Source organism: Ignatzschineria sp. PL_is040 (genome assembly GCF_055813795.1).
Genome location: NZ_JBVPGU010000007.1, coordinates 1 through 57671, shown reverse-complemented (window position 1 = coordinate 57671; position 57671 = coordinate 1). Strand labels below are relative to the sequence as shown.

Here is a 57671-nt window from a genome sequence, read left to right as displayed (position 1 = left end):
AATTGGGCGTCGTCCAACCTATATCTTCTTTCTTTTAGTGAGTGCTGCTTTTGTCTGGATCTATTTCCAACAATCAAACTACTACGTCTTAATGTTCTTAGGGGCAATTTTAGGATTCTTCGTCAATGGCATGATGGGCGGTTACGGTGCGCTACTTTCTGAGCATTATCCAACGGAAGCTCGCTCTTCTGCGCAAAATATTATCTTCAATTTAGGTCGAGGAATTGCGGGATTTGCACCTGTTATTATCGGAACATTAGCGATGAAGCATGATATTAGCTACGCCTTAAGCCTTATCTCTGGTGTCTACCTCCTCTCTGCGCTCTCCTTTATCTTCTTAATTCCCGAGACAAAGGGAAAAATTCTCGATTAGAGCTCTCTTTACAATCGGTATCAACAAAAGATCTATCATTGAATAGATCTTTTTTATTTACACCAAGCCCGATCCATAAAAAGGGTATTAGAGCCACGAAAGACAACTACCGCGCTCATTCTTATCTCAAAAGATAATATTAAAAGATGATTCTTAAGAATTATGGAGCCCTATTGAGGCAATGATAGAGGGATTCCATCCCAACCTTGTCAACAGAGTTATCCACAAGTTATCCAAAGGGGCTGTAATCGTTAAAGGTTCTCCACTTTTAGGATGCGCTAAAGTGATACGATAAGCGTGTAATAGCAATCGCTCAACATCATAATGCTCTCTAAAGAGCCTATTATGCCGTAAGTCACCATATGTACTATCCCCAATAATAGGATGGGAGAAGTGATTCATATGGCGGCGAAGTTGATGTTTTCTTCCCGTTTCAGGTGATAAAGAGAGAAGCGTATAACGAGATGTTGGGTATTTCCCTGTGGATAACGGTATCTCACATTGAGCTAAAGGATGGTAGAAAGTAATCGCCTCTTGATCAGCTATCTCTCCCCGATCTCGATCGGCAATCTTATCGCGGATAAAAGAGAGCGGGGAATCAATCATTCCTTCATTCTCAACATATCCTCGTACTAAGGCGAGATACTCTTTTTTTAGCGAATGTGCCATAAATTGCGCCCCTAAAGCGCGAGCACTCGCTTGATCTAAAGCAAAACAGAGTACGCCTGATGTCGGTCGATCTAAACGATGTACAGGATAGAGATAGGCACCTACTTGATCTCGCAATCGTTGTAGAACAATCTCCGTTACTTTAGGATCGAGAGGAGAGCGATGAACAAACCAACCGCTAGGCTTATCGATAGCGATCAAAGTATCATCCTGATAGAGAATCTTTAAAGGTTTTAAGGGCATGTCAACGGCCGATATCTCCATTAGGGGATCATCCAGCCTCTCATTACTCCGATTTTGATGATCTAATAGCGAAGGCGCTTTTAGATTGTTTATCACGACTCTATCCCCTCACCTCGATATTGAGTAATATCACGATTAAGACCTTTTCCGCCACGTTTTTTATCCGCACCAAAAGTCATAATTTGATAATTTTGCTCCGATGCCTCGTAGAGATAGGGCACACCCCAAGGATCGATTAAGATCTCTTCTCGAATATAGGGGCCATTCCATGCCTGATCATCAGACGTTTCTAACAAAACAGTAAGGCCTTCTTCCGTTGTTGGGTAACGATTAAGATCATCCCGAAAAATCGCTAAAGCCCCCTCTATAGAGCGTAAATTCTGCTTCACTTTAACTCGTTTTGACTCATCATTGATCCCTAAAATATTTTGAGAAAACATAATGATCAAAATAGCACCAATAACCGTTAAGATCATCAATTCTACTAATGAAAAACCCTGCTTATAGACAGTTTTAAAAGTATGTTTAAACATCGAAGATGACCTCGCTAAAATCTATTGAGTCACCTGAGAAAAGAGTTCAAAATAGGTGGGAAAGGTCTTATCGACACATAGAGGATCTAAGATCGTAATAGGGGCTTTAAGTGAGAGAAGGGAGAAACACATCGCCATCCGATGATCATCATAAGTCTCAATTTCGATATCGGGAGAAATCTCCTCTTGAGGATAGATCACCAAATAATCTTCCCCCTCTTCCACCTTCACACCCACTTTACTCAATTCTGTCGCCATTGCCGCAATTCGATCGGTCTCTTTCACGCGCCAGCTTCCAATGTTGCGTAATATGGTCTTACCCTTGGCAAAAACAGCCAAAATTGCCAATGTCATCGCCGCATCTGGGATGTGATTACAATCGAGATCAATTCCTCTTAAAACGCCATTTTGAGGCTTAGAGACATAGATCGCATTTTCCCCCCACTCAACCTCTGCGCCCATCTCTATTAAAGCATCGACAAAGCGGATATCTCCTTGAATAGAGGAGGTTCCTACCCCTTTCACTGTTAAAGGTCCGGCTAATGCCCCTAAAGCTAAAAAGTAAGAGGCGCTAGAAGCATCACTCTCCACAAAAAAAGTGCCCGGAGTGGTAAATTTAGCATCTGCAGGAATAGTGAAGGACTCAAAATCGTGATGGGTAATTTCAATACCAAATTGGCGCAAAAGCGTTAAGGTGATCTCTATGTAAGGCTTAGAGATTAAAATGCCTTCAATATCGATTGTGATCTCTTTTTGTAAGAGCGGTAGGGCGATAAGAAGTGCCGTTAAGTATTGGCTCGAAACATCCCCTTTAATGGAGACTCGATCAACCTTAAAATCCCCCTTGCCGATCTTTAGGGGCGGATATCCCTCATTTTGAAGATACTCGATCCGACAGCCCAATGTTCTTAAAGCATCCACAAGATCTTTGATCGGTCGCTCATGCATACGGGGTATTCCCGTTAATTGATACTCTCCCTGATTGAGAGCAACCGCTGCAGTCAAGGAGCGAAATGCAGTCCCGGCATTCCCTAAAAAGAGTGATGCCTTTTTATTAGGAAATCCAGCAGCATTACCGGTCACTTCAAAGATACGCGCAATGGGGTCTCTCTCAACAATCTTGATTCCTAACTTCTCCAATGCCTCTAACATTCGTTCTGTATCATCGCTCTGTAGAAGGTTGGTAATAGTAGTTACACCATCTGTCAATGCCGCTAAAAGTAGAATTCGATTTGAGATACTTTTAGAGCCAGGAATGGTGACCGAACCTGATGCCGAGTCAATTTTAGGTAAATTTAGTTTCATCATTGTAGCTAAATCCAATTACAGAAGAGGTATCAAAGTATTGATCGATCCCTATCAAAAAGTTCTATTTTTCAGTTAGTTGCAACGAATTGTCGCAATTTCTGCACAAATTTATTGATAGTAATTTATTGATAGACATTGTAAGGCGTGTAGATAATTTTTAGGCTAACCCTTGTTTATGCCCTCATTTATCCACTAGATCAATGATCTTACCACATCATAACGATTCTATACTCGCTATTCTTAATTGACCCTAAAGCTTCCCCCCAAAAAAAAGAGTTAGTTTTAGCTAACTCTTTTCAGTTTCAAAATCTTACTAACTACTCAATCTTCAAATTAAGTGCTTTAGGCTCTCTTAAAGTATTATTTTACTCTTTCTCAGGCTCTTTCCCATAGACATCGTAATCGAAATATTTTGCTTCAATTTCTTGATAAGAGCCATCTTCTCGAGATGCTTGAATCGCCTTATTGAATCGCTCTAAAAGTGCAGTATCCGATTTACGAAGACCGACGCCTACACCCTCTCCTAACCACTCTTCATCAAAGAAAGCAGGTCCAATAAATTCGATTTTACCGGCATAATCCTCTTTGAGATAACCGATATCGAGTGGAACAACATCCGCAAAAACAAGATCGATACGACCTGTTTCAAGATCCATCATCGCTTCATCTAAATTGCGATAACTACGAACATCAGCAGATCGTCGATATTTGTCATTCATATAGATCTCATGGATCGTTCCACTTTGAACACCAATCTTTTTACCTTTTAAACCTTCATCCGTAATATCGATGCTTTTACCAACAGGAATGACAAATCTTGCAGGCGTTTGATAATACTTATTGCTGAAGTTAATCGCTTTTTTACGAGTATCTGTGATCGACATTGACGCCAAAATTGCATCGATACGTTTTGTGTTTAAAGAGGGGATTAATGCATCGAAGTCAACTTGTACAATTTCACATTTCTGTTCCATCTTTTCGCAAAATAATTTTGCTAGATCAGGTTCAAATCCTTCAATCGTCTGATTTTCAGAGATATAGCTGAAAGGCGGATAGGAACCTTCAATACCGATTTTAATCACATCTTGAGCCATCACTTGTGTGGCGAATAGTAGCGAACTACCAATAATTAATTTTTTTAACATAGCAAACCTCTAGAGAATGATCGTTCTATAACTCTTGTCTATAATTATTATATTCATCTCTTTAACTAATAAAAGATAATGATGAGTAGACAGAGTTATCCACAATTTACCGCCTTTGTTGAGGAATAATCAAGTTTTAGCCCCCTTTTTTTCTGTGTATATCTATTATCATAAATAGAGGGATGGTCTAGGGGATAAATCTCTATGATTTTTATCACGAAGTTATCCACAGGTTTCTACCTCTTTTTTGCGGATAATTATCCTAAAGCATCTCTAAAGATGAGGAGATTTAATAAAATTTGTTAAAATTGCGCTTGTATCCTCTCTATAGAGGTGATTAGAAGGGAAAAAATTTTTCTGATTCCCTTTTTGACGCTATTTTTAAGATGTAAAAAAAGAACCCCACTTATTTTATAAACTTATAAACTTACAAAGTTATAAATTCGTGAGGTTCCGTTATTCTTATTTAACACTCATTTTTTGATGGGATGAGGTTAATGCTCTCTTTTGATCGCTTTTCCTAAGATAAGACCGATAACCAATGCAACAATGGCCGGGATCATCCAGCCCATATCACTCTCTTGATAAGGAAGATAGCTTAAGATCGATCCCACAGCCGCTTTAAAGCTAGAATCATCGAGATATCCTAATAGTACCGAGATCGCACTAATGATGAGCGTTACATAAATCGGTAATTGAAATGCTAAATTAGGCATCCCTTTTAAGAGTCTATCGATAAAGATTAAAACAATTAAAACAATCGTAATGGGGTAGATAATTAGAAGAATAGGTACTGCTCCCATGATGATTGAGCTTAAGCCTTGGCTGGCAAGAATAAAGCTAATTAAGGTGAAGATTACCGCATAGACACGATAGGAGATCTTACTGTAGATCTCATTAAAGTAACTACTTACTGCAACAATAAGGCCGATAGCCGTTGTTAAACAGGCTAATGTCACGATCAGACTTAAGAGGAAACGACCTGCTTCACCGTAAGTTAAACGCGCAACACCAGTTAAGATGGAGGTTCCCGTATTTCCACCGGCTGCTTCCGCTTCTGTTAAAGGATAGTTATTCCCCATCCATGCCAGTGAAATATAGACTAAACCTAAACCTACTCCGGCAATAATGGCCGCAATAGAGGCTTGCTTAAAGATCGATTTCTGTTCCGTTAATCCTGTTGCTTTGACCGCATTGAGAACAATGATTGAAAACGCCACCGCCGCTATTGTATCCATTGTTTGATAGCCTTCAGAGAATCCTACAAAGAAAGGAGCTTTCTGAAATTGCTCTGATACCTCTGTGATCGGTGTATTGAGATCAAAAAATGATTTGATAATCAATAGCACAATCGTGATTAAAAGGAGCGGCGTTAAGATTTGTCCGACACGATCGACTAATTTTGTCGGATTGAGTGCGAGATAGAAGGTTAAACCAAAATAGATCACTGAAAAGATAACTTTTGATGAAAAAGTCTCAATTCCGCCCTCTAAGAAGGGAAGGACCGCCATTTCGTAAGAGACCATTGCTGTTCTTGGGATTGCGAAGAAAGGACCAATGGTGAGATAGATCACCACCATAAAGACCAATGCAAAGAGTGGGCTTACGCGTCTAGCCTCAGAGCGAAATCCTTCATTCGAAAATGATCCGGCAATAATGCCAACTAGTGGTAAACCGACTCCAGTCACAATAAAACCGAGAATTGCTGGAAGAAAGTTAGTACCACTTAATTGCCCGACTGTCGGGGGAAATATCAAGTTACCCGCGCCGAAAAAAAGCGCAAATAACATAAATCCTATAAATAAAGTTCTTTTAGACATACAAATTAATCTCTAGAAAATGCAATTCAACTAGCGCTTTTGCGTGAGTTGATTAATTACAGATCATTATTCTTATAACAATTTTGATGTTTTTCAGAATAATCTCTCAGATTTTTTAGTAGTTAAAGAAATCTGAACCCAAGCTGTCCTCGAAATAATAAATTATTGGTATCCTTTTATTATTATCATCTCTTTTATAAAGATTGATGATGATGAGCAGCCATAGTTATCCACAGTTTTTGATAAAAAGCAGTGAATAACTCATCTTAAGCCTAATTTTAGCTGTTGAAAAGTAGTTGTATAAATATCTGGATCACTTTGTCGATAAAAAAGTGAAAAGTTATCCACGAGTTATCCACATTTTTGTGGATAACTTTATACTAAGGGTTGTCCTCAGGATATGTGGATAACTATTTAAGGTATTGATTATAGCGATGAAATTTTATTGAGGAGCTGCTGAAGCGCATTATTTCGGTGGGAAATTTGATTTTTTAGAGCGGGTGGAAGAAGGCCAAAGGTCGATTGTTTTTCGGGATAGAAGAAGAGAGGGTCATAGCCAAAACCTTCATGACCTTCAATATTTTCGGTAATAAAACCATGAACTTCCCCTTCCGCGATGAGTGGAACAGGATCCTCTGCATTGCGAAGAAGAACAAGAACGGCTTTGAAGTAGGCAGCACGATCAGCTCCCGATAGATGACTCATCTTCTCTAGTAATTTAAGATTATTGTCATGATCATTGCCGGAATCACTATAGCGAGCAGAGTAGATCCCCGGCTCCCCCTTGAGTGCAGGGACAACAAGACCAGAATCATCTGCTAATGTGGGAAGACCGCTCTTTTTTGCAGCATCTCGTGCTTTGATGAGCGCATTTTCAATAAAGGTTAAGCCATTCTCTTCAGGATGGGATTCAATATTGAGATCTTTTAAGGAGAGGATCTCGATGTTAAGGGGCTCGAAGAGTGCTTTAAACTCCTTAATTTTTCCTTGATTATTGGAGGCGATTAAAATTTTCTGAAAATTTTTCACAAGAATATCTCCTAAATTAGATAGTGATAGGGATTATTAAATAGAAATTATTGAATAGAATTGAATAGGAATTAAGAGGATTAACAAATGGAAAGAGACTCATAATGGCAATCTCAATTGGCAAATAATGGATGACTTAAGCATGGGTAGTCAATTAGGGGATCAGAGGTGGATCTTCCACTTTTACGATATCGAAGCGATCCGCTAATGTTTCAAGACATTTCGACAATGTGCCATGCATTGCCGTTTCTAGCGTAGGTTCAATTTCTAGTAGTGGTAGCAGCACAAAGGCGCGTTCATGCATAAAGGGGTGGGGAATGGTTAAACGCTCGATATCGATTTTTTGATCATTGTAGAGCAGAAGATCAATATCGAGTGTTCTCGGTCCCCAATGAATCGTTCGTTCTCTTTGATGAGAGGCTTCAATACGTTGCATAGATTCGAGTAATTGAAGGGGCGAGAGGGGTGTGGCTATCTTGAGTGCGGCATTGATAAAATTGGGCTGTTTAGGGCCGATAGGCGGTGTTTCATAGAGGGAAGAGCTCGCTAATAGTGTGATTTGTGGACTATTTTGAATCTCATTGATTGCACTTTTCACCTGTAAAAGGGGATTATTGAGGTTAGAACCTAATGAGAGATATACGATATTCATACTGTCTTTTAAACCTGTTTTAAAAATAATTAAAATATATATCTTGCATTTAGGGGAATTTACGCTTAATGTTAGAGTCTGTCTACAAATAAGAATTTGAGACAGTATTCTATTTTTAAATATGATCGTTGATCATATAAGTTTTATTTTTGAGGTTTTTTATGCGTATTGGAACTGTTAAATGGTTCAATGAATCCAAGGGATTCGGTTTTATCACTCCTGATGATGGTGGTGCAGATGTATTTGTACACTTCTCTACAATCCAAGGGGATGGCTTTCGTACTTTAGCGGAAGGTCAAAAAGTTGAATTTGAAGCAAAAGAGAGTGATCGTGGTCTTCAAACAACAGTTTGTAAACCTGCTTAATTCTATTTAAGTAATGAGAGTCGGCGTTTAGTTGTTCCATTGAATTGTTAGTTAGCATTGCATTAATTAGTAACCTCTAGAACACACAAAAACCGGACACAAAAAAAGCCTCTAAGTTACTTAGAGGCTTTTTCATTTTTCTGCTACGTTCGTTTCTCTTAATCATTTTTGATTCAGGGAGCTATTTTCTCTATTGATAATAACTATTACTAATAACTATTGTTATAAGTACCGCTATAAGAGTAAGAGCTTGTTATAAGCTTTATCGTGTCGAATAAGAGGGGCAGAGCGGTAGTGTTAACGTTGATATAATCATAAAGATTCTAGATCATAGACTTAATGATTCTAGATCTAGAAATAGAAAAGAGATAGAAATAAAAAAGAGATTAACTTTCAATAGTTAATCTCTTTTTTTAGGTTCTCTATAAGATTTTATATAATCTTATAAAATTGAAATTCTAAAATTTCAATTTTCAGTCTTGAGAGATATTCACATATTACATATTGGAGATCATGATATCGCCAAATTCGCTCGTAGAGACCTGTGTTGCATCTTTCATCATATTGGCAAAGTCAGCAGTTACCTTTTTCGATGAGATAGCACCATTGAGCGCTTTAATCACAAGATCAGCGGCTTCAGTCCAACCTAAGTGACGTAACATCATCTCTGCAGATAAAATGAGTGATCCTGGGTTGACAATATTTTTACCTGCGATATCAGGTGCTGTACCATGTGTTGCCTCAAAGATTGCAATTGAGTCAGAAAGGTTTGCTCCTGGCGCAATACCAATTCCCCCTACCTGTGCCGCTAGGGCATCTGAGATATAGTCACCATTGAGGTTTAATGTGGCTACAACGCTATATTTTTCAGGTTCGAAAAGGATTCTTTGTAAGAATGCGTCGGCAATACTATCCTTGATAGTGATCATATTCCCAGTTTTTGGGTTTTTAAATTCACACCATGGACCATTACCGATCAATGTTGCCCCAAACTCTTCACGAGCAAGCTCATAACCCCAATCACGGAATCCACCTTCGGTAAACTTCATGATATTGCCTTTATGAACTAAGGTAACATTCGGTTTATCATTGTCGATAGCATATTGGATCGCTTTACGAACGAGACGTTTAGTTCCCTCTTCAGAGACCGGTTTGATACCAATGCCAGAAGTTTCTGGGAAACGGATCTTATTAACATGCATCTCATTTTGTAAAAAGTCGATCACTTTTTTAGCTTCAGGAGAACCTGCTTCCCATTCAATACCGGCATAGATATCTTCTGAGTTTTCACGGAAGATGACCATATCGACCTTTTCAGGTTCTTTAACAGGTGAAGGAACACCATTGAAGTATTGAACTGGACGCATACAGAGATAGAGATCGAGTGTTTGACGCATTGTCACGTTAAGTGAGCGAATACCGCCACCAACAGGTGTTGTTAATGGACCTTTAATAGAGACAATAAACTCTTTAAGAGCATCTAAAGTCTCTTGCGGTAACCACTCATCTTTGCCATAAACTTTAGTGGACTTTTCGCCGGCATAGACTTCCATCCAAGAGATTTTACGCGCACCGTTGTAAGCTTTCTCAACAGCGGCATTGATCACTTTCTGCATTACAGGCGTGATTTCTGCACCTACCTCATCTCCTTCAATGAAAGGGATAATAGGTTGATTAGGAACATTGAGTGAAAAATCTTTGTTAAGGGTGATTTTTTCTCCCTCAGGGACTTTGATATGTTGATAACTCATAAAACCTCCAAAATAAATAAAAATTAAACAAAATTGAATCTCAATAGAAAATTAACTCTGCGAGATAATGCGCTTCGGCCCAATCGATGTTGGGGTATTGGGCGCACCAATCCCTAAAAATTGGTTATCGTCACTATAAAGGCGATATAAGTTATGATCGAGTTTACCCTCAATTCGTATCCTTTGTCCATGAAGAATGCGTCTAGCCTCCTCTTGTGTAAAGATTAAGAGTGGTAGATCTGTTACGGCACTATCCATTGGGAGGAGTAGCGCATCTAATGCTGTATAGGGATTCTCTCTTTCAGCAAGGGCTTCGAGTTCATCTAGTGTGATTAATTTCTCTATCCCGTAAGGCTCTATTGTGATACGTCGAAGCATCGTTAAATGGCCAAGAGTCCCTAACTTTTCAGCAATATCTTCCGCTAAGACACGAACATAAGTTCCCTTTGAGCAGGTTACCGTTGCGGTGAAGCTCAAAGGGGATAATTGATCGAGGGTTAATTTTGAGATGGTGATTTGTCGAGGTTTTCTTTCAACTTCAATCCCCTCTCGTGCAAGCTCATAGAGCCGCTTTCCTTGGTGGTGTAGTGCTGAAACCATAGGAGGAACTTGCGATATCTCTCCTAAAAATTGTGACAAAGCCACGTTTAAAGCCTCTTCTGTTAGTGTTGTGGGAATCGGCTTGGTTTCAATAATCTCACCTTCTGCATCACCTGTACTACTCTTTTCTCCAAGCTTACAGGTAAATTGGTATTGTTTATAATTATCGAGCAGAATGCCGGCAAATTTTGTTGCTTCCCCAAAACAGATGGGGAGCATTCCTGTTGCCATAGGATCGAGTGTGCCACTATGACCTGCTTTATCAGCATGATAGAGGCGCTTTACTCGCTGTAATGCTTGGTTACTTGTTAAACCTTTCGGTTTATCTAAAAGCAAAATGCCGTCAAGTTGACGGCGTTTATGTTTAATCTTCTGAGTCATCTTTACGGCTCTCTTCAGCTTTCATCTCATCAGAACGGATCGCTTCTGTAATTAAAGAGGTGATCGCATTACTCTTTTCAAGAAGGTCATCGTAGACAAAATGGAAACGGGGAATCGTTCGAAGACGAAGAATTTTTCCTAATTGACGACGAAACTCAGGAGCATACTCATGGAGTAGCGCGATAATCTCTTTACGCTCCTCATCAGGACCTAAGTAGGTGATATAGACTTTCGCTTGAGAAAAATCTCGCACGGTATCGACCTGAGTTACTGAGACCATTAGCGCCCGAGAGTCACTAACATCTTTACGTATGAGAAGTGAGAGCTCCTGACGGAGCTGCTCATTAATACGTTTTAAACGGGAATTTTTGCTATCCATTTTATAACTTTCGCTCTACTTCCACTGTTTCAAAGACTTCAATTTGGTCACCTGTGCGAACATCATTATAGTTTTTCACACCGATACCACACTCAATGCCCGCCCGAACTTCATTCACATCATCTTTAAAGCGACGGAGTGATTCAAGTTCCCCTTCATAGATCACAATGTTATCACGAAGGACACGAATAGGATTATTTCGTTTAATAATACCTTCCGTTACCATACAGCCGGCAATAGCCCCAATTTTGGGAGATTTAAAGACATCACGAACTTCCGCAATACCGATAATCTCTTCTTTAAACTGTGGAGCAAGTTTACCAATTAAGGCTTTCTTCACCTCATCAATAACATCATAAATGACGCTATAGTAGTAGAGCGATAAACCTTCATCCTCAATAATCTTACGTGCCGTATTATCTGCGCGAACGTTAAATCCAACCACTAAGGCATCAGATGAGACAGCAAGGTTTGCATCAGATTCGGTGATACCACCTACGCCACTTGCAATGACTTTAACTGTTACTTCATCATTTGAAAGCTCTTCAAGGGCATTCACAAGCGCTTCAACAGAACCTTGAACATCTGCTTTAAGGACAATGTTGAGTTGTTTATTCTCATCAGAACCCATTGAGCTAAAGAGATTCTCAAGTTTTGATTTATGCTGTCTTGCCAATTTAACTTCGCGATATTTACCTTGACGGAAGAGAGCGATCTCACGCGCTTTACGCTCATCAGGAACGACCATGACTTCATCCCCGGCATTAGGAACACCTGAAAGACCAATGACCTCTACTGGAATTGAAGGTGACGCGCTCTCAACTTGTTTACCATTTTCATCAATTAATGCGCGCACACGGCCATACTCATAACCTGCTAGGAGAATATCCCCTTTCTTGAGGCAACCTGATTGAACGAGAATAGAAGCAACAGGACCACGGCCACGATCAAGTTTTGATTCAATTACAGATCCTCTCGCAGGACCTTCTGAGATTGCGGTTAATTCTAAAACTTCTGCTTGAACTAAGATTTGATCGAGAAGATGATCAATTCCTTCTCCTGTCTTTGAGGAGACAAAAGCAAAGAGGTTATCTCCACCCCACTCTTCAGGAACGATCTCATATTGTGTCAATTCAGACATGATACGATCTTTATCAGCGGTTGGTTTATCTACTTTAGTGACAGCAACAATAACAGGAGTATCAGATGCTTTTGCATGCTGAATTCCTTCAATTGTTTGAGGCATAATGCCATCATCTGCAGCAATGACAAGAACCACAATATCGGTCACTTTTGCCCCGCGAGCACGCATTGCAGCAAAGGCACTGTGTCCTGGTGTATCGAGGAAGGTAATGACCCCTTTGTCTGTTTTAACATGGTAAGCACCGATATGTTGGGTAATTCCACCCGCTTCACCACTTGCGACATGCTCTTTACGAATATAGTCAAGTAGTGATGTTTTACCATGGTCAACGTGCCCCATAATCGTTACAACAGGTGGGCGCGGCTTGATAAGATCAACATCACCTTGTTCAATCGATGCGATCAACTCCTCTTCAAGAGGATTTTCACTGACAAACTTGTAAGTGTGCCCCATCTCTTCGACGATAATTGCTGCCGTTTCACGATCGAGTAGCTGGTTGATTGTCACCATTGAACCTAAGTTCATTAAGGCTTTAATCACTTCTGCTGCTTTCACTGACATTTTATGAGCAAGATCCGCAACACTGATCGTTTCACCTAATTCCACTTCGATCTGTTTTGTCGCAGTTGGTAATTGGAAACCATGTTGCTGTTGTGGCTGATTACGTCTTGTTTGTCGGCGACTACGCTTGTTCTCTCGCTTCAAGGAGATCTCAGCACGATCATCATCGTCATTACGACCACGACGTTTCGATCCCGCTTTACGCGTCTTTTTATTGTCTACTTTATCGCTGTCTAGTTTTGCAGAGCGTTTTACCGGCTTGATTAAGATCTCTTCTTCATCTTTTTCAATAACTTCGGCAACGGGCACTTCTTCAACTTTCTCTTCCTCTTCTTGAGTTTGGAATTGGATCTCTACTTTTGATACCGGTTTTTCAGAAGCAGACGCCATACGATTAAGGCGTGCAATCTCTTCTTGTTGCGCCTTTTCACGTTGCTCTTTTTTAGCTCTTTCAGCTTCTCGTTTCTCTTCTAATTCTCTTTCAGCGCGTTCTTTTGCTGCATTTTGACGTTCAAGCTGATGTTGCTCAGCTTCTTGTCTTTTTGCTTCTTGTTCCGCTTTTCGTTTCGCTTCCATCTCAGCCTTATCAGCGGTTGTTGAGGTTTCAACAACTTTTTTTGTTTCGTTTTTAGATTTAGTTTCTGTTGTGTCTACCGGAAGTACTTCAGGTTTTGTTGCTTGTTCAGCTACACTTTCCACTTTTTTAGCAGCCTCATCAACTGCAACTGAAGTAATGTTTTCTTCAGGTAATACAGCATTATTAGCATCTTTTTGCTTCACATAAGTACGACGACGGCGAACTTCTACAGGAACAGTTCTTGCACGACCAGGTGCAGTTTCAACTTTTAATTCTGTATGGGTTTTTCGTTTAATCGTAATTTTTGAAGGGCTTTTTGTTTTATCTTTTTCACTCATTCTCAATCTTCCAAGTAGACACTCTATGTCTATTTTAAAATGTTTAACTATTCATATTATTCAAACCAACTCTGTCTTGCTGCCATAATATATTTGCTTGCATCATCCTCATCGATACTGGTTAATTCACATAACTCATCTGTTGATAGTTCAGCTAAGTCATCGAGTGTACGGATACCATTTTTTGCAAGCGTGATTGCAAGTAACTCATTATCTTCAAGTACGGCAATGAGCTCTGGGGTTGGTGCTGATTCCCCTAAGTTTTGAAGAAGTTCTTTCTTATTGTTGAGAGCTTCAAGGGCAGCATCACGAAGTGCTTCGACAATCTCTTCATCAAACTCTTCAATCTCAATCATCTCCAGTACAGGGACATAAGCCACCTCTTCAATAGTGGAGAAGCCTTCACGCATTAAGATTTCAGCAACTTCTTCATCGACATTAAGGGCATCCATAAAGAGATCTAAGATACGTTCAGACTCTTTCTCATATTTTTGTTGGGCTTCTTCATTACCCATCACATTGAGTTCCCAGCCGGTTAGTTTTGAGGCTAAACGAACATTTTGTCCACCACGACCAATTGCTTGAGATAGCTTATCTTGGCTCACAGCAATATCCATCATATGACGATCTTCATCAACCACAACAGACATCACTTCAGCAGGAGACATCGCATTAATGACAAATTGCACAGGATTTTCATCCCAGAGCACGATATCAACGCGCTCGCCAGCTAACTCTTTTGTAATATTTTGTACACGAGAACCTCTCATACCGACACAAGCACCAACGGGGTCAATTCTTTGATCATGTGTCTTTACCGCAATTTTAGCACGACTTCCGGGATCACGGCTAGCAGCGATAATTTCGATAGAACCCTGGTTAATTTCAGGAACCTCAATCTCAAAGAGTGCTTTAATAAGATCATCACTTCTTCTTGAGAGAATAATTTGTGGTCCTCTTGGATTATCCATGCTGATCTCTTCTAAGACAGCACGAACTTGATTCCCAATACGGAGGGACTCTCTAGGAATCATATTCTCTTTTGGTAAGAATGCCTCATCATTATCGCCAATATCAACATAGAAGTTGCCGCGATCAATGCGTTTGATGGTGCCACGAATTAACTCACCAACACGGTTTTCATAGCGACGCGCCATCTGCATTCTTTCAGCTTCGCGAATTTTTTGAAAAATAATCTGTTTTGCTGTTTGTGCACCGATGCGAGCAAAGGGGATATTCTCAATCTCCTCTTCGATAAAGTCACCAATTGCAATTTCAGGATCATCAATTTGAGCCGCGGAGAGTGTGATTTGACGAGTCGGCACTTGCTCTTCTTGTGGCAAGTGATCATCAACAACCATCCAGCGGCGGAATGTACGGTATGAACCATCGGTTCTATCAATTTCGATACGAAGATCGACATCAATGTTGTAAGTTCTGCGTGCAGCTGCTGCAAGGGCATGCTCTAATGCTGTAAAAATCTCATCACGAGAGATGCCTTTTTCATTAGAGACGGTTTCTGCAACGAGCATGATTTCTTTATTATTCATTTGAGAACTCTCTTTAATATTTAAAAATCGATCACAAGTTGTGCTCGGTCAATGTTGGATAAAGGAACTGATATCGGTTCATCGGAGAACTGATCATTCTCTAATTTGACGACGATGCTTAAGTCACTCTCTGTTACATCCACAACCTTTCCTTGAAAGCGACGACGGTTATCGATCGCTGAACGTAGTTGGAATGCAATTAATTGATCTTTATAAGCTGCAAATTGTTCCGGCGTAAAGAAGTAACGATCTAAGCCGGGGGAGGAGACTTCTAAGGTGTAAGCCATCGTAATGGGATCGTGGACATCTAAAAGTCCAGCGACTTGATTGCTCACAATCTCACAATCTTCAATGCCAATGCCATCTTCTTTGTCGATATAGATGCGCAAAATAGCATTCTTTGAATTTGGGTGAAATTCAATTCCCCATAGTTGATACCCTAACGCCTCTATAGAAGGTGATAAGAGTTCTGACAGGTTATAAGGATCTTTACGCATATAGAGTGATTTCCATAAAAAAATTTAAATATGCAAAAAGCCCGTTTAAAAACGGGCTTTTATTATTATTTGGTTGCGGGGGCCGGATTTGAACCAACGACCTTCGGGTTATGAGCCCGACGAGCTACCAGACTGCTCCACCCCGCGTCAATGAAGAGACTATTATAGATGAACTTTTCATAAAAGCAATAGGTTTTATGAAATAATTTATAAAGACCTCTCTACTATCTACTTCCTATTCTCTCTATCTTTACTCTTTAGTTTATATCATGATTCGTAGAGCAGGACTTTTAGGGAGTAATCATAATTAGTTATTTGTAAGCTAATAAACAAATAAGTTATTTATAAGCCATTGAGTGTGGGTATTGAGTATGTTCATTGAGAAGTCGGAGTCTACTTTTGATGAAGAGGAACTCTTTTTAGCGATAAAAATCACGATTATGGTTAATTAATAGGGGGATAATGCTCAATTAGAGCAGAAGAGTATGGAAAAAGTGTGTAGAATGATTCTCATATTTTGAATGACTATTCAATAGAAAGGGAATTATGCCAGCAGGATTTTTAATGGGCATTGCGATCTGTTTTGAGGTTTTAGGAACAGTCTGCATGAAACTATCAGATGGATTTAATGAGATATTGCCCTCTCTACTTATGTTGTTTTTTTATGGTTTAGGGTTTATGGCTTTTGTCGCCTGTATTGCACGGATACAGATATCGATTGCCTATGCCCTATGGACAGCCATAGGAATGGTTGCAATCTCTGTGATCGATATTCTGTTTTTTAATGCGCACCTATCAGGGATGAAAATTGTAGCGTTTGTGTTAATCGGTTTAGGTGTTGCGGGGCTCTCCCTTGAACCCCAACCTAAAAAGGTGAAGCATGGGTGAAATTTTAAATTTTTTAGGTACCATTAATGCATGGGTATTACTTGTTTTTGCAATTTTTTGTAGTGCTTTTGCCACAACGAGTTTAAAGTTTTTAGGCGGCGGATCACCTAAAATTGTATTGCTTGGCGTTATTGTTGGTTACTCTCTCTTCCTCTTTATTATTACGCTCGTTATGCAGCGGATCGATATGAGTATCGGTTATGCCGTTTGGGCAGGTCTGTCAACAGTGTTGATGACACTCTCTGGGGCAGTCTTCTTTAAAGAGCATTTAAGTATTCAAAAAGTTATAAGTTTAACGCTAGTGGTGCTAGGAGTTATTCTATTAAATCTCTCTGATACAACTTTTTAAATAAGGCTTTACAGTAGGACAGTTTAAGAAGATATATATCATAGGATATATATCTTCTATTAGCAGATCTTACTGAATAGATATGTGAAATATTTTACTATATTTTTAATAAATTTATATATATTTCAATATTTATTTTTCAAGTATCTTTTGTGGAGAGTGATAATCATTGAGGAGAGAGTAGGGTAAAAGAGTCAGGTAAATAGAGGGATAAGAGATATATTTATCCATTATCGGCTGATTATTATCAAGCATTATATTTATCTCTTATTGTCTTTTTTATTACTTTTTTCATTATTAAAATTGCAATGAGATTAATATTCTCTATAATTTTCCTCAATTTTTAGAGAGATGGGATTATAGGTCGTAGTAGAGATTGTTTAACAAATAGATATCATCAAATAATTTATACTCATGCTATTTATAATAGGTCTATAATTGAGGTTTAATTTTTAAGAGCTCTTTTTATTGCTAGCTTAAGTTAAGCGTAAAAAGGGTATTAACATTAGTTGGTTTGAGGTAAAAGGGATGCTAAAAAAGATTAAAGTTGCATGTGGAAACTGTAGTTTACAGCAGCTCTGTCTTCCTGTAGGGCTCGAAAATAGTGAGTTTGTAAAGCTTGAAAAGATTGTGCAGAGAGGAAAACCGTTATCACGCGGTAAGCATATCTATTATCCAGGAGATCAATTTACCTCTCTCTATGCAGTCCGTTCAGGAGCTGTTAAGACCTATAAGGTGGCCAATGATGGTTCTGAGTATGTGACGAGCTTCTATCTTCCCGGAGAGATTATCGGTTTAGATGCTTTAAGCTCAGGAGTACATGCTTGTGGTGCAAAGACATTAGAGACAACAAGTCTTTGTGAAATTCCTTATAGTCAATTAGATACTATTGCTGTCACAATCCCTAATATTTCGAGACAACTGTTGAAGATAATGAGTCATGAGATTAAGTGTGATGGACAGATGATGACGATGATCGGCTCTCAGCCTGCTAAATCACGATTAATCGCGCTCTTTTTAAGTCTTTCCGCTCGATTGAAGCGTCGTGGCTACTCTGAGACTGAGTTTTCGTTAAGTATGTCGCGAGCTGATATTGGGAGTTATCTCGGTTTGGCTGTTGAAACGGTGAGTCGTCTCCTTAAAAAGCTCCAAGATCAAAATCTGATTGAGGTTAACCATCGTCAGATTAAATTATTAGATATCGATACATTAAGAGAGATGGTGAATTTAGATATTCAGTAAGAGCTCTACTTTAAAAGAGAATAGAAAAAGAGAAAAGAGAGTACAGAAGCACTGTTTTGATTCACTATATCGATCTACCCCTTAAACCTCTTTATAAACATGATAAAAAGAGTTACCGCTAAGAGAGCGATAACTCTTTTTATTTATCTGTTATTTCTACTGTTTTACTATACCACTATCCTAATATCTTAGGATTATTGCTTATTGCTGTTATTGTGTTTTTGTTTTTCTATTTGAAAATACACACGTCTAGAGATCTCTATAACAGATTAACCCACCACGCTTGGCAAATTGAGGAGTTCAGGAAAACTGCCTACAAAAATAATGACCGCAGCGAAGAGCAGGGCGAGAATTAATGAGATATTTCCTCCTTTTACGCGTTTCCCATCAGGGTATTTTTTTCGTGCTTTATAGACTAAAAGAACGGGTAAGATGACGCCGATAAAGGCAAAGATAACGCCGGCAAAAGCAAATGCACTTAAGAAGATAGTCGGGTAGGTAAACCCGACAATAATCGGGGGGATAAAGGTAATTGCTCCGACCATTAGATTACTTTTGCTAAGGTTGAAGTGAGCGAGAAGATCTTTTACTGCATTAGAGAGCCCTAGTGAGACGCCAATATAGGACGTTGTCAGCGCTAGGACTGAAAATACGCGAACAATTTCACTAATTGTTTTACTGCCTGTGGTGATTTCAAAGGCTGTAATTAAGCCGTTGAGGCTTGGATCTTTGTTGAGTATCGCGACAAGATCTTCCTGTTTGAGAACGCCATGAGTGGCCATCTGCCAAATAATATAGATAAGAAAGATACCTGTTGATCCTAAAATGGCGGCTAATTTAAGTTTTTGATGATCTCCCTGTAGATATTCATTAATTGTGGGTGTACAGATATGAAAACCAAAGGTCATAAAGAAGATGGGAAGTGCTGAGATCACTAAAAGATTGTTGGTGGGAGCATAATGCAAGTTACTAAAGGAGAACTTCCCAAAAAGAAGATAAAGCAGGACAATAAAGCTAATCACCTTCAAGGTGAAAAAGAGACGATTAGTCATATCGGAGAGTGCGATACCGATAGTAATAATCGTACCAAAGAGAATGGCAAAGAGTAGAGCCGCTATCTTTTGGGCTTTAACGGGATCTAGATTGAAGGATTTAGGAATTAAGTTAAAGAGAAGGTTACCGCTTCCTGTAATGTAAGCCGTCAGGACGGCATACATAAAGAAGAGGAGAATAAAGTTAACGACAAGGCGGCCTGTTATTCCAAAATATTGTTCTGTGATCGTTGCAATGCCGGCATCAATAGGGCTGTATTGATGAACTTCAGCGTAGAGAAGTGCGGTAAAGGTGAGGAGGATCCATAATGAGAAGAGCAGTATAAAGGTCATGCCAAATCCCATCTGTGCTGAAGTTAAAGGCATGGCTAACATTCCCGCACCTACCGCTGTCCCGGCAATAATTAAGGTGCTGCCAAATAGACGACTTTTCACGTTGATTGTCCTTTGATGAATAGAAAAGAGGGTGATAGGTTTTAAAAGCCCTACACGATCGTATGATGATAGTGGAGAATAAAAAAGATGTCTAAGCTCTTTTATAGAACCTTTTATCATTTGATCTTCTTAAGATGATATTGCTCAAAAGATCAGCATTTTTTTGAGTTTTAAAGGTTTTAAGATGGGGAGTGAAGGGGGAGATTGAGAGATAAGCCTTGAGTTATCGATACTATTCAGAGAGATTTTCAGAGAGATTTATAGGGGAATTTATCGGGAGAGGGAGAAAAAGTATAAAAAAATCGATAAGAGGGGTTGACGCTAATAAAAATAGCTTTATAATACTAACTCTTCTCAGGGTCATTAGCTCAGTGGTAGAGCAGTTGGCTTTTAACCAATTGGTCGAAGGTTCGAATCCCTCATGACCCACCAAATTTACCTGAAGAGAGTACTTGCAACGTTTTTCAGACTTCAGACTTCAGACTTGAGAGTTGACAAGTATACTAAATCGGTTATAATTATTTTCGATTTAGGGTCATTAGCTCAGTGGTAGAGCAGTTGGCTTTTAACCAATTGGTCGAAGGTTCGAATCCCTCATGACCCACCATCTATTAAAGCCTCCCAGAACTGGGAGGTTTTTTTATATCTGTTTAAATATGTTATCGATGATTTAAAATCGATCTGAAGGGGTCGATTTGAATCGACACTAATCGACACTAATCGACACCAATTGATATTAATCTGATATTAATCGATAGTGATCGCGATATTACTCATAGAGTAAGAGGCCTCAAAAAATGATGCGGTATTAAGCTACATCAGATACTCAAAGGGAAGAAAAGGATGGATCGAAAATTGGATCGAAAATTGGATCGAAAACAGATAGATCTTTTTTTACAGAGTGTTTTAGAGGGAAGATCTCGAGAGGTCTTGACGATCTATCTCGATTCAATCGATCTAGTGGCGGAACCATTATCGGTGGTGATCCCTGCTTTTCAAAAGGTCTATCCTCAAGCGCTTCTCTTCTCAGATGATATTTTGCTACAAGATCAGTATCAAGCTGTGCCTCTAAAGGCGACTCGGCACTTTCTAGGAGCAACAACAGAGGCGGTGTTGTTAGATATTCGAGAAGGTTTTCCTCTCGATTATTTTCTTTCGATTGCTGCAACTATTGGCGCGCATGGCACACTATTGTTATTAGCAACAGAGCCTTTAGGGAGGAAGGAGAGTCAACGTTTTCACGATGTGATGATACCGACTCCCTATTTCGATCATTACCTCTCACAGCAGTTAGTCAATTATGCATATCGTTATTGGCGAGGTGAATGGTTTGCGCCACAGTTAGGGGGAGATTCTTATCTCTTGGAAGAAATGGGGCATCATGATAAGAGATCTCTTCCGATGATAGAAACAAAAAAGCACTCCTCCTCTCTCGTTTTAACAGAAGCACAGAGAGCAATCTATAGCGATTTTCTTGCAGAAGCATCGGGAGTTTTTACCCTCTTTTCGCCAAGGGGAAGTGGAAAATCGGCATTAGGTGCAGCCTTGATCGCAAGTGATCCTGAAGCCTTTATCTTAACGGCACCGAATCAGTTAGCGATCGAGCAGTATCAATCATTGAATGATTACCAATTCCGAGCGCCTGATGCGCTCTTTTTAGGAATTAAAGAGGGAGAGGTTTGGGATCAAACCTTAATTATTGAAGAGGCCGCGAAAATGCCGCTCTCCCATCTTGAGCGCTTAGTTAAGCGATTTCGAAGGGTGTTGATGATCTCTTCGGTGGAAAATTATGAGGGGACAGGACAAGGATTACGAGAAAAACTCTATGATCTTGTCACGATTAAGAAGCAGTACCAGCTCCAGCAGATCCACCGTTTTGATCATCGGGATTCTTTAGCGCAGCTAGTTGATGCAATGCGGTTTACAAAGAGAAGTGATTACGATCTAAAAGATTCATTCCCCACTCCTAAAAAAGAGGATCTTCAAGAGGCGCTCAAGATAGAGCTCTATAATGATCAAAATATCAGATTGTTGCGAGAAGATCGGCAAAAGCTTGCTGCGCTCTATCACCTTCTTAATCAGACTCATTATCAAACAAATATTCAAGATTTAAGACGACTCTTTGATTCGCCTCATCAACTCTTCGTATTGGCGTTTTATCAATCTCAACTGATAGGGGCAACATGGGGCATTGTTGAGGGGGGATTATCGAAAGAGCTTGCTATAGCTCTGTTTCGGGGTGAGAGGCGCCCTCGTGGAAATCTAGTTCCCCAAATTTTAGCAGGGCAGAGTTATTTTCCTGAAGCTATGATTGCACGATCTGTACGGATTTCTCGTATCTCTGTAGTAGATTCTTTTCGGCGATTAGGCATTGGTGCGCGAATGATATCGGCAATTGAGAACGATTCTTCTCTTAATCTTGATTTTCTCTCAGTGAGTTTCGGTTTAACGGCAGATCTCTTCGCTTTTTGGCGTAGCTTAGATTTTCAGCCGGCGCATTTAGGTTTTCATCTTGATAAAACAACAGGGCTCTACTCTTTAGTTGTGTTAAAGCGGATTAATAGCCATAGCCATGAATGGATTGAAGAGAGTTACCGAAAATTTGCAGCAGATGCTGCACTTAACTATCAAAAGATGGAGTCGCGTCCTGAGATCGCTGCAATTTTAAAGCATTATGCACAAGAAGGGAGATTTGATGCGCGTGATGCTGCTGTTATAGAGGCGAATCGTAATTTTAGTCGAGCTGCCTATAGTGTGGAGAATGCGCTTTTTCGTGCTTTAAAAGATCAAGAGTGAGAGGATATTGATATCAAAATGAATGATTGTTATGCAGTTGTTGACAGGCTGAATCTTCATCTCTATAATCCTCAAATATAGTTTAGCCGGCGTAGCTCAGTTGGTAGAGCAACTGACTTGTAATCAGTAGGTCCCGCGTTCGATTCGTGGTGCCGGCACCAGTTAGAAAGCCCAGCAGTTTTATTGCTGGGCTTTTTGCATTCCTTCTCTTTTCTGCACTTAATTACATCTTATTACATCTTATTTTTTTGTTGGATTTTAGCTTAAGTACTATTGATTAAGAATTAAGAATTAAGAATTAAGAATTAAGAATTTAAGATCTCCTATTCTTTTCCTTTTCCTTTGGCTTTTACTTTTATGTTGTTAGATAGTGCTTGCGATGCAAAATATCTTCAATAAAAGTTTGACATCTTTGATGAAGAACTCTATAATTCCACTTCTTGATTAAATTTAAGAAGCCGGCGTAGCTCAGTTGGTAGAGCAACTGACTTGTAATCAGTAGGTCCCGCGTTCGATTCGTGGTGCCGGCACCAGATAGAGAGCCCAACAGTATAACTGTTGGGCTCTTCTTTTATCTATCTACTTTATCTATCTATTACAAATCACTATTTTGATAATCAGTCAGGATGTTGCAGCAGATACCCTTCATAGATATTTTTCCTTAATCTTCTAAAACATCAGGATTCATCTTTAGTACTAATGCCTTAATTTCTGGGCTAGGGTATTCTGCCCGATGCATTAAGAGGGAATAGAGCTCAGGATCTTGCATCTCAAGAAGTGATAGGTAGAGATCTTTTTCACTATCAGGTGCTTTTTCAAAGTGGTTTTCAAGATAACGATCACAAAGCGCATCGAGTTCACGCATACCACGACGAGAACGCCATTTTATTTTCCGAAGATCATATTTATTATCCATTACATTGGTCTCCCATTAATATAGAAAGCTAGATATTTAAAATTAAGTATTCATGTTTGAGTATTTAAAACTAATATTGATGACTCAAAGTGATTGGAAGAGCTAGATCGATTTGAAGATATTATCGCTCTTTTTATCATGCCACTATTATAGAGCGTTTAATGAGGCTGAGTTAATTCTCACCTTTTAATGACAGGTGATTGAGATATTAAGATATCTGTTAGAAATATTATTTTCCAAGTTATCTTCTCGTTATCTTCTTGTGATCCTCTCTCTTTTAGTCTGCTTCTATCCTACTAATTATTGCCTACTTTCGATATCTAATTTTTAAGAAGATGGGGGAAAGATTGATTTAAGTATTCGAAAAACTATCGAGCGCGTAAAGTGCTAGCGAGTTAAGAGCTAAAATATTTGATCGTGAAGTAGGGATGCAATCATCACATCTTAAAAATGGGAATAACTCCCATTTTTTAGGGCTTTATAGAATATACCGTAAAAAAAATGCGCAAATAGCTAGAGAATTTTGTTATGATCTATGCCTTGCTAAGAAGTTGATCGCAATTTGCTCTACGCTCTTTTGCTTGATTATGTTTCATATCTTAGCTAGTATTCTCCCCTTAATAAAATTAGTGACATGTGGTGAAGCTATGAATAAATGGTTTGAATTAACTCTAAAAGCTGATGCGCGCTTGACGGCGGAGGCGCTCGATGAAGCGCTCGTTGAGTCAGGGGCTGTTGCTGTCACCATGAAAGATGGTAGTGATGAGCCGATATTTGAACCGCTACCAGGTGAAACACCATTATGGAGTGAAACGTTAGTGACAGGGCTCTATGAAGTTCCCTGTGATGTTGAAGCGATTAAAGCATTCTTGATGAGTTACTTAGACCAGCCCTATCTTCCTATTGTGGAGACACATGAATTAGAGGATAAAGATTGGGTTAGAGCATGGCAAGATCACTATAAACCGATTAAATTTGGTGAGAATCTCTGGATCTGTCCAACTCATCTACCATCGCCGGAGCCAGAGGTTGCAACAGTTCGCTTAGATCCTGGGCTTGCTTTTGGGACGGGAACACATCCGACAACAGCACTCTGTTTAGAGTGGCTCTCTGATAATCGAGATCAGTTGATGGGTGCCACCATTATCGATTATGGGTGTGGTTCTGGTATTTTAGGGATTGCCGGCAAATTATTGGGAGCGAAGGAGTGTTACAGCACCGATATTGATAAGCAGGCGATCTATGCAACAGAACAGAATGCAGAGCGTAATAATGTTTCGATTTATGCCGCACTTCCAGAATCATTCTCTCCCCCTAAAGCAAAAGTGGTTCTCTCCAATATTCTTTCAGGTCCATTAGTAGAGCTCGCCCCTATTTTAGGGAATTTAGTTGAGCCAGGTGGCCATCTTGTGTTAGCGGGGCTCTTAGATCATGATGCAGAATTTGTTAAGAGTGCTTATCGGGATCAATTTGAGTTTCAAGAGAATAAAAGTTTAGACGGTTGGACAAGGCTCTACGGCATTAAGAGATCGTAATGAAAATAGGGAATTATCATATATCATCGCCCTATGTGCTTGCACCTATGGCGGGGGTAACGGATCTTCCTTTCCGTAAGATTTGTCGGCGTTTTGGTGCCGGTCTTGCGGTAAGCGAGATGGTGAATGCTAATCCTGAGCTATGGGAGACTGAAAAATCACAGTTACGCCTTATTTATGAAGGAGAGCTCTCTCCTGTCAGCGCCCAAATTGTGGGGTATGATCCTGAAATGATGGCGGCTGCCGCTCAATTTAGTGTTGAAAATGGCGCTGAGATTGTGGATATCAATATGGGTTGTCCGGCAAAAAAAGTCTGTAAAAAAGCGGCAGGTTCTGCGCTATTGCAGGATGAACCTTTAGTGGCAGAGATCTTAAGGTCGGTGGTTGCTGCCGTTGATGTTCCTGTGACATTGAAGATTCGAACAGGATGGGATCGAGAGAATAAGAATGCGGTCATGATTGCGAAGATGGCAGAAGAGATCGGTATTCAAGCTTTGGCGATTCATGGGCGAACACGTGAAGATCGTTTTTTGGGTGAAGCGGAATATGAAACGATTGCAAAGGTTAAAGAGGCGATCTCAATTCCGGTGATTGCAAATGGCGATATCGATTCACTAGAGAAAGCAGAGCAGGTCTTAAAGATGACGAAGGCGGATGCCATTATGGTAGGGCGGGGTGCTTTAGGTAATCCTTGGCTTTTTCGTTCTTTAATCGAGCGTCAACCCTATCTCCCCACCATAGAAGAGCGTTACCAAGTGATATTAGAACATATCTCTGCTTTGCACCATTTTTATGGCGCAGAGAAGGGAATTCGTGTTGCTCGAAAACATCTTCTTTGGTACCTCGGCGAGCGAGAGATTCCGAGTGAGTGGCGTAGTGCGATGTTGCGAGAGAAGATTCCGGAGAAGCAACTTGAATGGGTAGCAAGAATTTTTTTAGATCAAATATAGAGATGTAGGTTCTTAACAAATCAAAAATTAGTTAGGTCTGTTTTATAACGTAAATAGATATCTATCTCAAAATCTACCATTAAACATCTATTGTAGGTGAGATAGGTATTCTCTTTTTTTTTACTGAGTATTGTTGAGCTGTGGCTTGGTAATACTTCATTTACTTAATATATTAATTAGATAGATATTCTAGGAGTAGTAAGCATGATTTCTCGTGAGCGTCTTAAAGATCATATTCCATTGCGTGAGTCAGTAAAGGAAGCATTAGACGAAATTTCCAGTATGTTAGATGGAAAGTATCCTCCCAATCTTTACCGTTTAGTGATCAATGAGGTGGAGAGACCTCTATTTGAGAAGGTATTGGAGTATACCGATGGTAATCAATCAAAAGCATCGGAGATATTAGGAATTACGCGCTCAACTTTAAAGAAACGTTTAGATTATTTTGATATCGATCCAAGAGATCATAAGTCATAATCGTCAGTTATCAGATTGTAAGAGGGGAGTGGAAACTTGCTCTTAAGGTGTCAGATCAATAAGTCTGATGATAAATTCTTACGGTTAACTTATAATTAAGCTGATTTGTAATCAATCTATAATTAACTTTTGGTAATTGAGGAGAGCTGTGTGAAGAAAGCAAATGAGATACGCCGAGGCGATGTGATTCAATATAATAATCTCTATTACTTAGTGCGTGATGTGGAGAAATCTGCACCGACAGCAAGAGGTGGTAATACCACTTTTAGAATACAGATCTTCTCAATTCCCGATAATCATAAAGTCGATCTCTCTCTTCGTGCTGATGATGAGTTAGAGGATGTGCAATTAACAAAACGAGAGGCAACCTACTCCTATAAAGATGGTGATAATTTTGTCTTTATGGATAGTGAAGATTACAGTCAATATTATCTGAGCGAAAAGTTAGTAGGTGATGATGCTGGCTTTATTCTTGAAGGGATTGAAGGTTATTATGTCTCTTTAGTAGATGAAGCTCCTGTTGCGCTCTCTCTTCCTCAAACGGTGGTCCTAGAAGTGGTTGATACTGCACCTGAATTGAAAGGGGCGAGCGCGACAAAACGTAATAAGCCGGCAAAGCTCTCAACAGGCATCACAGTTTCAGTACCTGAATATATTGAAAATGGGACAAAAATTGTTGTCAATACCGATACAAGAGAGTATTCAAGTCGAGCAAATTAGCTTGATTAGATTTATTGGATTTAAATAGAGCTTTACTGAAGCTCAATAGAAGAGATGGTGTCATTGAATGATGACACCATTTTTTTTACTATTTAAAAAAATAATCTTAGAAAAAAGGTGATTTACTCTTGAAATCGTTTAAAAAGACGATATTAAGTTATAATAGGGCTCAATTTGTAATCGAGCAGATGTTGTAAAGACGTTACAAAAAACATTTGGTAGATGTTATCAGTACGTTATGAAGACGTTATAAATAGGTTATAAAGTAAGTTATAAAGTAAATTGTAAAGCTGTTTGCCGGTAGAGAGTTATTGTCGTGATAGGTTGTTGCGATTACTCTTATCTAAAAGTGATGTAAGCATATTTCTTTAGTGATCATTTCGCTAAGGGAGATCGTCCCTTCTATATAGGGTAGAGAAGAGTTGAGAACAGATGCTAGATGATTGTTCTCACTTGGAAAAATTTTTGATTTAGGAGTCAGTATGAAAAAATTAATGTTAGCGGGTGCATTAGCAGCTAGCCTCTTTTCAGGGGTTGTTATGGCAGAAGAAGCAGTAACAGCACCTCATCTCTATGTGGAAATGGATACAACTAAAGGAAACTTTGTCGTTGAGCTCGATCCTGAAAAAGCGCCTATTACCGTTGAAAATTTTAAAAATTATGTTGATGATGGCTATTATGATGGATTGATTTTCCATCGTGTCATCGATGGCTTTATGGTGCAAGGTGGCGGTCTTGATGCTGATATGAAACAGAAGAAGAGCGGGGCACCTATTAAGATCGAGTCTGATAATGGATTGAAGAATGAGCGTGGTACTATTGCAATGGCACGAACAATGGATCCTAACTCAGCGACAAGCCAATTCTTTATCAATACGCAGAATAATACTTTCTTAGATTATCCTGGTCAGGATGGTTATGGTTATACTGTATTTGGGAAGGTTGTTGAAGGGATGGATGTAATCGATAAGATTGAGAAGGTTAAAACAACTTCTAAAGCGGGACATCAAGATGTGCCGGTAGAGCCAGTCGTTATTGAAAGTGTTAAGTTTGTTGAAAAGCCGTAGTAGAAGTTTGTGGTGGATCGATTAGTAATAAGAGAGTCTAATAGACAAGTCGGTAGACAAATCGATAGAGAAATCAGTCAATTAATATACGAAATAACATATGAAGTAACATATGAAATAACTGCACCGCCACTTACTGGCTAAATTTAACAGCAACATTTAACAGCAGATAGATCGGCATAAATTGCCGATCGCTATTGAGGGAAAAAATGAAAAAGTTATGGATTGTATTAGGTGCTACGCTTCTTCTGGCTGCATGTAATGATAAAGAGGTTACTCCTGCAACTATTGATGAAAATAGTACCGTTGAGTTTGATAAAGAGCACTCAGCGCAAAGTGCATTAGATTATGCCGGAGTTTATAAGGGACAATATCCTTGTGCCGATTGTAGTGGCATCGATGTTGAGTTAACGCTAGAGTACAATGGTGGTTATGACCTTAAACAGACCTACCTCGATGTTAAAGGGAAAGATGAAACCTTTAATGAATCAGGGCGTTTCACGTGGAACAAAGCGGGCCAAGTGGTTACCTTAGAGGGGACAGATGGTGGTCCTGATGGGAAGCTGCGTTACTTTGTGGGTGAAAATATTCTCTTCCCTGCAGATAAAGAGGGGAAACGTATTGAGAATGAAGGGCCTTTTGATTACACGCTTCATAAAGTATTGCCGGAAGAGTAGTGTTACAATTAACGCTGGTTAAAATAAATTAAAAGTAACTTAACTAATAATTTTACTAATAAGTTTATTAGCGATCGCGATCGTTACAATAAGATCTATTAAAGAAGAGGTATTGAATAATGCTTAAGTTCCACACGACAATGGGTGATTTCACCATTCAATTAAATCATGAGAAAGCACCGGCTACGGCAGAAAACTTTCTCCAGTATGCGAAAGATGGTTACTTTAATGGTACGCTATTTCACCGCATTATCCCTGGGTTTATGGTTCAGGGGGGTGGTTTAGAGCCAGGAATGGTTGATAAACATAAAGGTCATCGCGAACCGATTCAAAATGAAGCGGATAATGGTCTTAAGAATGTACGCGGATCTGTTGCAATGGCGCGGACAATGGATCCCCATTCAGCAACATCACAATTCTTTATCAATCTAGTGGATAATAGTTTCCTCGATCATAAATCACAAACACCACAAGGTTGGGGTTATGCTGTTTTTGGTGAAGTTGTAGAAGGAATGGATGTGATCGATAAGATGGCGAAGGTAGAGACAACTTCTCGCCGCGGTCATGGTGATGTGCCGGTTGAAGATATTATTATCGAGAATGTTGAAGTTATCGGTGAGTAATGGTTGATGCAAGAGGATTCTATTTCACTCTTTATCAGTGATATCCATCTTAGTGAAAGTCGTAACGATCTCGTTACGGCTTTCTTCTATTTTATTGATAAAATCGCCCCTAGTGCTGATCAACTCTATATTTTGGGAGATCTGTTTGACTTTTGGGCGGGTGATGATATTGAGACACCTTTAACTCTATCGGTAGCGAAACATCTATCAGCCTTAGCAGATCGTGGAACCGAAATCACCTTTATTCCCGGCAATCGTGACTTTGCATTAGGTAGGCGTTATGCCAAAAGTGCAAAAATGGAGATCGCACCGAGTGAAATTATCTTAAAGCAGGAGGGAATTCTTCTGCTTCATGGTGATGAACTCTGTATCGATGATCACGCTTATCAGCGCTATAAACGTTGGATTCGAAATCCTCTGATTCTCACACTATTGCGTCATTTACCGAAGCGGTATCGGCTAGAGTTAGCGGCAAAAATAAAGAGGAAGAGTGGGCAGTCGACAGCGCGAAAGATTATGGATGTCAATGAGCACTACACGACACAATATTTTCATAAACGGGGGGTGAGCCAGATGATTCATGGTCATACACATCGCCCTGCAATTCATCACCATGGAAATGAGCAGTATCGTTATGTCCTAAGTGATTGGGATATTACGGGAGATTATCTTAAATTAGAAGAGGGCAAAATTACTCGACATCAATTTAAGATTGCCGATTTTCAGTCGTTATCGTGAAGGATCTCTTCTATCATTTCAATGGAAAATAGCGTAAGATATTGAGTGATTATATATCACTATATCTCCTTATAGGTCGCGATAGTGCGCTTTAATTCTCGGTTTAGTGTGGTATGTGAGGGAAGATATTTCCGATAGATCAGTTGAGGGGTTATATCTCTTGAGTCCAAGATAGACAGCGTATTATCACAACGTATTATCACTACATCAAACCGATCTTATAAGAGTATCAAGCACTATCAGAGACTATTAAGTAGTAGTCAACATTATTAAATAAGTACAATAATTAAAAAAAGAGTAACTATATGAATTCTATTATGCCTTTTATCCAACAAAATTGGATGTTTGTAGCGGCACTTGTTGTTGTGGTCATTCTCCTAATTGCGAATGAAATTAACTCAGCAAGAGGTAAGAGATATCGAATGAGCGTTACAGATGCATTACGGGAGTATAATGACGATAATGCCGTCTTTATCGATATTCGCTCGAAAAAAGATTATAAAAAATTGCATATTCCGAGTGCAGTCAATATCCCTGCAGCAGAACTTGAGAAGAAGCTTGAAAGCTTAGCTCAATTTGGGGATAAGAAGATTATTGTGTATAGCGATACAGACCCTCGAGCAAATGAAGCGTGTATTAAGTTGCGTAAAATGCATCCTGATGCGCCTTTAAATGTTTTAGTCGGTGGTATTGTAGGATGGCAAGAAGCAAATTTGCCTCTTTCTAAAGGTTAAAGGAGAAACAGATGAAAAAAGTAGAAGTCTATTTTAAAACAACTTGTGGCTACTGCCGTCGTGCATTTGAGATTCTTGCACGTCATGGTGTAGAGCCGGTAAAGATTGATGTTGATAGCGATCCAAAACTTTGGGAAGAGTGTCAAAAGCGTTCAGGTCGCAATACGGTTCCACAGATCTTTATTGGTGATTATCATGTAGGTGGTTGTGATGATTTAATGATGCTTGAGACAAGAGGTCAGTTAGATGACTATCTTTCAGGTAAGTTACCCCAGTAATTTATAGATTAAATAGATTAATCGCTTAATCGCTCTATTTTAAAGGTAAAGAGATGACTCAAGAGAAACAACCTACATTCGACATTGTGAGAATCTATACAAAAAATGTCTCATTAGAATCTCCTAATACGCCGGAAGTTTTTAAATTAAATGTTCAACCTGAAATTCAGATTCAGTTAGGTAATGATCATCGTGAAGTTGATCCTAATATCCATGAAGTTCTGCTTCGTGTAACCGTTACTGCAACTTACAAAGTGGAAGATGCAGAAGGTGATGAAGCGGAGACAAAGGTGATGTTCTTAGCTGAGGTAGAGCAAGCGGGTCTCTTCTTAATTGATGGTTTTGAAGAAGCACAGGAAGCGCACTTAAAAGGGGCTTACTGTCCTAATATTCTCTATCCTTATATTCGCCCTGCATTAGATCATTTAATTTCAGGCGCGGGTTTCCCTCCTGTTATGCTTTCACCCATTAACTTTGAAGCAGTCTATGCGGATCGATTAGCACAACAGGCTGAAGAAGCGGTAGAAGAGCAAGTTGATGCTTAAGTATTAAAGATCTAAATGATCAAAAACCCAAAATCATATGACTGATTTTGGGTTTTTTTATTCTATCTTTGCAATATTTTCCTTCGTTTTTGAGCGTCATGAGGGTAAGGATAAGAATCATTAGAAATAGAGCTCTTAACAAACAGTGACGCCAATCAGCGCTCAATCATTAAATTACTTCGGTTGATAGGTATTTAAGCGGTTGATCCAGCCGGGTAACCAGCGTTCTTCGCCCTTTTTAGGATCTGCATTTTTAACTCTCTGAGTTAACACTCTCTCTGCGGAATCACGAAAACTTCTTAAAATTGCGGCATTTTTAGCTGTCTCTGTTGATCCGGTTGAGACGAGATCCATATTTTCTAATACTTGCATCAATCCCCAACCTTCCCCTTGATATCGCTCTTGAGGATTGATCCCTTCCCCTTTGAAATTGACATAGTCAATTAAGGCATAGAGACCATTGGGGGCACTGGCGACTTCATAAAATTTCATCTCTATAAAGTCAGGGTATTGTGAAACTTGCTTCATCTTCTGCAATGCATTTTGTAGCCGCTGATAGATAAAGAGTGTCTGTAGCTCTTGGGTGTTTTCTAAAAATTGCATCAACTCATTGAGTTCTCCCGTCGATTTTGCATGATTAAATGCTTCTCGCGTTTTCCATGGTGCAGATCGATGTTTTTGTAAAATTTTAGGGAGCGGAACACCTTGATTAGCAATAAAGGTGACCAATGCCGGAAAGGTCTCTTCAAAATGTGCCGGCTCACCGGCTTTGAACCAGATAAAGTGGCCAATTCCTAATGAGGGGAAGTTCTCCCCTTGATTCCAGACAGCTAAATTGTCCCGTTTACCACCGGTCTCATTTTGATAGATTTGTGCTCCCACTTTCGTCAGCTCTGCTTGCGAGAGGGTCAGTTGTGGTGCCGCATAGGAGAGAGATTGCAGGGCAACGGTAATGAGGGCTATTGATGCCCCTTTTTTTAATCTTTTTTGGAAGGATTGGGTAAGAGTCATAGACGAATAGCTCCTTGTTTTTTCCAATACCAGATGAGGAGAAATCCTGCCGCAGCACCCCCTAGATGAGCAAAGTGAGCGATAGGATTCCAAGAGAGATTGAGGAGACCTAAAATCACTTCTAGGAGAATAATGCCGGGGATAAAATATTTTGCCTTAATAGGAAAGGGGATAAAGAAGAAGATCAGACCTGCATTGGGATAGAGCATGCCAAAGGCGATTAAGACACCATAAATTGCACCTGATGCGCCCATCATTGGTCGGATATACTCCCCTACAAGCGCTGATAATTCTGGGATGCGGTCGATATAACCTGGGCCTGTAATTACTCCTAGGTGATCCATCTTAAGATTATTTTGTACCTCAAGAAGTACTTGATTAACAACTGCCGGAGAATCGAGAGCATAGAGTTCTGCCGTAAGCTGGTTGATTGTAAAATAGCTCTGGATATTAAAGAGAATAAAAGAGCCCATTCCGGCAACAAAGTAGAGAATTAGAAATTTTTGTGTACCAATAATACGTTCTATTGTGGCACCAAACATAAAGAGGGCAAACATATTAAAGAGAAGATGGGAGATGCCGGCATGGATAAAGAGATGGGTAAAGGGTTGCCAGAAGTGAAAGAAAGGTGAGCTCGGGAAGTAACTTCCTAAGAAATATTGTAGATCGGAGATCTCTAAAGAGCTCAAGAGCGCTAAGAGAATAAAGATTCCAACATTGAGGATGATGAGGGATCGTGTTGCAATAGGTAGATCTCTAAACATGGTAAGCCTTTAGATTGCGTTTCGATATTGAGTGTTACAATTATTGAGGCGTGATCGATCATTCTATATTGATTGAGCCTCTTTAAGCGCACTGCTCTTCGATTGTTAGAAGAGTGATTATCTTATCATAAGATAAATTGGGATAATGGATTCGGTCGCATCATTTTAATTTTGTTAAACTACCTCTTTTATAAAGAATTACTTAAGAACAGAGATATAAAGCATGATAGATCGGTGCTATAGAATATTATAGACAATGGTCTGAAAGTGATTTATCAGATATCGAAACAGATATAAAAAAGTAGCGACAAAATATTACGACCGTAAATTACGATAAACATTACGATAGAAATTACGACAGTGAGATTGGGATTTTATGGCAAAAGAGAAAATAGAGATCAGAGAGCTTCCTTGGATTCGTTATGATGAAAATCCTTACGGTATTCCGCTATTAGATTTACGACCTATCACCTACCAATTAGGAAGCGATATCGAAGAGAGTGCATTAAAGAATCTCGACTCCTATAGTCTGGAGGATGGTGCCTCTTTTTCAGGACTTTCACCAACTGTTGATCGTTCTCTCAAAGCAGATCTACATTACCGCATTGATGGAAAACTCTATCCCGGATCACTCTTTGTTCCGCAATCTCCTGATGATCGTTGGGCGATCTTCTTTGATGGGCAAGCCCTCTATTTTGTTCGTAGTTGGTCAAGAGAGCTCGTTGCTAAGGCAACAGTGAGCTTTAGAGAGAATCAGATGGTAATCGAGACTATAGAAGGTCAGATAACTGATAGTGAATTTGAGACAGAGAATCAGACGATTGCCCTCTTAAATTTTTTAATGTTAAGTCATGTTCTTGGGGAGAGTGCGCCGGTGCCGCTTCTTAATGAGTTGGAGAGCGATCCTAATCGTGCTGCTGTTTGGGCCTTTTCTCTCTTTGGTCATCGGGCGAAAGTGGGTCTCTTTGCCGAAGATGCCTGCTTTTCTTCTGAAAAGGTGATGCGAACGACAACGGCTTATCATATTGCGATTGCAAATGATGATCAGGCGAGTGTTAAGTTAATTTTACAGCAGGGGTTGGTTGATCCTAACTTAATGGCACAAGATGGCTTTACACCGATTCATTGGGCGCTCTATACCGATCATTATGAGATGATGAAGCTTTTAGCAGAGCAGGGTGTTGATCTGAATGCCTCTTCTCTCAATGGTACAACGCCTTTGATGGATGCAGTGGAGATTAAATCGGAAAAGGGGTTAGCAGCACTTTTGACTTTAGGAGCAGATCCCAACAAGGCGGATGCTAATGGATTTACAGCATTGCATCGAGCCGCAGCAATGAACTTACCAAAGATGATAAAAGCCCTCTTACTAGCAAAGGCAGATGTCGATTGTCAGAGTATTAATGGTTTAACGCCGCTAGATTTAGCTAAAGAGCGGGGGCATCAGGAAGTGATCTTGCTTCTAACCCCACAAGATTAGTGGTGGAACAGGATCTTATTGATCTTATGAGCGCCATTTCATCAGTAGATCTCTTAATAGTGTTGTTAATAGTATTGTTGATAGTCTCGTTAATCGGTTTATTAATGAAGTTGTTAATAGAGCTATTAATGAGTTATTAATTGTCTTTTTAATAGGGACATTCATAAGGATAATCATAAAATAGTTGTAAAATTATCAATAAATCGGTAAAAAAACTTGAAATAGGGATGGTTATCCCCATCTTATGATCAACAGGGGAATGTTCTAAGATCTGAATAAAAGGTGTGTTAGAAAAGATTGAAAATTGAAGAATAAGAAAGATTTAGAATGGTAAACCCCAGCACGATTGATAAATTATGGGAGAATTGGTAGATGAACCAAGATAAATTTACACAAGCATTCTTAAATGCGTTAAGTGGCGCACAGACCTTAGCGCTTACCAACGATAACCAATATATTGAGCCTGAGCATGTTTTAAGTGCGATGCTCAATCAAAAAGAGGGATCGGTCTTACCCCTATTTCGTCAATGCCGAGCGAATATCCCTCTCTTAAATCAGAAAGTTAATGAGGCTATTAATAAGTTTCCAAAGATATCTGGAAGCAATGATATCCATATTAGTCAGAATCTACAGCGTGTTTTAGTCGCTGCAGAGAAAGAGATGCATCGCCGCGGTGATGGTTATCTCTCTTCAGAAGTCTTTATCCTAGGAATTTTGGATGAAAAGAAAGGACTTGCTGAGATCTTAAAAGATTCTGGTGTAACTAAAGAGTTGCTCAATCGAGCAATCGACTCTATTCGTGGAGGTGAAACAGTGCAAGATCCTAATGCAGAAGAGAAGCGTGAAGCACTTAGTAAATATACTGTTGATTTAACTGAGCGTGCGGAGCTTGGTAAACTTGATCCTGTGATTGGACGAGATGATGAGATTCGACGCGCGATTCAAGTTTTGTCACGTCGTACTAAAAATAATCCCGTATTGATTGGGGAGCCCGGTGTTGGTAAAACAGCGATTGTAGAAGGACTTGCTCAACGTATTGTTAATGGGGAAGTGCCGGAAGGATTGAAAGGTAAACGTGTTCTTTCACTCGATTTAGGGGCATTAATCGCCGGAGCAAAATTCCGTGGTGAATTTGAAGAGCGTCTTAAAGCCGTATTAGGCGAGCTTGAGAAGGCAGAAGGTCAAGTGATTCTCTTTATCGATGAGATTCATATGATGGTGGGTGCCGGAAAAACAGATGGTGCTATGGATGCCGGTAACTTACTTAAGCCTGCACTTTCTCGTGGAGAACTTCACTGTATCGGTGCGACAACGCTTAATGAGTATCGAGAGTATATTGAGAAAGATGCTGCGCTTGAGCGTCGTTTCCAACAGGTATTAGTAGAAGAGCCTACGGTAGAAGATACGATTGCGATTTTGCGTGGATTAAAAGAGCGTTATGAGATCCATCACGGGGTCGAAATTACGGATCCGGCGATTGTTGCCGCAGCAACCTTATCGCATCGTTATATTACCGATCGACAATTACCGGATAAGGCGATCGATTTGATCGATGAGGCAGGAAGCCAAATTCGGATGGAGATCGATTCAAAACCTGAAGCGATGGATAAACTTGATCGTCGTATTATTCAATTAAAAATTGAACGTGAAGCGATTAAGAAAGAGACCGATGATGCATCGAAAAAGCGTCTTGAGACACTGGAAGCCGAACTTTCTAAACTTGAGAAAGAGTATGCAGATCTTGAAGAGGTTTGGAAGATCGAAAAGAGCCTTATGCAGGGTGCAACCTCTCTGAAAGAGGATCTTGATCAGGCGCGTATTGAGCTTGAAGCGGCGAAACGTAGTGGTGATCTTGCGAAGATGAGTGAGCTTCAATATGGCAAGATTCCTGAGCTTGAGCGTCAATTGAAAGAGTCACAAGAAGCAGAAAATCATGAAGAGCGTGAGCATCGATTAGTTAGAACAAAAGTGACAGCGAATGAGATTGCGGATGTGGTCTCTAAATGGACAGGTATCCCGGTCAGTCGCATGATGGAAGGGGAGCGTGAAAAACTTCTCCGGATGGAAGAGGTGCTCGGTAAAAATGTGATCGGCCAGAAAGAGGCGATTACTGCGGTATCAGATGCGGTTCGTCGTTCTCGTGCAGGATTATCTGATCCTAATCGTCCGATCGGTTCCTTCCTCTTCTTAGGACCTACAGGTGTTGGTAAGACAGAGTTAACGAAGACATTAGCAACCTTCCTCTTTGATGATGAGAATGCAATGCTCCGTTTAGATATGTCGGAATTTATGGAGAAACATTCCGTTGCGCGCCTTATTGGTGCTCCTCCAGGATATGTTGGCTATGAAGAGGGCGGTTACTTAACGGAAGCGGTTCGTCGTCGCCCCTATTCGGTAATTTTGCTCGATGAGGTTGAAAAAGCGCATCCCGATGTCTTCAATATCTTGTTACAAGTATTAGATGATGGTCGCTTAACAGATGGTCAAGGCCGTACGGTAGATTTCAAAAATACGGTCATTATCATGACTTCGAACTTAGGTTCACACTTGATTCAAGAGCAGGCAGCTCGCTTGAGTGATTTAAGTGAGAAGGATCAATATCTCGCTATGCGTGAATCGGTGATGGAGGTTGTTGGTCAACATTTCCGTCCGGAGTTTATCAACCGTATTGATGATATTGTTGTCTTCCACCCACTTGGTAAAGAGCATATTCGTGAGATTGCGAAATTACAGGTGAATCGTGTGGTTAAACGTCTCCTTGAGCATGATGTGATGTTAAGTGTCACAGAGGAAGGGCTCGATAAATTAGGGGAGATTGGTTACGATCCTGTTTTCGGTGCAAGACCTTTGAAACGTGCGATCCAAACTCATTTAGAGAACCCTTTAGCAAAAGCATTCTTACGTGGTGAGTTTAAAGCGGGAGATAGTGTCATCATCGATGGTGAGCTCAATATGGATGTGATTGATGCTGAAATTGAAGTTCTCTAATGAGATCGCGTAATCAATCTGTGACTGAAATGAGATCAGGCTGATCTGAATCTTGATTTTAGTAGAAAAGAATAAAGGCTGGTAGAGAATTCTCTATCAGCCTTTTTGTATCAATTATCTATTAGTCATCGTTAATTGCCTCATCATTAATCGTCGTTAATCATTATTAGTTGCTATTAGTTGTTATTAAGTTTTGCGCTACTTTTCCATCAGTTTTATTGGTTTTACTGTTGATTATCATTTCCCATGATTGAATGGGTCAACTAAAAGAGAGAAGGAGTCATTGGGATGGGGCCAGACTTTAACCGATAATTGCGTAGAGGAAAGAGGTGAGAATCGAAATCGAGCGATCGGATCTCTTCTTGATTGACTCGGTTATTAAAACGAAAATTATATGCCACTTCTTTAGTATCGGTAGTGGTGAGTGCCCGCGCAATAGGATTTGTAACAATACCAATCGCCAGCAGAGAGCTGATCTGTAGAAAGTGTCGGCGTGAAGAGTGAAATGGCTGTTGCTCCATTATTAAATCTCCCTAGAATGATGTCATTAATGCATTATTTTTTATTGTAGCTTACTTCTGCGTAAAGATGCGTCAATTAATAGAGATCTGGGTTTTGAGGATTGAGGGAGAATTCTGTCACTTTTAGGTAAAGCCGTTATAATCGTAGTTTCTACATTGCGGTGCCGGCGATCTCGATCACTCTTTCATAGACTCGTTAGATTCAATGGATTTTATATATTTATGTTATAGGTTTAAGGAATCGCGAGGTTTAAGGGAGAGGGGAGAGCAGTGATGGAGATAATTATCTAGATGATTGAAAATAGAGGAGATTATTATGGCGCGAAAGAGTGCAAAAGTTTATCGAGTCAGTTGCCAAGTTAGAGAGAATTATCAGGTTGAAATTGAGGCGCGTGAGCATCTTGTTATTGCCGATGAGCCCAAACCTTATGGTGATAATGAGGGCATGACGCCGGTAGAGCTCCTTCTAGGAGCTTTAGGTGCTTGTAAGACAATGGTCTTCAAAGCCTATGCTACCCAAAAAAATATTCCTTATAAAGAGTGTTTGATTGAAGTTGAAGGCGATTTTGATTCCGCCGGCTATATGGGAGATCCCACTGTGCCAATAGGTTTTAGTGAGATAAGAACCCGCTACCATCTTACCTCTTCAGCCGATAAGGCTCTTATCGATGCCGCAATAACACATGTGGAGAGTCACTGTCCTGTTGCGGCAACGATCGATGTGGCGCCGAAAAAATCGGTAGAAGTCAGATTAAAGCAGTAACTATACAATAAAATAAAAAAAGTCGTTCTTTATAAAAATTTACATATTTTTATTTATCATAGACCCTTATATCTCATATTGATGAATTAATAGATCATGGATTAATCAGTACTGGATTAATAAGTATTGGATTAATCATTATTGCATTAATCAGTAATGAATCAGTAATGAATCAATAAGGATCTATAGAAGTCTTCTTATAGCGACTCTTATTGGCATTTATGAAAAATACTTGTCGTCGTTAGTTGTTAATCGTTAGTCATTAAGTGTGAAAATAAATATTTTATAAAGAGCTATAGAGAGCTATAGAGAGTATTAGGAGGATGGATGTTTCAAGAACGACTCTACTTCTTATTAGATGCCAATATCTGGTTTGGTCTACTAATCCCTCTCTATCTCTCTGTTTCGCTCTATTTTGTCTATCGTATTGGGCTCTTTCGTTTTCATTACTTTAAAGAGATGAAATATCTCTTATTTGAAAAACGGAAAAATAATAGCGGTATTACCCCTTTTCAATCCTTTTCGTTAAGTATGGGAAATCGGATTGGTATCGGTAATATTGTCGGTGTCTCATTGGCCATTAGTATGGGTGGCCCTGGAGCGCTCTTTTGGATGTGGCTTTTTGCCTTTTTAGGAATGTTTTTAGCCTTTTCGGAAGCGGTTTTAGCACAGCTCTATAAATGTAAGGAGAAAGGACTCTATCGAGGCGGTCCTGCTTACTATATTCGTAGAGGCGCAAGGATGCCTAAAGTAGGCGCGCTCTATGCTGTTATTTTTATTGCCCTCTTTATCGTCATATTTAATGGAGTTCATACTAATATCTTAGTCTCATTAGTTCATACCACTTATAGCGAGACAACAAGTAGTAAGATTTTAGGAGCCATCTCTATTATTATTTTAGTGGCTATCGTTGGAAATGTTCGTTGGTTAGCCCATATTTCAACCGTAATAGTATCTAGCGCACTCTTTATCTATCTTATGATATTACTCGTGGTAGTTTTCTTCAATCTCCAGGCGATTCCGGTATTTTTAGGATCGATTTTTAAGAGTGCTTTTGGTCTAGAGGAGATCATAAGTGGTGGCATTGGTATCGCTATTGTTGAAGGAATTAAGAATGGCTCGATCTCCCATGAGGCTGGATTAGGTGGTTCCGCATCAGCAGCAGCGGCAGCGCATACGAGTCATCCTGTTAAACAAGGATTACTGCAGAGTTTTGGGGTATTTATCGATAGCTTTGTGATTGGAGGATTATCCGCTTTTATTATTCTCTCTTCAGGCCTCTATACCCCTCATGTAGCGAATGGGATTCTTCTGATGCAGGCTTCATTAGGACTTACTTTAGGTCCTTTTGTCCCTTATGTCTTCTCTTTTATTTTAATCCTTTTTGCCTTAACTTCGATTATCAGTGGCTTCTATTATGGATTAGTTAATCTTCTTTACTTCAGAGATTGTAAATGGGTGGAGCATCTCTATAAGTTTCTCTTTATCATTGTGATCTTAAGTAGTTACTTTATCGATATGGAGGTTTTGATAGCGATTACGATGATCTTGGTTTCATCATTAGTAGTGATCAACTGTTCAGTGATCTTCTCTTTACGACATATTGTCGTTGCACTATGGGAACATTATGTGGAGCAGAAAAAGTTAGGTTTTGATCCTCAATTTTGTGCAAAGGATATTCCGGAGTTAGAAGGGCTTGAGTGTTGGCAACATAATAATTTTGAGATACAGACTCAAAAAGATGCTTATTTTCGAGTGATGCCACCCTCAAACGAGCCTTAATAGAGGAAAGATTCGGCATCATTGATACCGACCTATAACGCTTTAGAGTTTTAGATAAACGCTTTCAAGAGATCTTCAGAGGCGAGAATCTTTAGAGGTGTTTTTTATATTTTTTTGATTACGACATCAGGTTTGATAATAATTTTTCGCTCTCTATAGAGCGCCCCTAATGCGCGTTTAAAGGCTGATTTACTGACCCCTAAAATTTTATGGATTTCATCCGGTGAGCTCTTATCACTAATTGGTAAGGTTCCGCCATACTCACTCAATCTCCGCATAATCATCTCTTCTAAAGATTCTCGCGCCTCAGGTGTATTGATAATAGCCTGTTCTGCAATATCGAGCTTTCCATCCTCTCGGATATGTTTTACAAAGCCTTCAATCTCATCGCCAATTTCAAGATCGCTCTTCACATCGCTATGGTAGATTAGGCCCCAAAATGTGTGATCGACAATTACCTTTACTCCTAAATCAGTCATGCTTTCCACAAGCAGCGCGACAGGATTCCCAACCTCATAATGATGGGGTTTTTGATCTAAAAATTTCTCAAGTTTCATGCTTGCGGTGATACGGCCAGATACCTCATCAATATAGGTGTAGACAATGACAAAATCTCCGGCATGAACGGTGCCAACTTCTTCGCTAAAAGGGAGTAGTAGATCTTTAGGTAATCCCCAATCGAGGAAAATACCGATATCGTTGATCTCGACCACTTGAAGATCTGCAAAGCGCCCAACAGTGGTATAAGGTTTTTGAGGGGTGGCAATGGCATGACCATGATTATCAAGATAGACAAAAAGGTCGAGCCATTTACCCACCTGAGTAGGTTGGTCTTTGGGGATATCTCGGTGTGGTAGAAGAACATCACCCTCTAAGATCAATCCTAATTTATTCTTTTCGATGATAGTTAAACGATTCATCTGCCCAATGATAGGGCTGTTTGTACTGTTATAAGACATAAGGCCTTTTGATGATTAATTGATACACGGTAGCATTCAGTCATGCTACTTTTTAAAACAGTGAATATCTTTGATCTCTATAAAGATCGAAAAGAGATTCTCTAATAGGCTCTATTATAAGCATATGAAAAAAAATAGTGATTGAAAGCTATCGAAGAGGCGAAAATTTTTGTATTAAGAGCCCTAAAAATATTTATTGGGGCTGCTTTTTTGCAATGGCAGTTGCCGCACAGACCGCTGATCCCCACGCCCATTGAAAATTATAACCTCCGAGCCAACCAACAACATCAACAACCTCACCTATAAAGTAGAGATTCTCCACTAATCGGCTCTCCATACTTTTAGGGTTAAGTTCTTTGGTATTGACGCCCCCTCTTGTTGCTTCTGCCGTTTTGTGTCCATCAGTACCACTAGGGGTAATAGACCATGCATTGAGCGATGCTCCCAAGGTTTCTAAAATTTTATGGGGAATTTCAGGAAGTGGGGTTGTTAGATAGCTTTGGAAGGGTGTTTTTTGTAACCAAAATTGAATAAATCGCTTAGGTAATGTTGGAATCAATTCAGTGATGGCGCGTTCTAGTTGATATTTAGCACGCTGTTTAAGATCTAACAACGCTTGAGTAAGATCGATATTGGGCGCAAAATTGACAGTGATTGCTCTTCCAGGTTGCCAATAACTTGAGATCTGTAAAATACCGGGACCAGAGAGTCCTTTGTGGCGAAAAAGGAGGTCCTCTTCAAAGGTGATACGATCTTTCGCTCTTTTCCCTGATTGTGTGGAGATCTCAACAGGCATCGAAATGCCGGCAAGTGTTCTATATTCTTCAGCTTCCCAAAAATCAAAATGGAGCGCTACTAGTGCCGGGCGTGTTGGAATAATAGAGTGCCCGAACGATTTTGCAATGCGATAACCAAAATCGGTAGCCCCTATTTTAGGAATCGCTAGCCCTCCTGTTGCAATAATGATGGAGGAAGCTGTCAATAAACCCTCTGAGCTCTCTACTTGGAATCTGTCAGCTGATTTTGTAATAGTATCCACTCGACATCCTTTTCGTAGTTCAACCGCTGCTTCCTGACACTCATTAAGAAGCATATTAACAATATCTTTTGAGGAGGCCCCTAGTTCACGATCACAGAAGAGTTGTCCTAGATGTTTTTCGGTATAAGGGATCTGGTAGCGTTCAACAAGCGCGATAAAGTCTTGGGCGGTAAAGTTAGAGAGTGCATAGCGCACAAACTTAGGATTTTCTGAAACATAATAGGGGGCGGCATCGAAGCCATCGATATGGGTATTAGTAAAATTACAAAAGCCACCTCCGGCGATACGAATCTTCTCTCCAATTTTTGTAGCATGGTCTAAAAGAAGAACAGAGAGTCCCTCTCTACCAGCACAGCTTGCCGCCATCATCCCGGCGGCGCCGGCACCGATAACAATAAGGTCAAAATGTGAAGGAGATGATTTCATAGTCTACTATTACCTATCTTAATTTTGCAGAAGTGATTTGAAGAGAAGCGCTGAAGGGGAGCAATTATAAGCGATCGAAATAGACTATAGAATCGATTTTAAATATATTTCAGAATGCATCATTCTTGCGCCAAGTGCTTCCGCTTGTTGGTAAATTTTAGCAGAGGCCTGATTGTTCGGAATAATATTGGACATGCAATCGGTTAAAATGATCAGCGTCTCCATGATTTGAGGTGCATTTTTTAGGAGGTCGGCAATTGTATTGGCAACACAGAAATCCATTGCTTCACCTACAATCACAATCTCATCAAATATTGCAAATCGGTTTAAGAGCTGTTGATCTAGGCAAGTAGCCGGATGAGATTGAAATTCAACCGCCGCTTTGAGAATACTGTAATGTTCTGTGAAGGGGTTACTCCCCTTATTGTAGAGCTCAAAGTTTCTTCCCGCTCTATGGGACCATTGGGAGAGTGCTTGATAGAGGGGATCAGGTAGCGCCCAACCTTCTGTACCGATAAGGCAATGGGGTGGCCAGATGGTGCATTGATAGTCGGCAGATTGAAGCGTTTTTAGATAGTGTAATGCCTGCTTAGGATAATATTGTGGAATCCAATATTTTTGGACCACATCTTCATAGGTAATTGTGGTGAAGGGTGCCGGCATATCGCCTGCCTTATTGCGCCAAAATGTAGGGTGAGCAATATGGAGCGGATAGTGAGAATCCATGCTGATAATGATCTCGGTAAAATACTCTCCTCCTGTCTCAATTAGGTGAATAATCCTCTTTAGATCCTCCTCTGCTCCCGCTACAGCGAGTTTTCCCTCAGGGTGGCAAAAGTCATTCTGTAGATCGATCCCAAGAAGTAGGCGCTGCCCACTCTCTCTGCGCTCTAATCTGTTATCTTCTTGATTCATGAATATCTCCTCACTATTTTGATTAATTATTTTATGACTCATAGACACATAGACTCATAGCTTTCTAGGCTCATAGTATGGCTCATTTTATTATCTTCTTCATAAATGAGTCCTATTTTTTATGTCATTAGATCCCCTTGAATCATCTCCATTTTTTATGGCGTTTTGGGAGGAATCTATTTTTATCATCAGAGATATCGGGGGTTTGATACACTGCTGATAATCTCGCTCTAACGGCTCATTATTCTCTATGAGTCTCGCTCTTAATCTCTAATATTACAGTATCTATCATAGTTATTATGGCAATATTCTTGAAAGGGCTCGATCGTTCTGGCTTTATTGGTGACTTTGTAGAGGCATATAGAGCGAGTTGAAGAGGAGATGGCCAAAGTATCAGTTAATAAATAGTTAATCATTAATTAACAATCAATCAATAACTTATGAAAGATAAAGTGGGGAGCATATGGCAGGAGAACTATTCCTGATTTTAATGTTAGTGGCGATGGTCGCAGGATTTATCGATGCAATCGCCGGTGGGGGTGGTCTGATTACACTACCGGCACTGCTATTAGCAGGCTTATCGCCGGTACAGGCATTGGCGACCAATAAATTACAATCATCAGCCGGCTCCTTTTCGGCAACATTTGCCTTTTTTCGTCAAGGTTTAATTCAGTGGCATCACTCTAAGTGGGTCTTCTTTCTGGCTTTGACTGGCGGCATGATAGGTGCGCTTTTAGCAACACGATTGCCGGCCACTTTTTTACAGATCGTTGTTCCATTGCTGCTACTTTCTGTGGCGATCTATTTTCTCTTCTCTCCTAATTTAGATGAGCGTGAGCGAAGAGCAAAGATCTCAAGAACACTCTTTCTCTTAACGATAGTTCCCTTAATCGGCTTTTATGATGGGATCTTTGGTCCGGGAACAGGTTCATTTTTTATGGTGGCATTTGTGCTTCTTCTTGGTTCGACACTTGTTAATGCGATTGCAGAGACAAAGCTTGCTAATTTCGCTTCTAATATCGGCTCTCTCTTGATCTTTGCTTTTTCAGGAGAGATGCAGGTTCTATTAGGACTACTGATGGCGCTAGGGGCTTTTATCGGTGCGCAATTGGGGGCGCTATTTGCTGTTAAATATGGCGGGAAGGTGATACGTCCTCTCTTAATTGTGATGAGTGTTGCCATGGCGATCAAACTTCTTTTGGAACCTAATAACCTCCTCTCTTTGTGGATTCTCTCTTTTTGGGGGTAGCCGTTGAGTTCTCCGTGGGTTGCTTGCATTTTTATAAGAAAGAGAGTATTTATGAAAGAGTCATCGATGGTATGAAAAGATGGTTCATATGAAAAGAGGCGACAATAAGTTATAACCATTTGAAGCAATATATATTCTTACGGTTACACATTTTTAAAAATAATAACTATAAATAGATGCCGAATTAGGGTATCTCACAAGCTAAAGGTGATAACGGTCGAGAAATTATTTACTGTTATCAAATAAAGGAGAAAGCATGAGCAAGAAATATCTATTAACACGCCTCTCATTAGGGGTAAAGAGTGCTATAGCAACTGTTGCTGTCAGTAGTGCATTACTTTTGGGGGCAGCACAAGCATCGACATTAGTCTACTGTTCAGAGGCCTCTCCGGAGACTTTTAACCCGCAGCTGGCATCATCAGGGACTACCTTTGATGCAAGTGGTATTCCGCTCTATAACCGTTTAACCGAGTTTACATTGGGTACTACAGAGCTTGAACCTGGGTTAGCGGAGTCGTGGGAGGTGAGTGAAGATGGTAAAGAGTACACTTTCCATCTCCGAAAAGGGGTTAAATTTCATAGTAATAAAGCATTTAAACCGACGCGAGATTTTAATGCCGATGATGTGGTCTTTACTTTTGAGAGACAGATGAATTCCGATCATCCTTATCACAATATCTCGAGTCGACAGTTTGAGTATTTTGAATCGATGGGATTCCCTGAGTTGATCGAATCTGTAGAAAAGATCGATGATCACACTGTCAAGATCACTTTAACCTCGCCAGAATCTCCCTTTTTAGCGAACTTAGCGATGGCGTTTGCCTCTATTCTCTCTGCCGAATATGGTGAAGTACTCTTAGAAAAAGGTAAGCCAGAAGAGATTGATCTTAAACCGATCGGAACCGGTCCTTTCCAATTGAGAGCCTATGAGCAAGATTCTCGGATTCTCTTTACTAAATTTAAGGATTATTTTGGTGAGCCGGCAAAATTAGATCGTCTGATCTTCTCCATTACACCTGATGCTTCGGTCCGTTTTGCCAAATTGCAAAAGGGAGAGTGTCATGTGATGCCTTATCCTAACCTTGCTGATTTAGAGAAGATGCGTGCGAATCCTGATATCGATGTGAAGGAGTTGACAGGACTCAATATCGGCTACCTTGCCTTCAATATGGAAAAGCCTCCATTAGATAAATTAGAAGTACGAAAAGCATTGAGTATGGCGGTTAATAAAGCCGATATTATCGATGCGATCTTCCAAGGTAATGGGGAGGCGGCGAAGAACTTTATTCCGCCAACGATGTGGGGTTATAACGATGAGATTGTCGATTATGAGTATGATCCAGAGGCGGCAAAAGCCCTACTTGCAGAAGCGGGTGTTCCAGAAGGTTTTGAAGTCTCTCTCTGGGCGATGCCCGTACAGCGCCCTTATAATCCCAATGCTCGAAGAATGGCAGAGATGGTTCAATCAGATTGGGAGAAGATCGGTGTTAAAGCTAATATCGTCACCTATGAGTGGGGTGAGTACTTAACGCGTCTTCGTAATGGCGAGCATGATACAGCACTTATGGGCTGGACGGGAGATAATGGGGATCCTGACAACTTCTTCTCAGTTCTTTTAAGTTGTGTGGCCGCAGAAGCAGGCTCAAATTACTCTAATTGGTGTAATAGTGAGTTTGATGAGATCTTAGCGGAAGCAAAAGCAGCGACTGATCATGATCAGCGTGTTGCACTCTATAAAAAAGCGCAAGAGATCCAACATCGTGAACAACCTGTGCTCAATATTGCCCACTCTACTGTCTATATGCCGGTGAGAAAAGAGGTGGTCAATTATGTTATCGATCCATTAGGAACGCACAACTTCAACCAAGTTGATATTGAGGATTAAATTTAGATAGCGTTGCGATAGCTTAATTTCGGTTCCTCTTATCAATCTCTTTTAAAGAGGGATCTTCATCACTGAAGATTGTATATTGGCGACCTAATCCTTAAATAAGTATAGAGGTAGGAGCGCTATGGGTTTTAACCTAAGCGCTCCTTTTTATCTCTATCTTGATGAGTGCGACGAGCCCGCTAATTAATCCATTGGTTAATCCATTACTAATATTAGTTAGTTAAGATTAGTTGGCTAGATCACTCAACCAAGAAGGATGGTGCTCTAGGCGTCTTGGGTTAACTGATGAATCGCTATCGCATTTCCTCAATCTTTTCCAGAGATAGGATGCAACATGATTCAATTTTTCTTTCGCCGATTGGGGATGATTATCCCTACCTTTATCGGTATTACACTATTAACTTTTATCTTTATCCATCTTATTCCCGGGGATCCGATTCTACTTTTTGCCGGAGAGCGAGGGATTACGCCGGAGCGTTACGCGGAATTGCGAGCGCAATTTGGTTATGATCAACCCTATATTGTGCAATATTGGAACTATCTTAAAGGCCTCTTCCATGGAGATTTAGGTAATTCCCTTGTGACTCAGCGAGCTGTCTGGTCTGAGTTTGTGCCGCGCTTTAAAGCAACGTTAGAGCTTGCAACTTGTGCGATGATTTTTGCTGTAGTAGTGGGTATCCCTGTAGGTGTAATAGCGGCCGTGAAGCGAGGGTCGATCTTCGATCATACCGCTGTGGGACTCTCTTTGACCGGTTATTCAATGCCGATTTTCTGGTGGGGGATGATGTTGATTATGTTGGTCTCTGTCAATCTCGATCTAACGCCGGTTTCAGGACGAATTAGCGATATGGTCTTTCTTGATGATAGTGATCCGTTGACCGGCTTTATGTTGATCGACACCTTCTTTTTTGGAGAAGAGGGGGATTTTTGGGATGCACTACACCATATGATTCTTCCTGCCATTGTTTTAGGAACGATTCCATTAGCCGTGATTGTTCGGATGACGCGCTCCTCAATGCTCGAAGTTTTGAGTGAAGATTATATTTTAACCGCTAGAGCGAAGGGGTTAGGGCGGATGCGGATTATTTTGATTCACGCCTTGCGAAATGCACTCATTCCCGTTGTTACGGTGATTGGATTACAGGTGGGAACAATGTTGGGTGGTGCGATTTTAACAGAGACAATCTTCTCTTGGCCGGGAGTTGGTCGATGGTTGATCGAATCACTACAGCGTCGTGATTATCCTGTTGTTCAAGGTGGTGTTCTCCTCGTTGCTTCGCTCATTATTTTAGTCAACTTTATTGTTGATCTACTCTATGGCGTTGTTAACCCTCGTATTAGACATCAATAAGGAGAGTTAGATGGCTAAACATCATGATCGAGATTTAAATGTCATTTTAGAAGAGGGCGAAGCAATTTTAGAGGCGGATCGTCCTCCTGCGGAAGAAATTCTCTTTGCGCGTAAACCTGAGACCCCTCTTCGACAATTTTGGTTCTATTTCAGTCGAAATAGAGGCGCATTGCTAGGGCTGATCTTTATCCTTTTTATTATTTTTGTCGCTATTTTTGCCCAATATATTGCACCTCATGATCCGACAGAACAGTTTCGGGGCTCTTTCCTAAAGCCACCTGTCTGGATGGAGGGAGGTTCTTGGCAGTTTATCTTAGGAACGGATGATGTTGGACGTGATATTTTAAGCCGATTGATCTTTGGTGCGCGTCTCTCATTATTAGTGGGCGTTGTCGTTGTGCTTCTTTCGCTACTGCTAGGTATCTCTTTAGGGCTTCTTGCCGGTTATTTTGGTGGTGCTGTTGAAGCGATCATTATGCGTATTGTTGATATTATGTTAGCTCTACCGAGTCTTCTTTTAGCACTTGTTCTAGTGGCTATCTTTGGTCCATCGATTGTTAATGCCTCTATTGCCCTCGCTTTTGTGGCGCTACCTCACTATATAAGACTTACAAGAGCGACCGCTTTAGGCGAGATGGAGAAAGAGTATGTGATTGCCTCTCAAGTTGCCGGAGCGGGGCATCTTCGGCAGATGTTTATTAATGTGTTGCCCAACTGTTTAGCACCGCTTATTGTGCAAGCAACATTGGGTTTTTCTAATGCGATCTTAGATATGGCGGCACTGGGATTTTTAGGAATGGGGGCTCAGCCACCAACTCCAGAGTGGGGGACCATGCTCTCTGATGTCTTGCAATATGCGCAATCTGCATGGTGGGTTGTCGCTTTTCCTGGAATTGCGATCTTATTGACCGTTCTCGCCTTCAATCTGATGGGCGATGGCTTGCGAGATGCATTAGATCCGAAGTTGAAGGTGTAAGGGGGGAGCGATGAGATTATTAGAAGTAAAAGGCTTAACAGTAGAGTTTGGTGAAAAAGGGGATCGCTTTCGAGCAGTTGATCGAATCAGTTATCGCGTTGATCAGGGAGAAGTAGTCGGTATTGTCGGAGAATCAGGATCCGGTAAATCTGTGAGCTCTCTTGCTATTATGGGATTGATCGATTTTCCCGGCATCGTTTCGGCAGAGGCCCTCTCTTTTGATGGCAAAGATCTACAAAAGATGAAAAGGCGGGAGCGACAAAAGATCTTAGGGGATGATGTTGCGATGATCTTTCAAGATCCGATGACCTCGCTCAACCCCTCTTTTACCGTAGGCTATCAAATTATGGAGACCTTAAAAGTCCATCAAGGTGGGAGAAAAAGGGAGCGTAAAGCGCGAGCTTTAGAGCTATTGACGTTGGTGGGGATTCCTGATGCCGCCAATCGTTTTAATCTCTATCCTCATCAATTATCGGGGGGGATGAGTCAACGGGTGATGATTGCGATCGCCATTGCTTGTAATCCTAAATTGTTGATTGCTGATGAGCCGACTACAGCGCTTGATGTCACGATTCAAGGACAGATCATCTCACTTCTGCTTCAATTGCAACGAGAGCAGCAGATGGCGCTTCTACTGATTACCCATGATTTGGCCTTAGTTGCGGAATCGGCGGATAAAATTATTGTGATGTATGCCGGACAAATTGTTGAGATTGCGCCTGCCACACAACTTTTTCAAACGCCACTTCATCCTTATACCGAAGCACTCCTTCGCTCTTTGCCGGAGTTTTCTCAAGGTGCTTCCCGCTTACAATCACTACCTGGAGTTGTGCCGGGGCGTTATGATCGGCCTCAAGGTTGCCTTCTCAACCCTCGCTGTGGTTATTGTCAAGAGATCTGCCGGCAACAGGAGCCCCCTTTACAACAGCACGGAGATCGTTTTGTGAAATGCCATTTTCCTTTGGTTAAAAAGCAGATAGTCATGTCCGAGAGCGACGAAGAGTCCTTATCAGGAGGAGCTTATGAGTAGTCAGACAATCGTTGATAGAGAGCAGAAAGCGCCACTTTTAGTTGCGGAAAACTTAACAAAGTATTATGCCGTCAGTCGAGGTTTATTGCGGGAAAAGGGGGAAGTTAAAGCCTTAAATGGTATCTCTTTTGAACTCGAAGCGGGGAAGACTTTAGCGGTTGTAGGGGAGTCTGGTTGTGGAAAATCGACTCTGGCAAAAGTATTGACAATGATTGAGCCTCCCACAAGTGGTGAGTTGCGTTATCGGGGAGATTCTCTTCTCCTTTCTGCACCAGAGACGGCCGCTTTGCGACGCCAGAAGATTCAGATTATCTTTCAAAACCCTTATGGTTCCCTCAATCCGCGAAAGAAGATCGGCACGATTTTAGAAGAGCCTCTCAAGATTAATAGTGATCTCAGTCGGGGAGAGCGCAAAGAGCGGGTTTTAGCGATGATGGAGAAGGTAGGCCTTCGTCCTGAGTTTTATGATCGTTATCCCCATATGTTCTCGGGAGGACAACGACAAAGGATTGCGATTGCTCGAGGTTTAATGCTCAATCCCGATATTGTGATTGCTGATGAACCGGTCTCAGCACTCGATGTCTCTGTTCAAGCACAAGTTCTCAATTTGATGATGGATCTTCAGGAGGAGTTAGGGCTCTCTTATCTCTTTATTTCTCATGACCTCTCTGTTGTGGAGCATATTGCCGATGATGTGATGGTGATGTATCTCGGTAAAGCGGTGGAGAAAGCGAGTAAAAAAGCGCTATTTTCAGATCCTATGCATCCCTATACTGAAGCACTCCTATCGGCAACCCCAAGATTGAATGATCAAAACCGGCGAGAGAAGATCACCTTAACAGGTGAATTGCCGAGCCCACTCAATCCGCCACAAGGTTGTGCATTTCATACTCGCTGTCCTAAAGCATTTGAGAAGTGCTATCACTCTCAGCCGGAGATCAAGGTCTATCACGACAGAGAAGGTGAGCCTCATGAAGTTGCTTGTTTCCTCCTCGATGAGATTGAGTCACTCGATGCTCGTGATAAGAGAGGGGAAGATTAATGGGTATCAGAAAAGGTTTTATTTGATGTTCTATGAGACTCAACCTATCTGATCTATTCACTAATCTGTACAATCACTGCAGTCAGTGTAATCAGTGTAAGAAGATGGGAGCTATGATCGACAGCCCCATCTTTTTATGATTTTCCCTGGTTTTCTGATCTTTTCTAATCTTTACTGATGATCAAAGAGATATCAGTCATTATGGAAAATATTTTTCAAAAAGGTCTGTGCCCGTTCGCTAGGTGTTCCTTCAAAGAAAGCTTCTTTTGAGAGATCATCATAGATTTCCCCCTCATCGATAAAGATAATTCGATCCGCTACTTGTCGGGCAAATCCCATTTCGTGGGTGACACACATCATTGTCATCCCTTCTTGAGCGAGTTCTGTCATAACAGCAAGTACTTCATGAATCATTTCAGGATCTAGCGCCGATGTAGGTTCATCAAAGAGCATTACCACCGGATCCATTGCCAGCGCGCGAGCAATTGCTACACGCTGCTGTTGTCCGCCAGAGAGTTGTGTGGGATATTTTCCGAGGTGTTTACTTAATCCAACTCGATCTAATAACCCCAATGCTTTTGTATGTGCGCTCTCTTTATCGCGTTTTAGAACTTTCATCTGTGCAAGCATAAGATTTTTTTCAATAGACATATTCGGAAAGAGCTCAAAATGTTGAAAGACCATTCCTACCTCAGCCCGAACTTTATTAATATTGGTTTTAGGATCTGCTAATGAATGTCCATTGATAATAATATCCCCTTCTTGGAAAGGCTCTAAACCATTTGCACATTGAATTAAGGTTGATTTCCCAGAACCAGAAGGGCCACAAACCACGACGACTTCCTTCTCTTTAATTTCAGTGGAGCAGTTTTTCAGTACTTGGAAATTGCCATAAAATTTATTGACATTCTGATATTGAATCATAAGGTGCCTCTTCTCTTTTGTAAGGTTCGAACGAGATAAGATAGTGAAAAGCAGATGATAAAGTAGATAAAGCCGGCAAAAAGAATCATCTCCATTTTTGCATTATTGTTATAGCCGATAATATCTGTAGTTCTGAAGAAATCATTAAGGCTCATAATATAGACAAGGGAAGTATCCTGAAAAAGAATAATACCTTGCGTTAGAAGTAGAGGGATCATATTGCGAAGCGCTTGTGGCAAAATGACATGATAGATTGCTTGTCCTCTTGTCATCCCGAGAGCTAAGGCGGCGTTCATCTGTTGCCGGCGTACACTCTTAAATCCTGCGCGAATAATCTCAGAATAGTAAGCGGCCTCAAATAGAGAAAATGCGACGATCGCCCAAAAGAGCCGTACTCCCGTACTATTACCTAAGCCTAAATATTGTTGTAAAGTTGGGCCAATTGCGAGGTAGAACCACATTAACACCATAATGAGTGGGATTGAACGAAAGAGATTGACATAACCCGTTGCAATCCAAGCAATCGGCTTAGGACCGTAGAGCCGTAAAACGGCAAGCACAATTCCCCAAAGGATCCCAACAACGATGGCAATGCCGGTAATTTGTAAGCTAACGGCCATCCCTTGTAGTAGAAACTGATAGTTTTCACCAATAATAGAGAAGAGGCTAGAAAAAGAGAATTGACCCATTTTAAGCTCCTTCTTTCAGTGAGGGAAGTTGTGTCCATCGCTCGATCAACTTCATAATGAACATTAAGGTGACATTGATGATGATATATGCAATCGTCACAAGGAAAAATGATTCGTAAGCTTTCGCTGTATAATCGTTGATCTGTGCCGCTTGCCGGGTTAGCTCTGCAAGACCAATGGTCTGTAGTACGGAGGAGTTTTTAAAGATATTAAGAAGCTCGGAGGTCATCGGTGGTAAGATGATTCTCAGTGCTTGGGGTAAGATGACGTAACGATAAGCTTGCGGAAGCGTTAAACCAGTGGCAAGAGCAGCTCTGAGTTGGCCTCCTGCTAATGATTCGATACTTGATCGAACCTGTTCTGCAATTCGTGCAGAGGTAAATAGACCTAAACATAAGATCCCCGCAGTCATCATCTGCACTAAAGGATCTTGAGATTTGATCCAATTACCGATTGTTTCAGGCATTAAGTTAGGCCAAACATAATACCAAAAGAAGAGTTGCACAATGAGCGGGACATTCCGTAAGCACTCGACATAGGTTGCCCCAATAAAGCGTAGTGTGCGACTAGGTAAGGTTCGTATTGTTCCAATAATAATTCCTAACGCTAATGCTAATATCCAGCTACTACTAGAGGAGATAATGGTCCATTTCGCACCTTCTAAAAGCCAGTCTAGATATGTTTCATTAATGACGGCTTCTTGTAAGAGCATAGAAAAATCTAGTCCAAACATAGATTAACCTTTTAAGAGAAGAGGGTAAGAGTAGGAGTAGGGCGATCGAAGTAGGGGCTTTGAGAGATATCTCGCACTCAGTCAATAGAGCGATAGAGAAAGCGTATCTGCTCAAGGTGTCTACTAACGCCACGTTCCTAAATCAGATTTATTAAAGACGAGAAACTCTAGAGAAGAGGTACGCTCTTCCTAGAGATCCTTGTCAATATCTGCGCGTTTGTGCGCTATCTCATAAGAGCGATAAGACGCTACTGATAAGGTTTATCCGTGGGGTTGTTAAAGAGCTCTCGCATACTCTCAGATAGTGGGAATTCTAAGTTAGCGTTGCGCGGGGGAATAGGTTCAGTAAACCATTTGTTATAGATAAGCTCCATCTCCCCTGAGCCAGAAAGATCTGCGATTACTTGGTCTGCTAAGGCCTTAAACTCACTATCTCCTTTACGCAACATACAGGCATAAGCTTCCTGTCCCTGTGATTCTCCGGTAACGACCCAGCGATCAGGTTGAGGTGACTTTGCTCTCTCTCCATAGAGTAGAGAGTCATCCATCACAAAAGCAACGCCGCGATTATCAGCTAGCATCATAAAAGCATCACCATGATCTTTTGCTGCTTGGATACGCATATTCATCCCCTTCTCGGCATTCATATTGCGTAATACTCGCTCAGATGTGGTTCCTGCTGTTGTAATGACAACCTTATCTTTCAACTCTTCAAAAGATTCAATACCCGAATTAACATCTGTAATCATACGGATATTGATAATAAAGATTGTATTGGTAAAGTCGACCTCTTGCGCACGGGCGGTGTTGTGTGTCGTTGAGCCACACTCTAGATCGATCGTTCCATTTTTCATCAGTGGAATACGATTTTGTGAAGTAATAGGAACGAGTTTGACATCGATCTTTTTCCCCAGTTTCTTCTCAATACCTTCAACAATTTTCATACTAATCTCATGAGAGTAGCCGACGACATTTTGTTGATTATCATAGTAGGAATATGGAATGGAAGATTCTCTATGACCTAGGGTAATGGTTCCTGTTTCATCAATCTTCTTAAGTGTTCCCGTTAGCTCTTCTGATAGAGAGATATGGGGAAGTGCGAGTAAACCACACAGGGCGATTCCTAAAATCGACTTTTTCATCTGTTATCCTCCAGATAGTGATAATAAAGTTAAGTGGGACCATCTTTTATTGTTTTATGATGTTGTGCTAAAAGTGTTAAAAGCTTTTTGAATGGAGAGTCTCAAGATATCGATACCTTTTAAGGCTTATGTTGCCCCCATTTGCGGTATCCATTTCGGTATATAAAGTCTTGCTGTAGTCGCATCATCATTACTCATAGCTTCTCTATTTATAATGGTCTACATCTAGATATATGATAGTGCTGCAGAAAAGGCAATTAGGAAGGGCTGTGACTTTTATGACGTCTATATAACTCAAAGTTATAGTTAATCGATATCATAAGGTGCTCTTCTGTTCTCTTGACGGTTTTTGAGTAACTCCTTATTCTGTTGATCATTGATAGATATCTACAGGAATGAGTTATGCCAAAAAAATTGATAGTGCTAGGAAGTAGTAATGTGGACTATATCTTAAATGTGCCCCACTTTTTAGCGCCGGGAGAGACGCTTGCAGGTGACCAATATCAAGTCTCTTTAGGAGGAAAGGGGGCAAATCAAGCAGTTGCTGCCGGAAGAGCGGGTGCAGATGTCACCTTTATTGCTGCTGTTGGGGATGATGATGTTGGTCGATCGGCAATCTCACAATTTCAGCAAGATAAGATCGATACCCGATTAATTCAGGTTGTTGAGAATGAGAAAACGGGCGTTGCACTTATCTTTGTCAATAGTGAAGGTGAAAATATGATCGGCATCTACGCTGGCGCTAATGGCGCGATGACAGAAGCAATGGTCAAGCCTCTACTTCCTGAAATTAGCTCGGCCGATCTGCTCTTAATGCAACTTGAAACACCGCAAGAAGCTTTAGACCTTGCAGCAGAGCATGCTAAAAAATCGGGCGTACGAGTTGTGGTTAATCCAGCACCTGCGAGGGCTTTATCAGATCGTTTTCTCTCATTTGTCGATATCATTACCCCTAATGAAACGGAAGCTGAGCTATTAACCGGCATAAAGGTTGAAAGTGATGAAGATGCGGCATTAGCCTCACAAAAGCTACATGAGAAAGGGATCGAAATTGTCATCATTACCTTAGGAAAGAGAGGTGCGTGGGTTAGTCAAATGCGTGCCTCTAGAGAGATAACCGGAGATTTAATCCCGGGCTTTAGAGTTGAGGCGATCGATACGATTGGTGCAGGGGATACCTTTAATGGTGTTTTGGTGACGGCGCTTTTAGAGGGTAAGTCATTATTGCAATCTGTCGAGTTAGCACATGCTGCCGGTGCTTTAGCGGTAACAAAGAAAGGGGCACATCCTGCTATTCCTTGGCGCAAAGCAATCGATCAATTCTATTTAGAAAATAAACAGTAAGAAGTAGAGACGTAGAGAAGATATTTGATATTAGATGAGCAATAGATATTAATTCTTACCGGCGATTAGATGATTGGGAGAGGTTCAATGATCTAATCGATTGACTTATTTGATCTTTTGGTCACAAAGCTAAAAGCGGGATTACCAAGTAAGACCAGAGACAATTTAAAAACAACTCAAGAAATGTAAAAATTTTTAAAAAAGAGTTGCAAATAAAAATGAAAGGGGTAAGATACACCACTCATTCAGACGGCAACGTTGAAGATGGTTCGGTAGAAGCCCAGTTCTCTAGTAGTTTCTTTGCTTCTCTCTTTAAAGTTTAAGTTCAGTTTTTAGTAATGTTTAAAATTGAATCGGTGCTTAAAAAGAGGTCAAAAATAAAATTGACACGAGCGAATCACTTCTGTAACATAGTTCGTCTGCTTAGGGCGGTAAGAGATTCAAGTTTGATTCACTTTAACCCTAAAGTTCTTTAATAACTTAATCTTAAGTAAGTTTGTATGGGGGCTTGTATTTGTTTGCGTGAGCAAAAGAATAGAAGTCTAACCAAACAATTCCAGCATCTATTTTTTATAATGGAAATAGAAGCAGTAATTGAGCAGTGACGAAAGTTACATGGTTAGATCGAAAGATTTAAACATTATAGAGATTAAACTGAAGAGTTTGATCCTGGCTCAGATTGAACGCTGGCGGTATGCTTAACACATGCAAGTCG

At 40.4% G+C, this 57671-nt stretch carries 53 protein-coding genes, 5 tRNA genes and 1 rRNA gene (1 of these 59 running past the window's edge); 33 read left to right on the top strand and 26 right to left on the bottom strand.

Translation table 11 applies throughout. The features are described 5' to 3' along the window. Positions 1 to 373: the end of an MFS transporter gene (locus AC0SAP_RS08480; protein ID WP_473383861.1), read on the top strand. It extends 842 nt beyond the left edge of the window; the window shows 373 of its 1215 coding nt (coding positions 843-1215); its start codon lies off the left edge, out of view; its stop codon occupies positions 371 to 373. A gap of 153 nt (positions 374 to 526) precedes the next feature. On the opposite strand, the gene truC is transcribed toward AC0SAP_RS08480, so the two are convergent. The 7 genes from truC to folK all read right to left on the bottom strand — a co-directional run bounded on the left by truC (position 527) and on the right by folK (position 7772). Beyond that, positions 527 to 1381, bottom strand: coding sequence for a tRNA pseudouridine(65) synthase TruC (gene truC / locus AC0SAP_RS08475; RefSeq protein WP_473383860.1), 855 nt, complete (start codon positions 1379 to 1381; stop codon positions 527 to 529). Beyond that, positions 1378 to 1818: a type II secretion system major pseudopilin GspG gene (gene gspG, locus AC0SAP_RS08470; protein ID WP_473383859.1), complete on the bottom strand. Its 441-nt coding sequence runs from the start codon at positions 1816 to 1818 to the stop codon at positions 1378 to 1380. The genes truC and gspG overlap by 4 nt, the downstream gene beginning before the upstream one ends. 21 nt (positions 1819 to 1839) lie before the next feature. After that, on the bottom strand, positions 1840 to 3126 hold the full coding sequence (gene aroA, locus AC0SAP_RS08465; protein WP_473383858.1) for a 3-phosphoshikimate 1-carboxyvinyltransferase: 1287 nt from the start codon (positions 3124 to 3126) through the stop codon (positions 1840 to 1842). 365 nt (positions 3127 to 3491) lie between these two features. Continuing rightward, positions 3492 to 4271, bottom strand: a complete 780-nt coding sequence (locus AC0SAP_RS08460; protein ID WP_473383857.1) for a transporter substrate-binding domain-containing protein — start codon at positions 4269 to 4271, stop codon at positions 3492 to 3494. A gap of 494 nt (positions 4272 to 4765) precedes the next feature. Continuing rightward, positions 4766 to 6091 (bottom strand): branched-chain amino acid transport system II carrier protein, encoded by a 1326-nt coding sequence (gene brnQ / locus AC0SAP_RS08455; RefSeq protein WP_473383856.1) that lies wholly within the window; start codon positions 6089 to 6091, stop codon positions 4766 to 4768. Positions 6092 to 6517: 426 nt separating this feature from the next. Continuing rightward, positions 6518 to 7120, bottom strand: coding sequence for an RdgB/HAM1 family non-canonical purine NTP pyrophosphatase (gene rdgB, locus AC0SAP_RS08450; protein WP_473383855.1), 603 nt, complete (start codon positions 7118 to 7120; stop codon positions 6518 to 6520). A 154-nt stretch (positions 7121 to 7274) separates the two neighbouring features. Next, a complete protein-coding gene (gene folK, locus AC0SAP_RS08445) occupies positions 7275 to 7772 on the bottom strand; it encodes a 2-amino-4-hydroxy-6-hydroxymethyldihydropteridine diphosphokinase (RefSeq protein WP_473383854.1) in 498 nt (165 codons plus the stop codon). 161 nt (positions 7773 to 7933) lie between these two features. Between folK and AC0SAP_RS08440 the strand changes: the two genes are divergently transcribed. Continuing rightward, on the top strand, positions 7934 to 8137 hold the full coding sequence (locus tag AC0SAP_RS08440) for a cold-shock protein (RefSeq protein ID WP_094568408.1): 204 nt from the start codon (positions 7934 to 7936) through the stop codon (positions 8135 to 8137). Between the two features lie 497 nt (positions 8138 to 8634). Here the strand turns inward: AC0SAP_RS08440 and icd are convergent, their stop codons facing one another. From icd to AC0SAP_RS08405, 7 genes are all read right to left on the bottom strand, one after another. After that, positions 8635 to 9888 carry an NADP-dependent isocitrate dehydrogenase gene (gene icd / locus AC0SAP_RS08435; RefSeq protein ID WP_473383853.1) on the bottom strand — a complete coding sequence of 418 codons (1254 nt, stop codon included), beginning with the start codon at positions 9886 to 9888 and terminating at the stop codon, positions 8635 to 8637. Positions 9889 to 9939: 51 nt separating this feature from the next. Continuing rightward, positions 9940 to 10869: a tRNA pseudouridine(55) synthase TruB gene (gene truB, locus AC0SAP_RS08430; RefSeq protein WP_473383852.1), complete on the bottom strand. Its 930-nt coding sequence runs from the start codon at positions 10867 to 10869 to the stop codon at positions 9940 to 9942. Next, positions 10853 to 11248, bottom strand: a complete 396-nt coding sequence (gene rbfA, locus AC0SAP_RS08425; RefSeq protein WP_094568411.1) for a 30S ribosome-binding factor RbfA — start codon at positions 11246 to 11248, stop codon at positions 10853 to 10855. The genes truB and rbfA overlap by 17 nt, the downstream gene beginning before the upstream one ends. A 1-nt stretch (position 11249) precedes the next feature. Beyond that, positions 11250 to 13868: a translation initiation factor IF-2 gene (gene infB, locus AC0SAP_RS08420; RefSeq protein ID WP_473383851.1), complete on the bottom strand. Its 2619-nt coding sequence runs from the start codon at positions 13866 to 13868 to the stop codon at positions 11250 to 11252. Positions 13869 to 13924: 56 nt separating this feature from the next. After that, positions 13925 to 15418 (bottom strand): transcription termination factor NusA, encoded by a 1494-nt coding sequence (gene nusA, locus AC0SAP_RS08415; RefSeq protein ID WP_473383850.1) that lies wholly within the window; start codon positions 15416 to 15418, stop codon positions 13925 to 13927. Between the two features lie 20 nt (positions 15419 to 15438). Next, positions 15439 to 15915, bottom strand: coding sequence for a ribosome maturation factor RimP (gene rimP, locus AC0SAP_RS08410; protein WP_473383849.1), 477 nt, complete (start codon positions 15913 to 15915; stop codon positions 15439 to 15441). 70 nt (positions 15916 to 15985) lie between these two features. Next, positions 15986 to 16062: transfer RNA gene (locus tag AC0SAP_RS08405), tRNA-Met, on the bottom strand. A gap of 399 nt (positions 16063 to 16461) precedes the next feature. On the opposite strand from AC0SAP_RS08405, the gene AC0SAP_RS08400 reads away from it, so the two are divergent. From AC0SAP_RS08400 to fnr, 3 genes are all read left to right on the top strand, one after another. Beyond that, a complete protein-coding gene (locus AC0SAP_RS08400) occupies positions 16462 to 16803 on the top strand; it encodes a DMT family transporter (RefSeq protein ID WP_286482501.1) in 342 nt (113 codons plus the stop codon). Then, positions 16796 to 17152 (top strand): DMT family transporter, encoded by a 357-nt coding sequence (locus AC0SAP_RS08395; RefSeq protein ID WP_094568416.1) that lies wholly within the window; start codon positions 16796 to 16798, stop codon positions 17150 to 17152. Before AC0SAP_RS08400 ends, AC0SAP_RS08395 begins: the two co-directional genes overlap by 8 nt. A gap of 528 nt (positions 17153 to 17680) precedes the next feature. Continuing rightward, a complete protein-coding gene (fnr, locus tag AC0SAP_RS08390; RefSeq protein WP_094568417.1) occupies positions 17681 to 18394 on the top strand; it encodes a fumarate/nitrate reduction transcriptional regulator Fnr in 714 nt (237 codons plus the stop codon). 269 nt (positions 18395 to 18663) lie between these two features. On the opposite strand, the gene AC0SAP_RS08385 is transcribed toward fnr, so the two are convergent. Further along, positions 18664 to 19881, bottom strand: coding sequence for an aromatic amino acid transport family protein (locus AC0SAP_RS08385; protein ID WP_286482428.1), 1218 nt, complete (start codon positions 19879 to 19881; stop codon positions 18664 to 18666). A 357-nt stretch (positions 19882 to 20238) separates the two neighbouring features. On the opposite strand from AC0SAP_RS08385, the gene AC0SAP_RS08380 reads away from it, so the two are divergent. From AC0SAP_RS08380 to AC0SAP_RS08360, 5 genes are all read left to right on the top strand, one after another. Further along, positions 20239 to 20313 (top strand) — tRNA-Lys (locus AC0SAP_RS08380). A gap of 100 nt (positions 20314 to 20413) precedes the next feature. Next, positions 20414 to 20488 (top strand) — tRNA-Lys (locus AC0SAP_RS08375). A 236-nt stretch (positions 20489 to 20724) separates the two neighbouring features. Then, positions 20725 to 22677 (top strand): tRNA(Met) cytidine acetyltransferase TmcA domain-containing protein, encoded by a 1953-nt coding sequence (locus AC0SAP_RS08370; protein WP_473383848.1) that lies wholly within the window; start codon positions 20725 to 20727, stop codon positions 22675 to 22677. Between the two features lie 85 nt (positions 22678 to 22762). Continuing rightward, positions 22763 to 22838, top strand: a tRNA-Thr gene (locus tag AC0SAP_RS08365). Positions 22839 to 23134: 296 nt separating this feature from the next. Next, positions 23135 to 23210: transfer RNA gene (locus AC0SAP_RS08360), tRNA-Thr, on the top strand. 128 nt (positions 23211 to 23338) lie between these two features. Here AC0SAP_RS08360 and AC0SAP_RS08355 read toward each other — a convergent pair. After that, positions 23339 to 23593, bottom strand: a complete 255-nt coding sequence (locus AC0SAP_RS08355; protein WP_094568420.1) for an FAD assembly factor SdhE — start codon at positions 23591 to 23593, stop codon at positions 23339 to 23341. Between the two features lie 647 nt (positions 23594 to 24240). On the opposite strand from AC0SAP_RS08355, the gene prmA reads away from it, so the two are divergent. The 11 genes from prmA to secB all read left to right on the top strand — a co-directional run bounded on the left by prmA (position 24241) and on the right by secB (position 31937). Continuing rightward, a complete protein-coding gene (prmA, locus tag AC0SAP_RS08350) occupies positions 24241 to 25128 on the top strand; it encodes a 50S ribosomal protein L11 methyltransferase (RefSeq protein ID WP_473383847.1) in 888 nt (295 codons plus the stop codon). Then, the gene (dusB, locus tag AC0SAP_RS08345) at positions 25128 to 26078 is read left to right on the top strand and encodes a tRNA dihydrouridine synthase DusB (RefSeq protein ID WP_473383846.1); all 951 of its coding nucleotides are present in this window, start codon (positions 25128 to 25130) and stop codon (positions 26076 to 26078) included. The genes prmA and dusB overlap by 1 nt, the downstream gene beginning before the upstream one ends. A 204-nt stretch (positions 26079 to 26282) precedes the next feature. Continuing rightward, entirely contained in the window at positions 26283 to 26555 is a 273-nt protein-coding gene (locus tag AC0SAP_RS08340) for a helix-turn-helix domain-containing protein (protein ID WP_094568422.1), read from the top strand. A 150-nt stretch (positions 26556 to 26705) separates the two neighbouring features. Further along, the gene (gene efpL, locus AC0SAP_RS08335) at positions 26706 to 27275 is read left to right on the top strand and encodes an elongation factor P-like protein EfpL (protein WP_109236851.1); all 570 of its coding nucleotides are present in this window, start codon (positions 26706 to 26708) and stop codon (positions 27273 to 27275) included. A gap of 482 nt (positions 27276 to 27757) precedes the next feature. Beyond that, positions 27758 to 28342, top strand: coding sequence for a peptidylprolyl isomerase (locus AC0SAP_RS08330; RefSeq protein WP_109236850.1), 585 nt, complete (start codon positions 27758 to 27760; stop codon positions 28340 to 28342). 209 nt (positions 28343 to 28551) lie between these two features. Next, entirely contained in the window at positions 28552 to 29019 is a 468-nt protein-coding gene (locus tag AC0SAP_RS08325) for a copper resistance protein NlpE (RefSeq protein ID WP_473383845.1), read from the top strand. Positions 29020 to 29138: 119 nt separating this feature from the next. Beyond that, on the top strand, positions 29139 to 29642 hold the full coding sequence (locus tag AC0SAP_RS08320) for a peptidylprolyl isomerase (RefSeq protein ID WP_094568426.1): 504 nt from the start codon (positions 29139 to 29141) through the stop codon (positions 29640 to 29642). Between the two features lie 6 nt (positions 29643 to 29648). Continuing rightward, positions 29649 to 30380, top strand: a complete 732-nt coding sequence (locus AC0SAP_RS08315; RefSeq protein WP_473383844.1) for a UDP-2,3-diacylglucosamine diphosphatase — start codon at positions 29649 to 29651, stop codon at positions 30378 to 30380. 305 nt (positions 30381 to 30685) lie between these two features. Further along, positions 30686 to 31114: a rhodanese-like domain-containing protein gene (locus tag AC0SAP_RS08310; protein ID WP_109236847.1), complete on the top strand. Its 429-nt coding sequence runs from the start codon at positions 30686 to 30688 to the stop codon at positions 31112 to 31114. Positions 31115 to 31125: 11 nt separating this feature from the next. Further along, entirely contained in the window at positions 31126 to 31392 is a 267-nt protein-coding gene (gene grxC, locus AC0SAP_RS08305) for a glutaredoxin 3 (RefSeq protein WP_094568429.1), read from the top strand. 53 nt (positions 31393 to 31445) lie between these two features. After that, a complete protein-coding gene (gene secB, locus AC0SAP_RS08300; protein ID WP_473383843.1) occupies positions 31446 to 31937 on the top strand; it encodes a protein-export chaperone SecB in 492 nt (163 codons plus the stop codon). A 174-nt stretch (positions 31938 to 32111) separates the two neighbouring features. Here the strand turns inward: secB and AC0SAP_RS08295 are convergent, their stop codons facing one another. Continuing rightward, positions 32112 to 32948: a hypothetical protein gene (locus AC0SAP_RS08295; RefSeq protein ID WP_473383842.1), complete on the bottom strand. Its 837-nt coding sequence runs from the start codon at positions 32946 to 32948 to the stop codon at positions 32112 to 32114. After that, positions 32945 to 33712 (bottom strand): rhomboid family intramembrane serine protease, encoded by a 768-nt coding sequence (locus AC0SAP_RS08290; RefSeq protein ID WP_473383841.1) that lies wholly within the window; start codon positions 33710 to 33712, stop codon positions 32945 to 32947. The genes AC0SAP_RS08295 and AC0SAP_RS08290 overlap by 4 nt, the downstream gene beginning before the upstream one ends. Before the next feature lie 376 nt (positions 33713 to 34088). Between AC0SAP_RS08290 and AC0SAP_RS08285 the strand changes: the two genes are divergently transcribed. Both AC0SAP_RS08285 and clpB read left to right on the top strand, forming a co-directional pair. Beyond that, positions 34089 to 35192, top strand: coding sequence for an ankyrin repeat domain-containing protein (locus AC0SAP_RS08285; protein WP_473383840.1), 1104 nt, complete (start codon positions 34089 to 34091; stop codon positions 35190 to 35192). 372 nt (positions 35193 to 35564) lie between these two features. Next, complete coding sequence (gene clpB / locus AC0SAP_RS08280) at positions 35565 to 38180, top strand: ATP-dependent chaperone ClpB (protein WP_473383839.1); 2616 nt, start codon at positions 35565 to 35567, stop codon at positions 38178 to 38180. Positions 38181 to 38443: 263 nt separating this feature from the next. Here clpB and AC0SAP_RS08275 read toward each other — a convergent pair whose 3' ends face one another. Then, positions 38444 to 38701 carry a hypothetical protein gene (locus AC0SAP_RS08275; RefSeq protein ID WP_473383838.1) on the bottom strand — a complete coding sequence of 86 codons (258 nt, stop codon included), beginning with the start codon at positions 38699 to 38701 and terminating at the stop codon, positions 38444 to 38446. Between the two features lie 316 nt (positions 38702 to 39017). Here AC0SAP_RS08275 and AC0SAP_RS08270 point away from each other — a divergent pair, with 316 nt between their 5' ends. Beyond that, complete coding sequence (locus AC0SAP_RS08270; protein WP_473383837.1) at positions 39018 to 39464, top strand: OsmC family protein; 447 nt, start codon at positions 39018 to 39020, stop codon at positions 39462 to 39464. Between the two features lie 327 nt (positions 39465 to 39791). After that, positions 39792 to 41246, top strand: a complete 1455-nt coding sequence (locus AC0SAP_RS08265) for an alanine/glycine:cation symporter family protein (protein ID WP_473383836.1) — start codon at positions 39792 to 39794, stop codon at positions 41244 to 41246. Between the two features lie 104 nt (positions 41247 to 41350). Here the strand turns inward: AC0SAP_RS08265 and AC0SAP_RS08260 are convergent, their stop codons facing one another. From AC0SAP_RS08260 to AC0SAP_RS08250, 3 genes are all read right to left on the bottom strand, one after another. Beyond that, positions 41351 to 42205, bottom strand: coding sequence for a CvfB family protein (locus AC0SAP_RS08260; RefSeq protein WP_094568437.1), 855 nt, complete (start codon positions 42203 to 42205; stop codon positions 41351 to 41353). A 193-nt stretch (positions 42206 to 42398) separates the two neighbouring features. Beyond that, positions 42399 to 43670, bottom strand: a complete 1272-nt coding sequence (locus AC0SAP_RS08255; protein ID WP_473383835.1) for a BaiN/RdsA family NAD(P)/FAD-dependent oxidoreductase — start codon at positions 43668 to 43670, stop codon at positions 42399 to 42401. An 84-nt stretch (positions 43671 to 43754) separates the two neighbouring features. Further along, the gene (locus AC0SAP_RS08250; protein WP_473383834.1) at positions 43755 to 44585 is read right to left on the bottom strand and encodes a cysteine hydrolase family protein; all 831 of its coding nucleotides are present in this window, start codon (positions 44583 to 44585) and stop codon (positions 43755 to 43757) included. 463 nt (positions 44586 to 45048) lie between these two features. On the opposite strand from AC0SAP_RS08250, the gene AC0SAP_RS08245 reads away from it, so the two are divergent. The 6 genes from AC0SAP_RS08245 to AC0SAP_RS08220 all read left to right on the top strand — a co-directional run bounded on the left by AC0SAP_RS08245 (position 45049) and on the right by AC0SAP_RS08220 (position 52124). Beyond that, positions 45049 to 45834, top strand: a complete 786-nt coding sequence (locus AC0SAP_RS08245) for a TSUP family transporter (protein WP_473383833.1) — start codon at positions 45049 to 45051, stop codon at positions 45832 to 45834. 256 nt (positions 45835 to 46090) lie between these two features. Further along, entirely contained in the window at positions 46091 to 47719 is a 1629-nt protein-coding gene (locus AC0SAP_RS08240; RefSeq protein ID WP_473383832.1) for an ABC transporter substrate-binding protein, read from the top strand. Positions 47720 to 48059: 340 nt separating this feature from the next. Then, entirely contained in the window at positions 48060 to 49076 is a 1017-nt protein-coding gene (gene dppB, locus AC0SAP_RS08235) for a dipeptide ABC transporter permease DppB (RefSeq protein WP_473383831.1), read from the top strand. A gap of 10 nt (positions 49077 to 49086) precedes the next feature. After that, on the top strand, positions 49087 to 50052 hold the full coding sequence (gene dppC / locus AC0SAP_RS08230) for a dipeptide ABC transporter permease DppC (protein WP_473383830.1): 966 nt from the start codon (positions 49087 to 49089) through the stop codon (positions 50050 to 50052). A gap of 10 nt (positions 50053 to 50062) precedes the next feature. Further along, positions 50063 to 51082, top strand: coding sequence for a dipeptide ABC transporter ATP-binding protein (gene dppD, locus AC0SAP_RS08225; RefSeq protein ID WP_473383829.1), 1020 nt, complete (start codon positions 50063 to 50065; stop codon positions 51080 to 51082). After that, positions 51075 to 52124: a peptide ABC transporter ATP-binding protein gene (locus tag AC0SAP_RS08220; RefSeq protein WP_473383828.1), complete on the top strand. Its 1050-nt coding sequence runs from the start codon at positions 51075 to 51077 to the stop codon at positions 52122 to 52124. The genes dppD and AC0SAP_RS08220 overlap by 8 nt, the downstream gene beginning before the upstream one ends. Positions 52125 to 52316: 192 nt before the next feature. On the opposite strand, the gene AC0SAP_RS08215 is transcribed toward AC0SAP_RS08220, so the two are convergent. The 4 genes from AC0SAP_RS08215 to AC0SAP_RS08200 all read right to left on the bottom strand — a co-directional run bounded on the left by AC0SAP_RS08215 (position 52317) and on the right by AC0SAP_RS08200 (position 55612). Then, on the bottom strand, positions 52317 to 53048 hold the full coding sequence (locus AC0SAP_RS08215; protein ID WP_473383827.1) for an amino acid ABC transporter ATP-binding protein: 732 nt from the start codon (positions 53046 to 53048) through the stop codon (positions 52317 to 52319). Next, positions 53045 to 53737, bottom strand: coding sequence for an ABC transporter permease subunit (locus tag AC0SAP_RS08210; RefSeq protein WP_473383826.1), 693 nt, complete (start codon positions 53735 to 53737; stop codon positions 53045 to 53047). Before AC0SAP_RS08210 ends, AC0SAP_RS08215 begins: the two co-directional genes overlap by 4 nt. 1 nt (position 53738) lies before the next feature. Then, entirely contained in the window at positions 53739 to 54470 is a 732-nt protein-coding gene (locus AC0SAP_RS08205; protein ID WP_109236831.1) for an amino acid ABC transporter permease, read from the bottom strand. Between the two features lie 248 nt (positions 54471 to 54718). Then, positions 54719 to 55612, bottom strand: a complete 894-nt coding sequence (locus AC0SAP_RS08200) for a transporter substrate-binding domain-containing protein (protein ID WP_473383825.1) — start codon at positions 55610 to 55612, stop codon at positions 54719 to 54721. Positions 55613 to 56014: 402 nt separating this feature from the next. On the opposite strand from AC0SAP_RS08200, the gene rbsK reads away from it, so the two are divergent. Next, on the top strand, positions 56015 to 56956 hold the full coding sequence (gene rbsK / locus AC0SAP_RS08195) for a ribokinase (RefSeq protein WP_286482230.1): 942 nt from the start codon (positions 56015 to 56017) through the stop codon (positions 56954 to 56956). A 651-nt stretch (positions 56957 to 57607) separates the two neighbouring features. Continuing rightward, a 16S ribosomal RNA gene (locus AC0SAP_RS08190) occupies positions 57608 to 57671 on the top strand; the annotation flags it as partial.

Excerpts from the sequence above, each read along its gene's own strand:
- gspG (WP_473383859.1), bottom strand. The coding sequence starts at position 1,818 with ATGTTTAAACATACTTTTAAAACTGTCTATAAGCAGGGTTTTTCATTA.
- aroA (WP_473383858.1), bottom strand. The coding sequence starts at position 3,126 with ATGATGAAACTAAATTTACCTAAAATTGACTCGGCATCAGGTTCGGTC.
- AC0SAP_RS08460 (WP_473383857.1), bottom strand. The coding sequence starts at position 4,271 with ATGTTAAAAAAATTAATTATTGGTAGTTCGCTACTATTCGCCACACAA.
- brnQ (WP_473383856.1), bottom strand. The coding sequence starts at position 6,091 with ATGTCTAAAAGAACTTTATTTATAGGATTTATGTTATTTGCGCTTTTT.
- folK (WP_473383854.1), bottom strand. The coding sequence starts at position 7,772 with ATGAATATCGTATATCTCTCATTAGGTTCTAACCTCAATAATCCCCTT.
- AC0SAP_RS08440 (WP_094568408.1), top strand. The coding sequence starts at position 7,934 with ATGCGTATTGGAACTGTTAAATGGTTCAATGAATCCAAGGGATTCGGT.
- icd (WP_473383853.1), bottom strand. The coding sequence starts at position 9,888 with ATGAGTTATCAACATATCAAAGTCCCTGAGGGAGAAAAAATCACCCTT.
- truB (WP_473383852.1), bottom strand. The coding sequence starts at position 10,869 with ATGACTCAGAAGATTAAACATAAACGCCGTCAACTTGACGGCATTTTG.
- rbfA (WP_094568411.1), bottom strand. The coding sequence starts at position 11,248 with ATGGATAGCAAAAATTCCCGTTTAAAACGTATTAATGAGCAGCTCCGT.
- infB (WP_473383851.1), bottom strand. The coding sequence starts at position 13,868 with ATGAGTGAAAAAGATAAAACAAAAAGCCCTTCAAAAATTACGATTAAA.
- nusA (WP_473383850.1), bottom strand. The coding sequence starts at position 15,418 with ATGAATAATAAAGAAATCATGCTCGTTGCAGAAACCGTCTCTAATGAA.
- rimP (WP_473383849.1), bottom strand. The coding sequence starts at position 15,915 with ATGCGTAAAGATCCTTATAACCTGTCAGAACTCTTATCACCTTCTATA.
- AC0SAP_RS08400 (WP_286482501.1), top strand. The coding sequence starts at position 16,462 with ATGCCAGCAGGATTTTTAATGGGCATTGCGATCTGTTTTGAGGTTTTA.
- AC0SAP_RS08395 (WP_094568416.1), top strand. The coding sequence starts at position 16,796 with ATGGGTGAAATTTTAAATTTTTTAGGTACCATTAATGCATGGGTATTA.
- fnr (WP_094568417.1), top strand. The coding sequence starts at position 17,681 with ATGCTAAAAAAGATTAAAGTTGCATGTGGAAACTGTAGTTTACAGCAG.
- AC0SAP_RS08370 (WP_473383848.1), top strand. The coding sequence starts at position 20,725 with ATGGATCGAAAATTGGATCGAAAATTGGATCGAAAACAGATAGATCTT.
- AC0SAP_RS08355 (WP_094568420.1), bottom strand. The coding sequence starts at position 23,593 with ATGGATAATAAATATGATCTTCGGAAAATAAAATGGCGTTCTCGTCGT.
- prmA (WP_473383847.1), top strand. The coding sequence starts at position 24,241 with ATGAATAAATGGTTTGAATTAACTCTAAAAGCTGATGCGCGCTTGACG.
- dusB (WP_473383846.1), top strand. The coding sequence starts at position 25,128 with ATGAAAATAGGGAATTATCATATATCATCGCCCTATGTGCTTGCACCT.
- AC0SAP_RS08340 (WP_094568422.1), top strand. The coding sequence starts at position 26,283 with ATGATTTCTCGTGAGCGTCTTAAAGATCATATTCCATTGCGTGAGTCA.
- AC0SAP_RS08330 (WP_109236850.1), top strand. The coding sequence starts at position 27,758 with ATGAAAAAATTAATGTTAGCGGGTGCATTAGCAGCTAGCCTCTTTTCA.
- AC0SAP_RS08325 (WP_473383845.1), top strand. The coding sequence starts at position 28,552 with ATGAAAAAGTTATGGATTGTATTAGGTGCTACGCTTCTTCTGGCTGCA.
- AC0SAP_RS08320 (WP_094568426.1), top strand. The coding sequence starts at position 29,139 with ATGCTTAAGTTCCACACGACAATGGGTGATTTCACCATTCAATTAAAT.
- AC0SAP_RS08315 (WP_473383844.1), top strand. The coding sequence starts at position 29,649 with ATGCAAGAGGATTCTATTTCACTCTTTATCAGTGATATCCATCTTAGT.
- AC0SAP_RS08310 (WP_109236847.1), top strand. The coding sequence starts at position 30,686 with ATGAATTCTATTATGCCTTTTATCCAACAAAATTGGATGTTTGTAGCG.
- grxC (WP_094568429.1), top strand. The coding sequence starts at position 31,126 with ATGAAAAAAGTAGAAGTCTATTTTAAAACAACTTGTGGCTACTGCCGT.
- secB (WP_473383843.1), top strand. The coding sequence starts at position 31,446 with ATGACTCAAGAGAAACAACCTACATTCGACATTGTGAGAATCTATACA.
- AC0SAP_RS08295 (WP_473383842.1), bottom strand. The coding sequence starts at position 32,948 with ATGACTCTTACCCAATCCTTCCAAAAAAGATTAAAAAAAGGGGCATCA.
- AC0SAP_RS08290 (WP_473383841.1), bottom strand. The coding sequence starts at position 33,712 with ATGTTTAGAGATCTACCTATTGCAACACGATCCCTCATCATCCTCAAT.
- AC0SAP_RS08285 (WP_473383840.1), top strand. The coding sequence starts at position 34,089 with ATGGCAAAAGAGAAAATAGAGATCAGAGAGCTTCCTTGGATTCGTTAT.
- clpB (WP_473383839.1), top strand. The coding sequence starts at position 35,565 with ATGAACCAAGATAAATTTACACAAGCATTCTTAAATGCGTTAAGTGGC.
- AC0SAP_RS08275 (WP_473383838.1), bottom strand. The coding sequence starts at position 38,701 with ATGGAGCAACAGCCATTTCACTCTTCACGCCGACACTTTCTACAGATC.
- AC0SAP_RS08270 (WP_473383837.1), top strand. The coding sequence starts at position 39,018 with ATGGCGCGAAAGAGTGCAAAAGTTTATCGAGTCAGTTGCCAAGTTAGA.
- AC0SAP_RS08265 (WP_473383836.1), top strand. The coding sequence starts at position 39,792 with ATGTTTCAAGAACGACTCTACTTCTTATTAGATGCCAATATCTGGTTT.
- AC0SAP_RS08260 (WP_094568437.1), bottom strand. The coding sequence starts at position 42,205 with ATGTCTTATAACAGTACAAACAGCCCTATCATTGGGCAGATGAATCGT.
- AC0SAP_RS08255 (WP_473383835.1), bottom strand. The coding sequence starts at position 43,670 with ATGAAATCATCTCCTTCACATTTTGACCTTATTGTTATCGGTGCCGGC.
- AC0SAP_RS08250 (WP_473383834.1), bottom strand. The coding sequence starts at position 44,585 with ATGAATCAAGAAGATAACAGATTAGAGCGCAGAGAGAGTGGGCAGCGC.
- AC0SAP_RS08245 (WP_473383833.1), top strand. The coding sequence starts at position 45,049 with ATGGCAGGAGAACTATTCCTGATTTTAATGTTAGTGGCGATGGTCGCA.
- AC0SAP_RS08240 (WP_473383832.1), top strand. The coding sequence starts at position 46,091 with ATGAGCAAGAAATATCTATTAACACGCCTCTCATTAGGGGTAAAGAGT.
- dppB (WP_473383831.1), top strand. The coding sequence starts at position 48,060 with ATGATTCAATTTTTCTTTCGCCGATTGGGGATGATTATCCCTACCTTT.
- dppC (WP_473383830.1), top strand. The coding sequence starts at position 49,087 with ATGGCTAAACATCATGATCGAGATTTAAATGTCATTTTAGAAGAGGGC.
- dppD (WP_473383829.1), top strand. The coding sequence starts at position 50,063 with ATGAGATTATTAGAAGTAAAAGGCTTAACAGTAGAGTTTGGTGAAAAA.
- AC0SAP_RS08220 (WP_473383828.1), top strand. The coding sequence starts at position 51,075 with ATGAGTAGTCAGACAATCGTTGATAGAGAGCAGAAAGCGCCACTTTTA.
- AC0SAP_RS08215 (WP_473383827.1), bottom strand. The coding sequence starts at position 53,048 with ATGATTCAATATCAGAATGTCAATAAATTTTATGGCAATTTCCAAGTA.
- AC0SAP_RS08210 (WP_473383826.1), bottom strand. The coding sequence starts at position 53,737 with ATGGGTCAATTCTCTTTTTCTAGCCTCTTCTCTATTATTGGTGAAAAC.
- AC0SAP_RS08205 (WP_109236831.1), bottom strand. The coding sequence starts at position 54,470 with ATGTTTGGACTAGATTTTTCTATGCTCTTACAAGAAGCCGTCATTAAT.
- AC0SAP_RS08200 (WP_473383825.1), bottom strand. The coding sequence starts at position 55,612 with ATGAAAAAGTCGATTTTAGGAATCGCCCTGTGTGGTTTACTCGCACTT.
- rbsK (WP_286482230.1), top strand. The coding sequence starts at position 56,015 with ATGCCAAAAAAATTGATAGTGCTAGGAAGTAGTAATGTGGACTATATC.